62 protein-coding genes and 3 pseudogenes (1 of these 65 cut by a window edge) are annotated in these 56,680 nt (G+C 46.0%); 9 read left to right on the forward strand and 56 right to left on the reverse strand.

Annotated elements, in window-relative coordinates:
- Positions 1-238: IS3 family transposase (locus tag BR62_RS0108205; RefSeq protein ID WP_032870467.1), on the forward strand; the 238-nt coding region annotated here is incomplete at its 5' end.
- 58 nt (positions 239-296) lie between these two features.
- Here BR62_RS0108205 and BR62_RS0108210 read toward each other — a convergent pair.
- Together BR62_RS0108210 and BR62_RS0108215 are read right to left on the reverse strand one after the other, a co-directional pair.
- Complete coding sequence (locus tag BR62_RS0108210) at positions 297-707, reverse strand: zinc uptake transcriptional repressor Zur (RefSeq protein WP_003153018.1); 411 nt, start codon at positions 705-707, stop codon at positions 297-299.
- A gap of 123 nt (positions 708-830) precedes the next feature.
- Positions 831-1,712: a YitT family protein gene (locus BR62_RS0108215; protein ID WP_007408296.1), complete on the reverse strand. Its 882-nt coding sequence runs from the start codon at positions 1,710-1,712 to the stop codon at positions 831-833.
- Between the two features lie 118 nt (positions 1,713-1,830).
- On the opposite strand from BR62_RS0108215, the gene BR62_RS0108220 reads away from it, so the two are divergent.
- Complete coding sequence (locus tag BR62_RS0108220; protein ID WP_003153013.1) at positions 1,831-2,085, forward strand: DUF2624 domain-containing protein; 255 nt, start codon at positions 1,831-1,833, stop codon at positions 2,083-2,085.
- 32 nt (positions 2,086-2,117) lie between these two features.
- Here BR62_RS0108220 and BR62_RS0108225 read toward each other — a convergent pair whose 3' ends face one another.
- Complete coding sequence (locus BR62_RS0108225; protein ID WP_032870469.1) at positions 2,118-3,011, reverse strand: deoxyribonuclease IV; 894 nt, start codon at positions 3,009-3,011, stop codon at positions 2,118-2,120.
- Positions 3,012-3,022: 11 nt separating this feature from the next.
- Positions 3,023-4,339: a DEAD/DEAH box helicase gene (locus tag BR62_RS0108230; protein ID WP_012118005.1), complete on the reverse strand. Its 1,317-nt coding sequence runs from the start codon at positions 4,337-4,339 to the stop codon at positions 3,023-3,025.
- A 165-nt stretch (positions 4,340-4,504) separates the two neighbouring features.
- Between BR62_RS0108230 and vrrA the strand changes: the two genes are divergently transcribed.
- Together vrrA and BR62_RS0108240 are read left to right on the forward strand one after the other, a co-directional pair.
- Positions 4,505-5,200, forward strand: coding sequence for a VrrA/YqfQ family protein (vrrA, locus tag BR62_RS0108235; protein WP_032870471.1), 696 nt, complete (start codon positions 4,505-4,507; stop codon positions 5,198-5,200).
- A gap of 122 nt (positions 5,201-5,322) precedes the next feature.
- Positions 5,323-6,267 (forward strand): 4-hydroxy-3-methylbut-2-enyl diphosphate reductase, encoded by a 945-nt coding sequence (locus tag BR62_RS0108240; RefSeq protein WP_012118007.1) that lies wholly within the window; start codon positions 5,323-5,325, stop codon positions 6,265-6,267.
- Positions 6,268-6,287: 20 nt separating this feature from the next.
- Here the strand turns inward: BR62_RS0108240 and BR62_RS0108245 are convergent, their stop codons facing one another.
- From BR62_RS0108245 to rpsU, 25 genes and pseudogenes are all read right to left on the reverse strand, one after another.
- On the reverse strand, positions 6,288-7,409 hold the full coding sequence (locus BR62_RS0108245; protein WP_007408292.1) for a Nif3-like dinuclear metal center hexameric protein: 1,122 nt from the start codon (positions 7,407-7,409) through the stop codon (positions 6,288-6,290).
- Positions 7,402-8,106: a tRNA (adenine(22)-N(1))-methyltransferase gene (locus BR62_RS0108250; protein WP_012118009.1), complete on the reverse strand. Its 705-nt coding sequence runs from the start codon at positions 8,104-8,106 to the stop codon at positions 7,402-7,404. The genes BR62_RS0108245 and BR62_RS0108250 overlap by 8 nt, the downstream gene beginning before the upstream one ends.
- Positions 8,107-8,231: 125 nt before the next feature.
- Complete coding sequence (cccA, locus tag BR62_RS0108255; RefSeq protein WP_003152999.1) at positions 8,232-8,594, reverse strand: cytochrome c550; 363 nt, start codon at positions 8,592-8,594, stop codon at positions 8,232-8,234.
- A 349-nt stretch (positions 8,595-8,943) separates the two neighbouring features.
- The gene (gene rpoD, locus BR62_RS0108260; protein ID WP_003152998.1) at positions 8,944-10,065 is read right to left on the reverse strand and encodes an RNA polymerase sigma factor RpoD; all 1,122 of its coding nucleotides are present in this window, start codon (positions 10,063-10,065) and stop codon (positions 8,944-8,946) included.
- Positions 10,066-10,257: 192 nt separating this feature from the next.
- Positions 10,258-12,069, reverse strand: a complete 1,812-nt coding sequence (gene dnaG, locus BR62_RS0108265; protein WP_032870473.1) for a DNA primase — start codon at positions 12,067-12,069, stop codon at positions 10,258-10,260.
- A 21-nt stretch (positions 12,070-12,090) separates the two neighbouring features.
- Positions 12,091-12,597: a YaiI/YqxD family protein gene (locus tag BR62_RS0108270; protein ID WP_032870475.1), complete on the reverse strand. Its 507-nt coding sequence runs from the start codon at positions 12,595-12,597 to the stop codon at positions 12,091-12,093.
- Positions 12,598-12,852: 255 nt separating this feature from the next.
- On the reverse strand, positions 12,853-13,665 hold the full coding sequence (locus BR62_RS0108275; protein WP_003152991.1) for a pyruvate, water dikinase regulatory protein: 813 nt from the start codon (positions 13,663-13,665) through the stop codon (positions 12,853-12,855).
- 25 nt (positions 13,666-13,690) lie between these two features.
- Positions 13,691-14,329, reverse strand: coding sequence for a transcriptional regulator CcpN (gene ccpN, locus BR62_RS0108280; RefSeq protein WP_003152989.1), 639 nt, complete (start codon positions 14,327-14,329; stop codon positions 13,691-13,693).
- Between the two features lie 100 nt (positions 14,330-14,429).
- Positions 14,430-16,469, reverse strand: a complete 2,040-nt coding sequence (glyS, locus tag BR62_RS0108285) for a glycine--tRNA ligase subunit beta (protein WP_032870477.1) — start codon at positions 16,467-16,469, stop codon at positions 14,430-14,432.
- On the reverse strand, positions 16,462-17,349 hold the full coding sequence (gene glyQ / locus BR62_RS0108290) for a glycine--tRNA ligase subunit alpha (protein WP_003152984.1): 888 nt from the start codon (positions 17,347-17,349) through the stop codon (positions 16,462-16,464). Before glyQ ends, glyS begins: the two co-directional genes overlap by 8 nt.
- Positions 17,350-17,650: 301 nt before the next feature.
- A complete protein-coding gene (gene recO, locus BR62_RS0108295; protein WP_007408287.1) occupies positions 17,651-18,418 on the reverse strand; it encodes a DNA repair protein RecO in 768 nt (255 codons plus the stop codon).
- Positions 18,419-18,454: 36 nt separating this feature from the next.
- Positions 18,455-18,598: a YqzL family protein gene (locus BR62_RS19125; protein ID WP_007408286.1), complete on the reverse strand. Its 144-nt coding sequence runs from the start codon at positions 18,596-18,598 to the stop codon at positions 18,455-18,457.
- 155 nt (positions 18,599-18,753) lie between these two features.
- Entirely contained in the window at positions 18,754-19,659 is a 906-nt protein-coding gene (era, locus tag BR62_RS0108300; RefSeq protein ID WP_007408285.1) for a GTPase Era, read from the reverse strand.
- Positions 19,640-20,050: a cytidine deaminase gene (locus BR62_RS0108305; RefSeq protein WP_003152976.1), complete on the reverse strand. Its 411-nt coding sequence runs from the start codon at positions 20,048-20,050 to the stop codon at positions 19,640-19,642. The genes era and BR62_RS0108305 overlap by 20 nt, the downstream gene beginning before the upstream one ends.
- Before the next feature lie 123 nt (positions 20,051-20,173).
- Complete coding sequence (locus tag BR62_RS0108310) at positions 20,174-20,548, reverse strand: diacylglycerol kinase family protein (RefSeq protein ID WP_003152974.1); 375 nt, start codon at positions 20,546-20,548, stop codon at positions 20,174-20,176.
- Positions 20,529-21,002, reverse strand: coding sequence for an rRNA maturation RNase YbeY (ybeY, locus tag BR62_RS0108315; protein WP_003152973.1), 474 nt, complete (start codon positions 21,000-21,002; stop codon positions 20,529-20,531). Before ybeY ends, BR62_RS0108310 begins: the two co-directional genes overlap by 20 nt.
- Positions 21,003-23,135 carry an HD family phosphohydrolase gene (locus tag BR62_RS0108320; protein WP_007408284.1) on the reverse strand — a complete coding sequence of 711 codons (2,133 nt, stop codon included), beginning with the start codon at positions 23,133-23,135 and terminating at the stop codon, positions 21,003-21,005. It abuts the gene before it with no gap.
- Between the two features lie 80 nt (positions 23,136-23,215).
- The gene (locus BR62_RS0108325) at positions 23,216-24,175 is read right to left on the reverse strand and encodes a PhoH family protein (protein ID WP_007408283.1); all 960 of its coding nucleotides are present in this window, start codon (positions 24,173-24,175) and stop codon (positions 23,216-23,218) included.
- A pseudogene (gene yqfD, locus BR62_RS0108330) lies at positions 24,139-25,363 on the reverse strand (sporulation protein YqfD). The gene BR62_RS0108325 and the pseudogene yqfD overlap by 37 nt, the downstream one beginning before the upstream one ends.
- A gap of 17 nt (positions 25,364-25,380) precedes the next feature.
- The gene (gene yqfC, locus BR62_RS0108335; protein WP_003152966.1) at positions 25,381-25,662 is read right to left on the reverse strand and encodes a sporulation protein YqfC; all 282 of its coding nucleotides are present in this window, start codon (positions 25,660-25,662) and stop codon (positions 25,381-25,383) included.
- A gap of 56 nt (positions 25,663-25,718) precedes the next feature.
- Entirely contained in the window at positions 25,719-26,153 is a 435-nt protein-coding gene (locus BR62_RS0108340; RefSeq protein ID WP_007408281.1) for a hypothetical protein, read from the reverse strand.
- A 27-nt stretch (positions 26,154-26,180) separates the two neighbouring features.
- Positions 26,181-27,173 (reverse strand): flotillin-like protein FloA, encoded by a 993-nt coding sequence (gene floA / locus BR62_RS0108345; RefSeq protein ID WP_014418409.1) that lies wholly within the window; start codon positions 27,171-27,173, stop codon positions 26,181-26,183.
- Between the two features lie 24 nt (positions 27,174-27,197).
- Positions 27,198-28,514: an NfeD family protein gene (locus BR62_RS0108350; protein ID WP_032870481.1), complete on the reverse strand. Its 1,317-nt coding sequence runs from the start codon at positions 28,512-28,514 to the stop codon at positions 27,198-27,200.
- 122 nt (positions 28,515-28,636) lie between these two features.
- Entirely contained in the window at positions 28,637-29,083 is a 447-nt protein-coding gene (locus BR62_RS0108355) for a GatB/YqeY domain-containing protein (RefSeq protein ID WP_007408278.1), read from the reverse strand.
- A gap of 14 nt (positions 29,084-29,097) precedes the next feature.
- Positions 29,098-29,271, reverse strand: a complete 174-nt coding sequence (gene rpsU / locus BR62_RS0108360) for a 30S ribosomal protein S21 (RefSeq protein ID WP_003152957.1) — start codon at positions 29,269-29,271, stop codon at positions 29,098-29,100.
- Between the two features lie 171 nt (positions 29,272-29,442).
- Here rpsU and BR62_RS0108365 point away from each other — a divergent pair, with 171 nt between their 5' ends.
- Complete coding sequence (locus BR62_RS0108365) at positions 29,443-30,369, forward strand: Na/Pi symporter (protein ID WP_007408277.1); 927 nt, start codon at positions 29,443-29,445, stop codon at positions 30,367-30,369.
- A gap of 36 nt (positions 30,370-30,405) precedes the next feature.
- Here the strand turns inward: BR62_RS0108365 and mtaB are convergent, their stop codons facing one another.
- The 12 genes from mtaB to gpr form a co-directional block, all read right to left on the reverse strand.
- The gene (gene mtaB / locus BR62_RS0108370) at positions 30,406-31,761 is read right to left on the reverse strand and encodes a tRNA (N(6)-L-threonylcarbamoyladenosine(37)-C(2))-methylthiotransferase MtaB (protein WP_007408276.1); all 1,356 of its coding nucleotides are present in this window, start codon (positions 31,759-31,761) and stop codon (positions 30,406-30,408) included.
- Positions 31,761-32,531, reverse strand: coding sequence for a 16S rRNA (uracil(1498)-N(3))-methyltransferase (locus tag BR62_RS0108375; protein ID WP_007408275.1), 771 nt, complete (start codon positions 32,529-32,531; stop codon positions 31,761-31,763). The genes mtaB and BR62_RS0108375 overlap by 1 nt, the downstream gene beginning before the upstream one ends.
- A 22-nt stretch (positions 32,532-32,553) precedes the next feature.
- The gene (prmA, locus tag BR62_RS0108380) at positions 32,554-33,489 is read right to left on the reverse strand and encodes a 50S ribosomal protein L11 methyltransferase (protein WP_015240238.1); all 936 of its coding nucleotides are present in this window, start codon (positions 33,487-33,489) and stop codon (positions 32,554-32,556) included.
- Between the two features lie 23 nt (positions 33,490-33,512).
- Positions 33,513-34,640 carry a molecular chaperone DnaJ gene (dnaJ, locus tag BR62_RS0108385; RefSeq protein ID WP_003152895.1) on the reverse strand — a complete coding sequence of 376 codons (1,128 nt, stop codon included), beginning with the start codon at positions 34,638-34,640 and terminating at the stop codon, positions 33,513-33,515.
- Between the two features lie 186 nt (positions 34,641-34,826).
- Positions 34,827-36,665 carry a molecular chaperone DnaK gene (dnaK, locus tag BR62_RS0108390; RefSeq protein WP_007408273.1) on the reverse strand — a complete coding sequence of 613 codons (1,839 nt, stop codon included), beginning with the start codon at positions 36,663-36,665 and terminating at the stop codon, positions 34,827-34,829.
- Between the two features lie 24 nt (positions 36,666-36,689).
- The gene (gene grpE / locus BR62_RS0108395) at positions 36,690-37,265 is read right to left on the reverse strand and encodes a nucleotide exchange factor GrpE (RefSeq protein WP_020956094.1); all 576 of its coding nucleotides are present in this window, start codon (positions 37,263-37,265) and stop codon (positions 36,690-36,692) included.
- A gap of 59 nt (positions 37,266-37,324) precedes the next feature.
- Positions 37,325-38,356 (reverse strand): heat-inducible transcriptional repressor HrcA, encoded by a 1,032-nt coding sequence (gene hrcA, locus BR62_RS0108400; protein ID WP_003152889.1) that lies wholly within the window; start codon positions 38,354-38,356, stop codon positions 37,325-37,327.
- Between the two features lie 80 nt (positions 38,357-38,436).
- Positions 38,437-39,576, reverse strand: coding sequence for a radical SAM family heme chaperone HemW (gene hemW / locus BR62_RS0108405; RefSeq protein WP_032866705.1), 1,140 nt, complete (start codon positions 39,574-39,576; stop codon positions 38,437-38,439).
- Between the two features lie 59 nt (positions 39,577-39,635).
- Complete coding sequence (gene lepA, locus BR62_RS0108410; RefSeq protein ID WP_012118023.1) at positions 39,636-41,471, reverse strand: translation elongation factor 4; 1,836 nt, start codon at positions 41,469-41,471, stop codon at positions 39,636-39,638.
- 132 nt (positions 41,472-41,603) lie between these two features.
- Positions 41,604-41,939 (reverse strand): YqxA family protein, encoded by a 336-nt coding sequence (locus BR62_RS0108415; protein WP_015240242.1) that lies wholly within the window; start codon positions 41,937-41,939, stop codon positions 41,604-41,606.
- Between the two features lie 16 nt (positions 41,940-41,955).
- The gene (spoIIP, locus tag BR62_RS0108420; protein ID WP_007612673.1) at positions 41,956-43,149 is read right to left on the reverse strand and encodes a stage II sporulation protein P; all 1,194 of its coding nucleotides are present in this window, start codon (positions 43,147-43,149) and stop codon (positions 41,956-41,958) included.
- A gap of 67 nt (positions 43,150-43,216) precedes the next feature.
- The gene (gene gpr / locus BR62_RS0108425; protein ID WP_007408268.1) at positions 43,217-44,323 is read right to left on the reverse strand and encodes a GPR endopeptidase; all 1,107 of its coding nucleotides are present in this window, start codon (positions 44,321-44,323) and stop codon (positions 43,217-43,219) included.
- 202 nt (positions 44,324-44,525) lie between these two features.
- Between gpr and rpsT the strand changes: the two genes are divergently transcribed.
- The gene (gene rpsT / locus BR62_RS0108430) at positions 44,526-44,792 is read left to right on the forward strand and encodes a 30S ribosomal protein S20 (protein WP_003152876.1); all 267 of its coding nucleotides are present in this window, start codon (positions 44,526-44,528) and stop codon (positions 44,790-44,792) included.
- A gap of 16 nt (positions 44,793-44,808) precedes the next feature.
- Here rpsT and holA read toward each other — a convergent pair.
- A pseudogene (gene holA, locus BR62_RS0108435) lies at positions 44,809-45,850 on the reverse strand (DNA polymerase III subunit delta).
- A gap of 39 nt (positions 45,851-45,889) precedes the next feature.
- A pseudogene (locus tag BR62_RS19545) lies at positions 45,890-46,041 on the reverse strand (hypothetical protein).
- 40 nt (positions 46,042-46,081) lie between these two features.
- On the opposite strand from BR62_RS19545, the gene BR62_RS19130 reads away from it, so the two are divergent.
- Positions 46,082-46,216: a YqzM family protein gene (locus BR62_RS19130; RefSeq protein WP_003152870.1), complete on the forward strand. Its 135-nt coding sequence runs from the start codon at positions 46,082-46,084 to the stop codon at positions 46,214-46,216.
- 18 nt (positions 46,217-46,234) lie between these two features.
- On the opposite strand, the gene BR62_RS0108445 is transcribed toward BR62_RS19130, so the two are convergent.
- The 3 genes from BR62_RS0108445 to BR62_RS0108455 form a co-directional block, all read right to left on the reverse strand.
- Positions 46,235-48,586 (reverse strand): DNA internalization-related competence protein ComEC/Rec2, encoded by a 2,352-nt coding sequence (locus BR62_RS0108445; RefSeq protein WP_032870486.1) that lies wholly within the window; start codon positions 48,584-48,586, stop codon positions 46,235-46,237.
- Positions 48,587-49,156: a ComE operon protein 2 gene (locus BR62_RS0108450; RefSeq protein ID WP_003152868.1), complete on the reverse strand. Its 570-nt coding sequence runs from the start codon at positions 49,154-49,156 to the stop codon at positions 48,587-48,589. It abuts the gene before it with no gap.
- 66 nt (positions 49,157-49,222) lie between these two features.
- On the reverse strand, positions 49,223-49,837 hold the full coding sequence (locus BR62_RS0108455) for a helix-hairpin-helix domain-containing protein (RefSeq protein ID WP_015240245.1): 615 nt from the start codon (positions 49,835-49,837) through the stop codon (positions 49,223-49,225).
- A gap of 58 nt (positions 49,838-49,895) precedes the next feature.
- On the opposite strand from BR62_RS0108455, the gene comER reads away from it, so the two are divergent.
- Positions 49,896-50,717: a late competence protein ComER gene (gene comER / locus BR62_RS0108460; protein WP_014305449.1), complete on the forward strand. Its 822-nt coding sequence runs from the start codon at positions 49,896-49,898 to the stop codon at positions 50,715-50,717.
- 68 nt (positions 50,718-50,785) lie between these two features.
- Here the strand turns inward: comER and BR62_RS0108465 are convergent, their stop codons facing one another.
- Genes BR62_RS0108465 through BR62_RS0108500 form a run of 8 tightly spaced genes read right to left on the reverse strand, consistent with a single transcriptional unit; the run spans position 50,786 to position 55,791 of the window.
- Positions 50,786-51,523, reverse strand: a complete 738-nt coding sequence (locus BR62_RS0108465; protein ID WP_015240247.1) for a class I SAM-dependent DNA methyltransferase — start codon at positions 51,521-51,523, stop codon at positions 50,786-50,788.
- The gene (gene rsfS, locus BR62_RS0108470) at positions 51,520-51,876 is read right to left on the reverse strand and encodes a ribosome silencing factor (RefSeq protein ID WP_007408260.1); all 357 of its coding nucleotides are present in this window, start codon (positions 51,874-51,876) and stop codon (positions 51,520-51,522) included. Before rsfS ends, BR62_RS0108465 begins: the two co-directional genes overlap by 4 nt.
- Positions 51,877-51,893: 17 nt before the next feature.
- Positions 51,894-52,454 (reverse strand): bis(5'-nucleosyl)-tetraphosphatase (symmetrical) YqeK, encoded by a 561-nt coding sequence (yqeK, locus tag BR62_RS0108475; RefSeq protein WP_007408259.1) that lies wholly within the window; start codon positions 52,452-52,454, stop codon positions 51,894-51,896.
- On the reverse strand, positions 52,444-53,013 hold the full coding sequence (locus tag BR62_RS0108480; RefSeq protein WP_007408258.1) for a nicotinate-nucleotide adenylyltransferase: 570 nt from the start codon (positions 53,011-53,013) through the stop codon (positions 52,444-52,446). Before BR62_RS0108480 ends, yqeK begins: the two co-directional genes overlap by 11 nt.
- Positions 53,014-53,023: 10 nt before the next feature.
- On the reverse strand, positions 53,024-53,314 hold the full coding sequence (gene yhbY / locus BR62_RS0108485; RefSeq protein ID WP_003152858.1) for a ribosome assembly RNA-binding protein YhbY: 291 nt from the start codon (positions 53,312-53,314) through the stop codon (positions 53,024-53,026).
- A complete protein-coding gene (gene aroE, locus BR62_RS0108490) occupies positions 53,308-54,150 on the reverse strand; it encodes a shikimate dehydrogenase (protein ID WP_007408256.1) in 843 nt (280 codons plus the stop codon). The genes yhbY and aroE overlap by 7 nt, the downstream gene beginning before the upstream one ends.
- Positions 54,151-54,169: 19 nt before the next feature.
- Positions 54,170-55,270, reverse strand: coding sequence for a ribosome biogenesis GTPase YqeH (gene yqeH / locus BR62_RS0108495; RefSeq protein ID WP_032866684.1), 1,101 nt, complete (start codon positions 55,268-55,270; stop codon positions 54,170-54,172).
- Between the two features lie 2 nt (positions 55,271-55,272).
- Entirely contained in the window at positions 55,273-55,791 is a 519-nt protein-coding gene (locus tag BR62_RS0108500; RefSeq protein ID WP_007408254.1) for a YqeG family HAD IIIA-type phosphatase, read from the reverse strand.
- A gap of 357 nt (positions 55,792-56,148) precedes the next feature.
- On the opposite strand from BR62_RS0108500, the gene BR62_RS0108505 reads away from it, so the two are divergent.
- Positions 56,149-56,289, forward strand: a complete 141-nt coding sequence (locus BR62_RS0108505; RefSeq protein WP_003152850.1) for a sporulation histidine kinase inhibitor Sda — start codon at positions 56,149-56,151, stop codon at positions 56,287-56,289.
- A gap of 132 nt (positions 56,290-56,421) precedes the next feature.
- Here the strand turns inward: BR62_RS0108505 and BR62_RS19950 are convergent, their stop codons facing one another.
- A complete protein-coding gene (locus BR62_RS19950) occupies positions 56,422-56,556 on the reverse strand; it encodes a hypothetical protein (protein WP_003152848.1) in 135 nt (44 codons plus the stop codon).
- A gap of 75 nt (positions 56,557-56,631) precedes the next feature.
- Positions 56,632-56,680 carry the 3' end of an SGNH/GDSL hydrolase family protein gene (locus BR62_RS0108510; RefSeq protein ID WP_007408253.1) on the reverse strand. The gene runs 683 nt beyond the window's last position, so the window shows 49 of its 732 coding nt (coding positions 684-732); the start codon falls outside the window, past its right edge — the gene reads right to left on this strand; the stop codon is at positions 56,632-56,634.

Below are 56,680 nucleotides of genomic sequence, written 5' to 3' on the forward strand. Positions count from 1 at the left end.
AACAAAAGGCATTACCATGAGCATGTCCCGCAAAGGGACGCCCGCTGATAATGCCTCCATCGAATCGTTTCATTCCTCGCTAAAGTCTGAAACGTTCTATCTTAACAGCATTGATCGAACTACGACTGCCATCGTAGAACGCACTGTCATAGAATACATTCATTATTATAACAATATTCGTATTCAAACCAAACTAAACAACCAATCACCGATAAACTATCGGCAATTGGCTGTTTAAAAGGTGTTTTGACCCCTGTCTCAAAAACGGGGGGCAGTCCCTATAAGCAGGAGGTTTTTTATCGGCACGCCGGACAGGTGCCGTAAATTTCAAACTTATGGCCGCTGATTTCATACCCTTCCAAATCATCGTGCAGCTTATCCATCGGACAGGACTCAATTTCCTTCGTTTTCCCGCAGGTTAAACAGATAAAATGGTGATGATGATGGGTATAAGAGCATGTAAAACGGAACAGTTTTTCTCCGGAAAGCTCCGTCGTTTCCAAAATGCCGAGTTCTTCATATAACGAAAGATTTCTGTATATGGTATCAAAGCTCAGACCCGGATAGTCGTCATTTAATGCGGCAAGCACGTTTTTGGCGGTCAGATATTTATCAGAATCAGCAAAAAGCTGCAGCATGTCTTCTCGCTTACTCGTATATTTATACCCTTTTTCTTTCAGCAGGTTCAACGCTTCTTGTACGTTCATGAGGACCTCCCCTTTACAACACGGTATCGCTCCAAAAAGAAAATGGCAGCTGTCTGAACAGCAGGCCATTTTCTTATGATGTATCAAATTATACCTATAAAATGATGAAAAGTAAATGAAAGCCTAGTGAATCGCGGTTTTGAACTTACCGCCCCTCGTTTCATGGGTATTCATGATTGTAATAAAGGCGTTTTTATCAATTTCAAACACAATGGATTTCAATTTAGTCACTTCAAGCCTTGTCACGACCGCGTAAATGACTTCTTTGGTTTCATCCGTATATCCGCCTTTTCCCTGAAGCTTAGTGGTTCCCCGTCCAAGCCGGTGCAATATTGCATCTGAGATCTCAGCATATTGCTCTGCAACAATAATGACCGCTTTTGTTTCATCAAGCCCCTGGATGACGGCGTCAATCGTTTTCATGGCAATATAATAAGTCATGAAAGAATACATTGCCTGCTCCGGACCGAACACAAAACCGGCCCAAATGAAAATAAACACATTGATGAGCATAACGAATTCCCCGACTGAAAAGGGCAGCTTTTTCGTGAGAAGGATACCGAGGATTTCAGTACCGTCCATCGAGCCTCCGTTTCGGATGACAAGGCCTACCCCGAAACCGAGCAAAAGCCCCCCGAATACCGTCGCCAAAATAGGCTGGGTCGTAATGGCCTCCACATGGTGCAATGAGGATTCAATCAGCGCTAAACCGACGATTCCGATAACAGTAGAGATGAGAAATGTTTTTCCGATATATTTATATCCGAAAATCATAAATGGAATGTTGAGTAACACAACGAATAAGGCAAAATTGAGGAGGGGATTGGACATAAAGAGGTGGTCTAAAATTAATGAAACACCGATAATGCCTCCGTCGATAAAATTATTAGGGACCAGAAACAATTCAATACTTACGGCGGCTGAACCCGCCCCGATCAGAATCATAATGACCCTGAAGATAAAGTGTAAAAATGATTCTCTTTTATGCTGTTTATTTGGGGTCATAAAATCTCCTTTCCTATAATAACTATTTTAAACAGTAAGCAACTTTATTTTACCATTAAAAGCTGTAACATTTTAATGATCTGCTCAATACATTATGTCTAAAGAGGTGAAAGTATCGATGATTTTAATACAAAGAATTATTTTGCAGCGGCTCAATCAAGTCACTGCGGACGATCTGCTGAAATATTCCAAGCAATACGGGATCAGCATTACAAGAAGTCAAGCGGCTGAGGTAGCGGCTCTGATGCACGGAAAAAACATCAATATTTTTGATGAACAGGAGCGGCTGCGCCTGCTGAAAAAAGTGGAAACGATAACCTCAAAAGAAACGGCGCGGAAAGTTGACGAACTTTTCAATCAATTCTCAGGGTAAGAAAGGAGGGACACCCGCCCCTCCTTTCTTTCTTATTGAGCTGATATTTTTTCAAGAAGCTCCTTATCAAACTGTTTTTCTTTCAGCATTTCGATTTCAAAACGGTACGGCGGCTTCTTATTTTTCTTGTCTTCGCCTACATACGGTGTTTCGAGGATTTTCGGAATATCGGCAAGCTGCTCGTGATGAACGATGTACTGCAGAGCGTCAAAACCGATCTCTCCGAACCCGATATTTTCATGGCGGTCTTTCCGGGCGCCTTTAATATTTTTACTGTCGTTAACATGAAGGACTTTTATCCGATCGATGCCGACGATTTTATCAAACTCGTTAAGAACACCGTCAAAATCATTAGCGACATCATACCCGGCGTCATGGGTGTGGCAAGTGTCAAAGCAGACGGATAGATGTTCATTATGCGTGACTCCCGCAATGATCTCGGCCAGCTCTTCAAAGCTTCTCCCGCATTCTGATCCTTTGCCCGCCATTGTCTCCAGCGCAATCTGCACGTTTTGCCCGGGAACAATCACTTCGTTTAAACCTTCAATGATTTTTTTGATGCCCGTTTCAGCTCCGGCTCCGACATGCGCTCCTGGATGAAGCACGATCTGTCTCGCGCCGATCGCTGTCGTTCTTTCAATTTCAGAACGCAGAAAATCAACGCCCAGCTCAAATGTTGCCGGATTTGTCGTATTTCCGATGTTAATGATGTACGGCGCATGCACGACAATCTCGTCGATACCGTTTTCCTTCATATGGGCGCGGCCCGCTTCAATATTCAAGTCTTCAATTTTTTTGCGGCGCGTGTTTTGGGGAGCGCCCGTATAGATCATAAATGTATTCGCCCCGTACGAAACAGCTTCCTTGCTTGCGGCAAGGAGCATATGTTTTCCGCTCATTGAGACGTGTGAACCTATTTTCAGCAACCCGATTCCCCCTACTTTCCTCTGTTAGATTGGTTTCTTCTCTGCTTCTTTTTAATTTTTTCCATTTCGTAGCTCATTTTCTTTTTATAGCCCGGCTTTACTTTTTTCGGCTTTTTTACGAGGCGTTTCGCAATTTGGTCAGCCTCATTTGCCGTCTTTTTGCGATTTTTACGGCGGTGGCGGTCATCGCCTTTCTTCCATTCCCCGTTTACAAGCTCCGCATAGTCAAACACAATGCCCATCTTTTCAAGTCTTGCGAGCGCATCTTCGTCAGAAAGCTCATAAATGGTCAGTGCTTGGCCTGATGAACCGGCGCGTGCAGTTCTTCCGACACGGTGAACATAAAAATCCAAATCGTCCGGAAGCTCGTAGTTGATGACGTGGCTTACGCCTTTAATGTCAATTCCTCTAGCCGCAAGGTCTGTCGCAATGACATAAGTGAATTCCAGATCATTAATCTGCTTCATTACCTTCTTACGCTCACGCGGCGTTAATCCCCCGTGCAGAAGACCGACTCTCATTCCTTTTTCAGTCAGGTATTTCGCAATATGGTCAGCCGTGTTTTTCGTATTTGCAAACACAATGCCCAGATAAGGGTTCAGATGAGACATCATTTCAAAAAGCAGTTTGTCTTTATCACGCTGTTTAGAAGGAACCAACACATGTTCAATCTTTTCGGCTGTGATTCTTTTCGGCTCAACATGCGCGTACTTCGGATTTTCCATATACTTTTTCAAAAACGGCTTCAGCTTTTCCGGAATCGTAGCTGAGAACACAAGCATCTGCAGTTCTTCCGGCATACGCGATCCGATGTAATCAACGTCTTCTAAAAAGCCCATATCAAGCATCAGATCAGCTTCGTCAATGACGAGAGACTGCGCTTTATAGACGTTCAATGCCTGCGCCTTAATCAGATCCGCGATCCGGCCCGGCGTTCCGACGACGAGATGAGGCTGTGTTTTCAGCTTATCAATTGATTTTTGCTTGTCCGTCCCGCCGATGAAGCATTTTGTCCGGATCGGCTCATCTTCCGCACCCTGTGTAATTTTGAGCGCTTCCTGATGAATCTGATTGGCAAGCTCTCTCGTCGGCGCCGTGATAACGGCCTGTACCGTATCAGAACCCGGATCAATCCGATTCAAAATTGGCAATAAATAGGCGTGGGTTTTCCCCGTCCCCGTCTGGGACTGCCCGATCACGCTTTCGTTTTTCAGTACGGCAGGTATCAGACGCTTTTGAATATCTGTCGGTTCATAAAAACCAAGGCGGTGAACTGCATCTATAATAAACGGTTTTAAATTGTATCCATCAAATTTAGTTTCTTTCATTTTTCCCAGCTCCTTAAAGCGGCACATTCTGTGTCCATCATCACATTATAACCGATTTTACTTAAAAACACCATGTCTTGGGGGAATCCTGTTTTCGAGACAGAAAAGCAAATGCCCCCCCCGATGCATATTGTAATAGCAGAGAGACAGAAAGGAGGTACAAGTATGTTTCCACAGCAGCCGATGAGAAATATGGCGCAGCAGGGACGGCCGTTTATGAATCCGCGTATGATGATGGGAGGAAGACCGTCATTGCCGGGCCGGCAGCTGATGCAGCAGGGACGGCAGCTTTTCCCTCAGCAGCAGATGGCCGGAGCGGGCCTGAGAAACGCAGGCACGGGCGGCGGAGGGGGCTTAAAAGGGATGCTTTCCCGTTTTTTACCCGGTTCAGGAGGAGGAAGCGCTGCCGCGTCGGCACCGGCGGCGGCCAGCGGAGGAGCAGGTGCAGGACTGCAGGGAATACAGAACCTGGCAAGTCCGGCATCCCTGTCGAGCATGCTCAGCAACGTTCAGAAGGTGCTCGGCGTGGCGCAGCAGGTTACGCCGATGATCCAGCAGTACGGTCCTTTAGTACGGAGTCTGCCCGCCATGATGAAGCTTTACAGCCAATTAAGCAGCAGTGATGACGAGAATGAATCTGACGAGACGAAAGAAACAGACGAACAGGACAAAAAGGATGAAGCTGAAAAAACAGATGAAACAGAAGATGAAAACAAATCAGACGCCTCATCCAAAACATCAAAGAAGACGTCTGAAAAAGCATCCGCTTCAAAAGAAAAAGACGCCGCACAGGCAGACTCAGCGGAACAGCCGCGTCCAAAAAGAACATCGGGCAGATCAAAGCCGAAATTATATATTTAACATTCTTTGATATCTCACGAAAGATTAGCTATAATGAGATCAGAAGAATGCAAGATTTGAGCCGTTTAACTACGGCTTTTTATATTGCCTCTACACTCACTTTTGATAGGAGGACATCTACATTGGACGTTATCAAAATATCGCCGCGCGGCTACTGTTACGGCGTTGTTGATGCCATGGTCATAGCCAAAAACGCGTCACTCGATAAAACACTGCCAAGACCTATATATATACTGGGAATGATTGTTCATAATAAGCATGTCACAGATGCGTTTGAGGAAGACGGCATTTACACGCTTGACGGCACAAACCGTCTGGAGATTTTAAAGCAGGTGGAAAAAGGAACCGTTATTTTCACAGCTCACGGGGTATCTCCGGAAGTAAGAAAAGCCGCTGAGGAAAAAGGGCTTGTTACGATTGACGCCACATGCCCGGACGTCACGAAAACACATGACTTAATCCGAAAAGTAAAAGCTGAAGGTTATCACGTCATATACATCGGTAAAAAAGGCCACCCCGAGCCTGAAGGAGCTGTCGGCGTCGCTCCTGAAATCGTTCATCTCGTTGAAACAGAGGAAGACGTGAGAAATCTCGATATTCAGGCTGAGAAATTAATCGTTACAAACCAAACGACAATGTCCCAGTGGGACGTCCACGATATTATGGAATCAGTCAAAGAAAAGTACCCGTACGTGGAATACCATCAGGAAATCTGCCTGGCCACACAGGTTCGTCAAGAAGCTGTATCAGAGCAGGCAAAAAAAGCGGACTTAACCATTGTTGTCGGTGATCCGAAAAGCAATAACTCCAACAGACTGGCGCAAGTGTCAGAAGAAATCGCCGGAACAAAAGCCTACCGAATCGGAGACATCAGTGAACTGAAGCTCGAATGGCTGAAAGACGTCAATACCGTCGCCGTTACCGCAGGCGCATCAACACCGACACCGATTACAAAGGAAGTCATCCGCTTTTTAGAGCAGTTTGACCACAACGATGAATCGACATGGCAGCTTGAACACAGTGTGCCGCTTAAAAAAATCCTTCCGAAAGTAAAAATAAAAAACTGAGGCCCGGGGCCTCAGTTTTTTTATAAGAAAGTAAATGGGTTTGTATCTGTTTCGGAAGCGAAAATGCGCACATCATAGTTTTTCTCCCCGGCCATTGCCGTAAGCTTCTCAGCCGTGCCTTTTCTCATGATCTTTTCAGCATAATGCCCCGGGTCCACGACGTTTAACCCCATCATCATCGCATCATGCGCTACATGGAAATAAAGATCGCCCGTCACGTAAACATCTGCACCCTTCCGCTTTGCCTGATAAATATATTTATTTCCGTCACCGCCAAGAACCGCGACTTTTTTCACCTTGCTGTTTCGCTCTCCGACCATCCGGACTCCGTTAACGTCAAACTTTTCTTTCACAAACAGAGCAAACTCTTCAAGCGTCATGTCTTGCTGAAGTTTTCCGATGCGGCCGAGCCCTTTTTCAAGCGGAGACTGCTCCACTGGATAAATATCATATGCCACCTCTTCATACGGATGGCTTTTTTTCAGCGCTTTTACGACGGTTTTCTCCATACTTGCCGGAAAAACGGTCTCAAGTCTCACTTCATGGACGAGCTCCAGTTCTCCCGTCTGTCCGATAAACGGTTCTGCCCCGTCCAGCGGCTTAAAGCTGCCGATTCCCTCTGAGGAGAACGCGCAATGGCTGTAATTGCCGATATGTCCCGCTCCGGCGTTGCCAAGTGCGGTTCTTACAGCTTCTTCATAGTCTTTCGGAACATAGACGGCAAGCTTTTTCATCGGGTCCGAATATGTCGGGACGAGCACTTCTGTGTCTGTCAGGCCGAGAGCTTCGGCAAGCAGATCATTCACACCGCCGTCCGCCACATCAAGATTCGTATGAGCCGCATATACGGCAATATCATGCTTTATACATTTCTCAATCAGTCTTCCGCCAGGCTGATCAGTGGTGATCTGTTTAAGCGGCCGAAAGATCGGCGGATGGTGGGCGATAATTAAGTCAACTTTTTTCTCAATGGCTTCATCTACCGTTTGTTCCAGAACATCCAGTGTCACCATGACATTTTTCACCGGCTTATTCAATGTACCGATCTGCAGACCGATTTTATCTCCTTCCACCGCAAAAGCCTTCGGTGAAAATTGTTCAAACAGCTGGATGATTTCCTGTCCGTTCACATGTTTAGGCATGTCCGATTACCTCCTTCAGCAGAGAAATCCGCTCTTTCAATTCAGCTAATTTTTCATGATTTTCATGCTTTGCGCTGCGGCTGATCTGTTCATAAATTTGTTCAGTATGCTTAAGTTCCTGGCTCCATTTCCGAAGAAACACTTCATTCCTCTCTTTTAATAAAAACGGACCCGCAAGCATTCCGGCAGCCATCGGCACGTCCCGATACGGCGCATCACGGTCGCCAGTTTCCGCAACGAGGATTTCATAACACTTTCCGTCTTCTTCGAGAATCACTTCATCAATCAGTTCATAGCCTTCCTGATACAGCCACTCTCTTATATGAACGGCATGAATATTCGGCTGCAGAATCAGCCGTTCACGCCCCGTCAATTTCGTTTTTCCGGACTCCAAAATATGAGCGATCAGCGCTCCGCCCATGCCAGCGATTGTAATGGCGCCGGCTTCTCCTTTTTCAAGGACGCTCAGCCCGTCACCTTTCCTTACGGAGATAAGAGTGCTTAAGTCCAGTTTTTCCACCTGCTGTTTGGCGGATAGAAACGGTCCGTCTGTAATTTCACCGGCGATTGCCCGGCTTGCCAAATGATTCAAAACGGCATAGCAAGGAAGATACGCGTGGTCCGACCCGATATCAGCAACCAGGGCACCCGGAGGGATATATTCCGCCACAGACTGCAATCTTTTAGATAACTTCATTTCATTCACAATATCACAACTTTTCTCAGGTTCTTTTTCCTTTACTATCATATAAAAAAACCGCCCGGAATCCAAGCGGCGGATAGAGTTTTTCATATGTCTTTTATATAGGGACCGGTAAAGCTTTATTTAATGTCAGAAACCCATTTTGCCATGTCATCCAGCTTTTCGGCCGGCACAAGGCCCGCGGGCATCCCGTTGCCGCCTTTTTCAATTTTTGTTTTAATCTCAGCGACATCTTTTCTTTTGCCGACGCCTTTTAAGTTCGGCCCTGACACACCTTCATAGTTTTCCCCGTGACAGGTGATGCAGTTCGCTTTATAAATCTCTTCAGGTGAAGCGTTTGCAGTTTCCTTCTCGGCATTTTTGCTTTCACCGCCGCTTGCGATCTGATGCGCATCTCCATTGCCTTTTACAGCTAAAAAGAAAGTCAGCCCTATTCCCAGCACTGCAATGAGCAAAAAAGGAATCAGCGGATTCCACTTCATATCTCCATCCCCCTTTTTCATTCTCCCCCTATGTAAACACTTCTAATTCTAACTTATTTTTACAAAAAGTAAATGGTCTTACTCAGCAATTTCATTGATTTCACAATTTATACAAAAAGCAAAAATAACTGTTTTGTTTATCACAAAATTATCTTTATTCTATTGTATAATGAATTGTATACGCTTACAATAAAGAATATAAATAAACTTATCTCATTTTCCCCCTTTCAGACATGCCGCATTTTTTCCAAACTCATTTGCAAAACATATGCTTATCCAGTAAAATAAAGGTATATTATCCATATATCTTATACATAAAAAAGAACGGATCAAAAAGACCCGTTCCATTCTATTCGAGAAAATCCTTCAGACGTTTGCTTCTGCTCGGATGTCTCAATTTGCGAAGCGCTTTTGCTTCAATTTGGCGAATACGCTCTCTCGTTACTCCAAACACTTTGCCTACTTCTTCCAAAGTTCTTGTGCGTCCGTCATCCAGACCGAAACGGAGACGCAGCACGTTTTCTTCACGATCTGTCAACGTATCCAGCACATCTTCCAGCTGTTCTTTTAAAAGCTCATATGCCGCATGATCCGACGGAGAAGTCGCTTCCTGGTCTTCGATGAAGTCACCGAGATGTGAGTCGTCTTCTTCACCGATCGGCGTTTCTAAAGAAACAGGCTCTTGAGCGATTTTTAATATTTCACGGACTTTTTCAGGCGTAAGATCCATGTCTTCAGCAATTTCTTCCGGTGTCGGCTCTCTGCCAAGATCCTGAAGAAGCTGACGCTGCACACGGATTAATTTGTTGATGGTTTCCACCATGTGAACCGGGATACGGATTGTTCTCGCCTGGTCAGCGATGGCGCGTGTAATCGCCTGTCTGATCCACCAAGTCGCATACGTACTGAATTTATATCCTTTACGGTAGTCAAACTTCTCGACGGCTTTCATGAGACCCATGTTTCCTTCTTGGATCAAGTCTAAGAAAAGCATGCCGCGGCCGACATACCGTTTAGCAATGCTGACAACTAAACGAAGGTTTGCTTCAGCCAGTCTGCGTTTAGATTCCTCGTCACCCTCTTCAATTTTTTGAGCGTAGGTGATTTCTTCTTTAGCAGAAAGAAGATTTACCCGTCCGATTTCCTTAAGGTACATGCGGACTGGATCATTGATCTTTACGCCAGGCGGTACGCTGAGGTCATTAAGGTCAAATTCTTCTTCGGCTTTGGCAAGCTGTTGAATATTAGGATCTTCCGTTTCTTCATTTTCACTAATTAATTCAACACCTTGTTCTCCTAAAAATTCATAATACTCATCCATTTGGTCTGATTCAATTTCAAAGCTGGACATGCGTTCAGCAATTTCTTCATATGTTAAAACGCCACGTTTTTTTCCAGTTTCAGTAAGTTGCTCTTTTACCTGGTCTAATGTAAGTTCTGTTTCTGTTTCGTGGGTTTGTTTATCAGCCATTATGGATCCCTCCTTCCAAAGCTTGCAACGAATTCTAAAAGCGGTATGTTTCTTATCCGACCCGGAAGCCTTCTCTCTTTTTCAGCATGCAGGGCTGCGGATAATAAATGACAATTCATGATGAGGTTAAGCGATCTATTTGCTCCTCCGCAAGGAATCATTGCCAATCAGAACGCAAGCCTCTTTTTGGTGTTACTTTAATGATCGGTTCAATGCAACAATTTCTTGAGCCAGAGACGCAGCTTTCACGAAGTCTTTCTGCCTCTCCGCATCCGCTCTTTCTGCTTCTTTTTCCTTTATCATTGACCATTTTCGGTGATCCAACACTTTTTTTACGTAATCGGATAACTCGGCCTCTGAGAGCTCCTCGTTTACTTGGAGCATCCCTATATCTGAAAGCAGCTGGCTGATTTCCTCATCCTGCATTCTCGCCATAAGATGCTGCGGCGTCATGTCAGCGCCCTCTTCATAAACAGCGTACAGGTATGCTGCCAGCGCACGATGTCCGTCAATGTTAAATTCAAAGCCGACACGCTCAATCACTTTCTTTATGACGTTTCGGTCTCTCAGCATATGAGCGAGCAGAAGTCTTTCCGCGTTCTCATAGGCGGGACGGAGACGGCGCCGTTTCGCTTTTGTCGTCACCCGGGCCCGTCTTGTCTGCGGTTCGGCGTTTTTGTCGCCGGGGGCGTTTTGTCTGGCGTAGATGGAAAGCTGTTCAGTCAAAGATTCTACCGAAAGAGAAAATTCTGAGGCGAGCTGCTTCACATACATTTCCTGCTCAAGCGACCCGGAAAGAGCGCTGATTTCTTTCAGCACTTCTTTCATGTAAGCGAGCCGGTCTCCTTCGTCAGATAAGTTTTTCCCTTTGCGGAAATACTGCATTTTAAAAGCCATGACCGTAACGCTTGCATCAATGATATCGGTCCGGAATTTTTCTCCGCCCCGGGTTCTGATATAATCATCAGGATCAAGTCCGTCAGGCAGCATGCTTACTCTTACCTTACAATCGGCTTTCTGGAGCAGGCCGGCCGCTTTCAGCGTAGCTTCGTACCCGGCTTTATCCGAATCGTAGCAGAGAATGACCTCCTGAACATTTCTCCTGAGGATTTTCACATGTTCTTCGGTGAGCGACGTCCCCATTGTGGCGATACTTTCTTTTACGCCTGAGCTGACGGCGGATATGACGTCAGCGAAGCCTTCAAACAGAACGGCTCTCTCCTCTTTCCTGATCGGCAGGCGCGCCTTATGAAAGTTATACAGCAGCTTAGATTTATGAAACAGCGGCGTTTCCGGGCTGTTCATATATTTCGGCTGCTGGCTTCCGAGCGCCCTTCCTGAAAAAGCCGCCACGGCTCCGTGGTGATCATGAATGGGAAACATAATTCTGTTTCTGAAACGGTCAAAATACCCGCTGCCGTCTTCCCTTCTGATCAGCAGACCCGCTTTTTCCATCAGTTCTTCCTCAAAACCGCGCTTTTTCAAGAATTTCGTCATGAAATCCCAGGAATCCAGCGCGTAGCCGATTTCAAACTCATCTATGAGCTCTTTCGTAAAACCCCTTGATAAAAGGTAATCTAACGCTTCCTGGCCTTCCTTTGTATTTATTAGCAAATGATGGTAAAATTTCTTCAGAAGCTCGTGAGCTTCCCCCATCTTCTGCTCTCCGGAAGATTCCGGCCTGGATGCAGAGTGAATCGTTATATCATCAGGGAAATCAATCTGATATTTATCCGCAAGGTGAGAAACAGCTTCCGTAAATGAATAGCCTTCCATCTGCCGTAAGAAAGAGAAAACGTTCCCGCCCGCACCGCATCCGAAGCAATGAAAGATCTGCTTATCGCTGGAGACGGAAAACGAGGGCGTGTTTTCCCCGTGAAACGGACAGAGCCCAAAGTAGTTGCGGCCTTGCTTTTTCAATTGGACATAATCACCTATGACTTCAACAATGTCTGCTGACTGCTGCACCTGATTAACTACTTCATCTGGTATGCGGTTTCCCATCTTATAACACTCCGTCGTACATTATTCGATGTTTTGATTTGAAATCCCTTCATCATTCGACAGGATTTTTTTAAGCAGGGTAACAAATCGATTCCGATCTTCTTTATTTAATTTTTTAGGTCCTTTGGAATGAATGCCGATTCTTCTCATTTTGCCTGACATATGACGGCTCATCAGAGCGAAGTCAATCGTGTCTTCAGTATAAGAACGGCCCCTTTCCGATAAGACGGCAATATTTCTGTTCAGCAAAAGAGAGGCTAAACCGATATCCTGCGTGACTACGACGTCTCCCGATCTCACATGGTTTGCGATATATAAGTCTGCCGCTTCTTTATGAGGATCAACGTATACCCAGTTCTCGTCTTTGCTTCTGGAAAGCTGGTAGTGTTCAAATGATGCGACGAAAATAACCCGAACGCTGACTTGCGATGCAATGAGCATTATTTCCTCTTTTACGGGGCATGCGTCTGCATCGACAAAAATCGTCTTTTCTTTTTCATTTAGAAGACTAATTCTCCATCCCTCCATCAATCTCCTGCATAAAAACAAGCGAAATCGCATATGCTCCATGACTGCGGATCTATTTTGAGCTTTGTCGAAAAATTTCCGGGAGTTATTCTTGACATCTTACCCATAATAGTTTATTCGTATCACACGAAGCTTAAACCTAAAAATAAACATTTTATCACAATTTTTTATTATAATACAAACTTCGCGAAGATGCCATCCTTTTTGTTTATTCCCTATTTGCATACCCAAAAACCCAGGATAAAGCGTCCTGAGTTATCGGCCCTTTGTTTTGAGGTGATGAATGATGTTCGCTGTTTCCTCGACCGCTTTATTCGAAACGTCAACGACTTGGCAGCCGATCCGGTCCACGATTTTCTCAAAATACTCCAGCTCTTCTTTAATTCTGTTGATATTGGCGTAAATGGCTTTGTCATTTAAGCCGAGAGATTTTAACCGTTCTTTTCGTATATGGTTCAGTTTATCAGGGCTGATTTTTAAGCCGATGCATTTTTTCGGATCAACGCTGAACAGTTCTTCCGGCGGATCGACCTCAGGAACGATCGGCACATTGGCCACTTTCAGACGCTTATGGGCAAGATATTGTGATAATGGGGTTTTAGACGTTCTGGATACTCCGAGCAGGATGATATCGGCTTTTAAAATGCCTCTTGGATCTCTGCCATCGTCATATTTGACGGCAAACTCGATCGCCTCGACCTTTTTGAAATAATCTTCATCAAGCTGGCGGACGCGGCCCGGTTCATATTTGGCGGTCAGACCGTAAGCCGATTCCATTTTATCGATGAGCGGACCGATAATATCGTAATACAGCACATTCGCTTTTTCCGCTTGTTCAACCAGGTATTTGCGCATTTCAGGAACAACGAGTGTAAAACAAATAATGCCGCCGTCCGCTTTGGCGAGAGACACGACTTCATTAATGGTGCCGATATCTTCCACATAAGGTATTCTTCTGATATGCGTATCATCGGCTGAGCCGTTAAACTGGCTGAGCGAGGCTTTTACAACGAGTTCGGCGGTTTCTCCGACTGAGTCTGATACTACATAAATGATGCGATTGTCCATGTTATCCCCCCGTTAGTTTTCAAGCTTATATGATTTCATTTTCTGATAAACTGACAAGTATCTTAGTCATATTCGTTTTGGTAAACCGGCCGATGACCTCAAAGCCTTTATCCGTATCTTTAATAACGGGCAGGGCATCGATCTGTTTTTCAATTAAATACTTGGCGATGTCCATCACATAATCGTCACGCCGGCAGACGGCGATATTCGGCATTCTTGTCATGATAATATGAACCGGTATTGAGGCAAGTTCCTGCTGGCCGATGCTCGCCCGCAGCAAATCTTTGCGTGACAGCACACCGACTAAGACAGCATCACGATCTACGACAAATAACGTGCCGACATCTTCTAAAAACATGGTGCAGATGGCATCGTATACCGAGACATTCTCATTGATGACAACAGGGATCGATTGAAAATCTTTCACTTGCAGCTTTTTCAGTTTATCCGCAAGCAGCTGATTTCCCGTTTTCCCCGTATAAAAATAACCGACCCGCGGACGGGCCTCTAAGAAGCCTGACATGGTGAGTATGGCCAAGTCCGGCCGCAGCGTGGCCCTCGTTAAATTGAGCTGTTCTGCGATATGCTCTCCGGTAATCGGGCCGTTTTCCTTTACAATCTGTAAAATTTGTTCTTGCCGTTTATTTAATTCGATCGTACTCACCACCTTTATGGAAGGGTTTCTTTATCTATGTTTTCATTCTGTGATGTTTATGTAAAAGGGGAAAAGACGATTGCCGATCACACAGCAACCGTCTTTTTCTTTATTTTACAATAAGATGATTCATATTAGCAAAAGACTTGATCACATCTGCAAGAGCGGTCATTTGCGCTAAACGGTTGGTTTTTAATGCTTCATCGTCCGCATTTACCATCGTGTGATTAAAGTAGTCTTCTATCGGCTCCTTTAATCCGCTGAGCACGGCAAGCGCCTGTTCATAGTTTTTGGAGGCAAAGCTTTCCGCGACACTGTCTTTTGTTTTTTGATAAGCGTCAAACAGCTTTTTCTCCTGTTCATTTTCAAACAGATCCGGATTGATATCGCGGCTCTCGCCTTTTTTGCTGATGGAGATGACCCGGCCGAGTGATTCAGCCGTTTCTTTAAAGCCGGGTGTGCCGAGGTGCTTCTCAAGCACTCTTGCCTTATGAACGGCTGCATACGGCTCAAGCTCTGTGCTGTCCAGAACGGCTTCGATAACGTCATGACGGATGTCTTCAGCGTTTAAGACGTATTTCAGACGCTGTGTAAAGAAATCGAGGAGCTCATTTTCTTTTTCCGTTTCTGTCAATGACAGCAGCTCTTTAAAAGAAATGCCCCAATTGCGGTCGATCAGAATGGAAACGATGCCGCTTGCCTGACGGCGCAATCCGTACGGATCTTGAGAACCTGTCGGAATCACGTCAATGCTGAAGAAGGAAGCAATCGTGTCCAGTTTATCAGCTAACGCCACAACCGCGCCGGTAAAGGTTGAAGGCACTTCTCCCCCGGCCGCTCTCGGCATATAGTGCTCATTGACAGCGGCAGCGACGGCTTCATCTTCACCGAGCATGCGCGCATATTTTTCTCCCATCACGCCCTGAAGCTCAGGGAACTCATAGATCATATGTGTAACCAGGTCAAATTTAGAAATCTCTGCGGCGCGCTTCACAAGTTTTTGCGTCTGTTCATCCGCTTTCAGGCGGACGGCAAGTTTGCCCGCAATGGCGGTCACTCTTCTTACTTTATCTCCAAGGGAGCCGAGCTCTTCATGGAAAACGATATTTTCCAGTTTCTTCACATTTTCATCAATGTTCAGCTTTTGGTCTTCTTTGTAGAAGAACGCAGCATCTGAAAGCCTTGCTCTCAGCACTTTCTCGTTTCCGCGGGCAACATTTTCAATTGCATGGCTGTTCCCGTTTCTTACCGTAATAAAATGAGGAAGCAGATTCCCGTTTTCATCTTTTACCGGGAAGTAGCGCTGATGCTCTTTCATTGTTGTTACAAGCACTTCTTCAGGGATAGAAAGAAACTCGGATTCAAAAGATCCGTAAAGCGCCGTCGGGTATTCCACCAGATGGTTGACTTCGTTCAGCAGATCCTCATCGATCGGAATGTTCCATTTCTTCTCGGCTGCAAGCGCGTCAAGCTGGCTTTGGATCATTTGTTTGCGTTCTTTCGGGTCAGCAATGACGCTTTGTTCTTTCAGCAGCTTTTCGTATGATGACGGCGCATCAACAGTTACTTCTTGGCCGAGAAAGCGGTGTCCCTGTGTGTTCCGGCCCGTCTCGACATTTGTGATTTTAAACGGAATGACGTCTTTTCCAAAGAGAGCGATAATCCATTTGATCGGACGGATATAGCGCAGATCCTGCGTGCCCCAGCGCATGTTTTTCGGAAAATGCATTCCGGCAATCAAATTTTCCAGCTGCGGTAAAAGTGTCTTCGTCTCTTGTCCCGCCTGGAATTTTTGAACGAAGACATATTCCGTGCCGTTTACATCTTTTATATACAGGTCATCCACTCCGGCGCCTTGGCCTTTTGAAAATCCGATAGCGGATTTTGTCCAGTTTCCGTCAGCATCCAGAGCGATTTTTTTCGCAGGGCCTTTTGCTTCTTCCTGAATATCAGCCTGTTTTTCTGCTACGTCTTTTATATATACTGCCAGACGTCTCGGCGTATTAAAAAGTTTCACTTCGCCATGGGCGATATTTTTTTCAGCCAGCCAGCCGGTCAGCTTTTCACCGAGCTGCACCATGCTGTCATGTAAAAACCGCGCCGGCATTTCCTCGAGTCCGATCTCTAAAAGCAAGTCTTGTTTACTCATGGGAAGAGCCCTCCTCTTTAAGCATTGGGAACCCTAATTTTTCCCGTTCTTCATAATACGTTTTTGCCACTTTTCTCGCTAAGTTGCGGACACGGCCGATATAACCCGTCCGCTCCGTCACCGAGATCGCGCCTTTTGCATCGAGCAGATTAAATGTGTGAGAGCATTTCAGCACATAATCATAGGCCGGATGCACGAGCCCGTTATCCATTTGTCTGATCGCTTCTTTTTCATAGGTGCTGAACAAATGGAAAAGCATATCCACGTCAGATGTTTCAAAAGTATAAACGGAATGCTCATATTCAGCCATCATAAATAAATCTTTCACAGTAAATCCTGACGTCCATTCAAGATCAAAGACGTTTTCTTTATCCTGAATATATGACGCGAGACGTTCAATACCATATGTGATCTCAACGGATACCGGTTTACATTCAATTCCGCCCACCTGCTGGAAGTATGTAAACTGAGTAATTTCCATCCCGTCAAGCCATACTTCCCAGCCGAGACCTGCACAGCCTAAAGACGGGTTTTCCCAGTTGTCTTCTACGAAACGGATATCATGTTCAAGCGGGTCAATGCCGAGCGCACGCAATGAATCAAGATAAAGCTCTTGAATGTTATCAGGCGACGGCTTGATAATGACTTGGAATTGATGATGCTGATAGAGCCTGTTCGGGTTTTCACCGTACCGTCCGTCCGCAGGCCGTCTGGACGGCTCAACGTAAGCCACTCTCCACGGTTCCGGCCCGATGCTTCGTAAAAATGTATACGGGCTCATTGTGCCTGCGCCTTTCTCCACATCATACGACTGCATGAGCACACAGCCTTCATTCGACCAGTGCTTCTGCAAGGTTAAAATCATATCTTGAATGTTCATTTCAAGCACCTCCACTTTCTCCATTCTTTTACAAGTGCGGCGGCAACCAAAAAACTCCCGTCTCTATGCTTGCCGGCCGCAAACATAGGGACGAGAGTTCTCCCGCGGTTCCACCCTAGTTGCTGAGGATGTGAATCACTCAGCCTCTTTTTAAAGGGTTGCTCGAGAATGCCTTTCGTTGCGCGCTCATCCTTAGCTTACACTGCCCTAAGGTCGCTTGTATGAGTTGGACGCAAGTACTTCTTTCTGTCACTGCAACATATTTTATAATAAATGATCATATAAAAAGATGGGCAGAATGTCAACTTTTGTTTTCATCCAAAAGGTTCTTCATGCTTTCCATCTGATCTAAAAACCGTTTTGACTTTAAATAAAGTCCTGAATATTCCTCGTAATACAGATCTATGACCCGTTTAATTTCGTTTTTGGTTTCCTGTTTTAACGAGACGCTGCCGAGCCTTCCGATATCAAAGTAATAAAAAAGCCTTAGCAGCCTTGCCGTTTGCGGCGAAATCGGAACTCTGTACGGATCCTTTTCAAAGCAGCGGTGGCAGATAAACCCGTTATCTCTTATCGAAAAATGAAACGTCCCTTCCCCGCTTTTGCAGTGGACACAATGATTCAGCTCCGGATACAGCCCCATGACGCCGAGCATTTTCATCTGCACGATGAAGGTGATCACGTCCGGGTCAGTCCCGTCATTCAGCCTCTTAAAGGATTCGAGAATCAATTCGAATAAATAGGGGTTCGGTTTCTTCTCTTCCGTTCCTTTGTCAGTGAGTTCAGCGATAAAAGCGGCATACGCCGTCAAAAATAAATCTTCTCTGATCGTTCTCATGCTGAGAATCATTTCACCCTGCTGGAGCGTGCCGAGTCCGGATGTTCTTTGCATTAAAAATGACCCGTACAAAAACGGCTGGCTGACTGCTGACAGCCGGCTGGCTGACTTCCTGGCGCCCCTTGCCATGACGCCGATTTTGCCGTGTTCCCTCGTCAGCAATGTCACGATTTTATTCGTCTCCCCGTAGTCATTCGTACGGAGCACGATTCCTTCACATTTAGTCAGCATTTCCGCACCTTCCAACAATGGGAGGGGCCAAGAGGTTTACAAAATTGGAAAATCAATTCGGGCTAGCTCATCTTCCGGTTCTTCGGGTCTTTCCAGGTTCTCTTTTTCCAGTTCTTTAAAAAGAAGGTACGTATCAACACTTCCTGTTTGAGAAAATACGTTCCAGGTAAAATTCAACACAAAAAACCCACCTTTCATCATTAAACTAGCTTGCAAATCCAAATTCTTACCCTTATCTTGACCTGATGTCCTCCTTTTCATGTTAAACAAATTTTGCTAACGAATCCCTGCTTCTGTGAGGTAATCTCACACCTCAGGCATGCGCCTTAGATGATTTAATATTCATCCTCTTTGAAGCCGAAATCACGCAGCTGAGACATTTTATTCCGCCAGTCCTTCTGCACCTTCACCCATAATTCCAGGTAAACGCGTGAGCCCAAAAGAGCTTCAATATCAGCCCGCGCTCTTTTGCCGACTTCTTTCAGAAGCGCTCCTTTTTTACCGATGACGATGCCTTTTTGAGAATCCCGCTCGACCACAATGGTGGCGGCGACATGGACGGAGCCGTTTTCCTGCCCTTTAATGGACTCGATGGCGACAGCGATGCTGTGCGGCACTTCTTCCCTTGTCAGATGGAGCACTTTTTCTCTGATCAGTTCAGAAATAATGAACCGCTCGGGGTGGTCAGTCACCTGATCGCTCGGATAGAACTGAGGCCCTTCCGGTAAATACGCTTCAATCTGCGCGAGAAGGGTTTCGACGTTGTTCCCTTCCAAAGCTGAGATCGGCACGATTTCTTTAAACGGATAGCGCGTACGGTACTCATCAATTAAAAGAAGCAGCTGGTCAGGGTGGATCTTATCAATTTTGTTAACGATCAGAAAGACCGGTGTAGACGTCTGTCCGAGCTTTTCAATGATAAACTCGTCGCCTTTTCCGTACCCTTCTTCGGCGTTAATCATAAATAACACCAAGTCAACTTCTTTCAGCGTATTCTGCGCCACTTTCATCATAAAGTCGCCAAGCTTGTGCTTTGGTTTGTGAATGCCCGGTGTATCAATAAAAATGGTCTGCGACGTGCCGGTTGTCAGCACCCCTTGGACTTTATTTCTTGTCGTCTGGGGTTTGTCGCTCATGATGGCGATCTTTTGACCGATGACCCTGTTTAAAAAGGTAGACTTTCCTACATTCGGCCTTCCGATGATAGATACAAATCCTGATTTAAAGCTTTCGTTCGTCATGTAAATCCTCCGATGAAAATGCGCCCGGCAATAATTCTTCCGCAGTCATTTCTTTTATTTGTCCTTGTAAGTTGGTCAGAATAACAAGCATATCCTTTGAGCACAGCTCGGAAATTACTTGTCTGCAGGCTCCGCACGGCGAAACCGGTCCCGGAGTATCCGCAGCCACGGCGAGCATCGCAAATTCCGTATCCCCCTCGGAAACAGCTTTGAATATCGCCGTGCGTTCAGCACAGTTGCACATGCTGTATGCCGCATTTTCAATGTTGCAGCCTCTGTACACTTTTCCGTCTTTGGTAAGAAGAGCGGCTCCCACTCTGAAATTTGAATACGGCACATACGCTGTGTCCCGCGCTTTTAATGCTTCTGCAATCAATTCTTGTCTGTTCATGTGTACTTAATTCCTCTCTTACCTTTATCCTGTATGATACCGCTGTCACTTTTATTTTACATAATTATGATTGGTTTTTCACGCCCATTTTTGGCAATGTAAAATAATTGTAAGAATCTTCTGCTAACATATCTTCGGCAAGAAGATGAGTAAACCAATGATACACGATATCACGGCAAAGACGCAAACGGCTCCGGCGGCCGCGTCCTTTGCCGCTTTTGCGAGCGGGTGATACTGATCGGTAACTAAATCCACAACATGCTCTATCGCCGTATTTAAAAGCTCCAAAGCAAGCATTCCTCCGATCAGCACCAAAACAACGGCCCATTCGGCTGTGCTCAGCCCGGTGAGAAAACCGCAAACGATAACGGCGCAGGCCGCGGTAATATGAAATTGAAAATTCCGCTCTGACCGCGCCGTTTTCCAGATTCCCCTCCATGCATGGACAAAGCTCTTCAGGAACCTGCTCCACTCGTTTTTATGATCTCGTGAGTCCATACTCATCCAGCAAATCCTTTTGCTTTGAAAACATTTCTTCCTCTTCTTCTTTTGTCATGTGATCATAGCCAAGCAAATGCAAAAAGCCGTGCACGGCCAGAAAACCGAGCTCTCTCATAAACGAATGGCCGTACTCTTCCGCCTGCTCTTTCGTTCTGTCTGCGCTGATGATAATATCTCCTAAAACAGGCGGCATGTCGGCGCCTACGATTTCAACCTCGTCTTCGCCTTCTTCTTCAAGCGCAAACGAAATGACGTCAGTCGGAGTGTCTTTTCCCCGGTAGTCTCTGTTGATTTCTCTGATTTCCTCATTTGTCACAATCGTGACCGATACTTCAGCCTGGTCCTGAACGCCTTCTTTTTCCGCCGCGAATTGGAGCAGCTTCTCCACTTCTTGGAGCGCATCAGCTGAGACGCTGTTCGTTTCATCAACAATATCTATGAGTAAACCCATTTATTTCACCTTCTTCGTAGCCTCCGGATATTCAATCCGGGAGTGGAAAATTCCTTTTAAAGTCGCACATAGTGTTTTTGCGATCGTATCCAGTTCTCGGAACGTGAGATCACATTCTGAGAATTGTCCGTCCTGAAGCTTATCGGATATAATTCCCCGCACCAGTTTTTCGATCCGCTCGGGATTCGGATTATGCATGGAACGGACGGCGGCTTCAACGCTGTCGGCCACTGAGATAATAGCCGCTTCTTTCGATTGCGGCTTCGGCCCCGGGTAGCGGAACTCTTTCTCTGTAATCTGGTCGCCCTTTTCTTTCGCTTTATAATAAAAGAATTTTAAAAGGGACGTTCCGTGATGCTGCTCCGCGATATCCACAAGCTCTTTCGGAAACTTATAGCTTCTGAGCATATTCGCACCGTCTGTCGTATGTGCGATAATGATATTTTTGCTGAGCTGCGGAGACAGCTTGTCATGCGGATTATCCATATTCATCTGATTTTCAATAAAATATTGCGGTCGTTTCGTTTTGCCGAGATCGTGATAATACGCTCCGACCCGTGCTAAAAGACCGTTTGCCCCTACGGCTTCACAAGCCGCTTCCGACAGATTTGCCACCATGACGCTGTGATGATATGTACCGGGTGTTTCCGTTAAAATCTTACGAAGCAGGGGATGATTCGGATTAGACAGTTCAATCAGCCTCATTGTTGAAAGAATGCCGAATCCCGTCTCAAAAAACGGCATCAGACCGATAATCAAAACGGATGAAGCAAGTCCCGAGACGACCCCCATCAGCATCAGCGTTCCGATTTCAACCGGTGACAGCGCCGTATTTTGTATTAATAAAAGCGACAGCACGATAATCATATTAATAAATGAGACGAACAGTCCCGTCTGCAATATTTTTGACCTCGCATTATGTTTTCCCAAAAACAGAATGCCTGAAATGCTGCTGATTAAATAGTAAATGCCGATGACGTAATTAAATGTTCCCGTCACACCCTGATTAAACATCATACTGCCGCAGATCGCCAGAATGATGCTTCCTAAAATGGCGAGCCTTTCATTGAGCAGCAGCCTGATTAAAATCGCGCCGGCGGCGATCGGCACAAGATAGCCGATATTGGTGTATTCAATCTTCTGAAAGAGACTGACGACTTCCATAATGACGAGAATAAGCGTTGTAATGATAGAAAACAGCAAAAGAGATTTATTTTTCAGCTTAAGCTCCTGCTGCTGTTTCTCAAAATAGTAGACAAGCGTGGCAATAAACAGGCCGATCATCAGAAGGAGACCGCTGATCGGTTTTAACAGGTTGGAATTATTCAAAAGACCCGTCAGTTCAAGCTTCCTGTATACTTCCCGGTCAATCAGGTCATTCTCTTCCACGAGAACCTGTCCCTGTTTGATCTGTACCGGCTGGACGCTGTCTGACGCTTCCTGGCGTTTTTCATCGGTCGCTTTCGGATCAAAAACGTAATTCGGGATGACCGCGTATTTTCCGATTTCAGTCGCAGCCGCTAAATATTTTGACGGCACAGAAGCGCTTTTCAGCTCTTTTGCGACCTTATCCTTCGCTTCAGCAAGCTTTTCAGAAGGAATTTCACTGCTCATCACCGTATTCACCGCGGTAATGACGGAATCCCTCACAAATGAGAAATCTTCATTGTTTGCATGGAGAAGCGATTTAATGGCATCTTCCGAGACAGATTCATTGACATCCTGTGTCAGCTTGTTTTTCACCGATTTTACCAGTGATTTTTCCGAAGGTGACTTTTTGTCTTTTTCCGCATCTTTTTTCACTTCGCCGATGCTGTCAAAAATGGAAGTGATCAGGTCAAGCCGATTGTCGGTATAGCCTTTTTTCAGAGTGTATTGATCTTCCACCGCATCTTCGGCCGCCTGTTTTTTCGATTCCGTCGCCTGCTGATCTTCCACTGTGGCGGGCGCGTAAATCGTTTTATCACTGACTGCAAACAAATCCAAATTAAGTGATTCAGGTTTTACATGAATAAAGAGCAAACCAAACATGATCGCTGAAAGCAGCAGGTACAGCAGCACATGGGCTGAGCGGGCATGTCTGAAACTGCGGAACCGTTCCCGGGCGCTTTTGCCCTTTCCCTTCTTTTTCAAAACAAGAACCTCCTCCCTGAAACATCAGGAACACATCATATAAAAATGACCCGATAACGGGAGATCGGGTCATTTTTGCATTACTTTTGCTTATCATAAGCTTCAATAATTTTTGCAACAAGCGGATGCCTGACCACATCTGTCTGGTCAAGTTCAATCACGGAGATGCCGTTTACGTCCTTCAGCATGTCCTTCGCTACTGCAAGTCCCGATGTGACGCCTTTCGGCAGGTCAATTTGGCTTACGTCGCCCGTAATGATCATTTTAGAGCCAAAACCCAATCTCGTCAAAAACATTTTCATTTGAGCGGGAGTGGTATTCTGGGCTTCATCAAGAATCACATACGCGTCGTCAAGCGTCCGCCCTCTCATATAGGCAAGCGGGGCGATTTCGATAACCCCTCTCTCCATAAGACGCTCCGTATGGTCGCTTCCGAGCACATCATGGAGCGCGTCATACAGCGGGCGCAGATAAGGATCTACTTTTTCCTTTAAATCTCCGGGCAGAAAACCGAGGCTCTCGCCGGCTTCCACAGCGGGTCTTGTTAAAATGATTTTTTTAATGTGGCCGTTTTTTAAAGCGTGCACCGCTTTTACGACCGCCAAATAAGTTTTGCCGGTTCCCGCCGGCCCGATGCCGAACACCATGTCGTTTTTCTTCATCGCCGCCACATATTCTCTTTGGCCGATGGTTTTGACACGGATCGGTTTGCCTTTTGCCGTTTTCGTTATTTCCTCTTCATACATGCTTTCAAAATAGTCCAGTTCATCTTTTTTTGCCATTTTCACGGCATACAGCACATCACGTTCCGAAATCTCGATCCCCTTGCGAATTAAAGTAAGGAGCGAGCCCAATAATCTGTCAGCGATCTCAAATGTTTCATCATTCCCGGAAACGTAAATGGTTTCACCGCGTGTGATGAGGCTAATGCCCAGATCCTTCTCCATTAAATGTAAAAAAGCATCTTGGCTGCCGAACAAAGAAAGTGCTTCGTCCGGGCTTTTCAGTTTGTGATTAATCGCAAGTAAATGTTCTGCCATTCTTTAGTCTCCCTGAACAATAGGTGTGGTTTGAACGATATCTTCTATAACTTGGTAGAGAATAATCAACTTTACTTTACCATTCTCAACGGATTGGTGCAAAACTTTTTCACTTTCCACCTCTCCGCTGCCGTTTAATCGCTTTTCTACATCTTGTCTTCCCATTTTGATACCGGCCTGAACCGCTTCGCCTTTCGTATAAGTCCGCACGGATGTTTCACTTTCTCTTGTCTGTTCTGAAACGTAAGAAACCGGAAGCTTCATCCCCAGAAATTGAAACGGATGCTTTTCTTCCTCTGTTTTCGGATGTTTCAGCGGCTCCTCATTAAACCCGAAGCCCCAAAAAGGCACGCCCCATGATCCGAAAGACAGCTTGTGCTTCGTCCTTACTTTACCCGTATATAGCGTAAATGATGTTTCAAGAGGCACGGTTACTTCTGACTTGTACCATGTTTCTCCGTAAATTTCCGCTTTTGAGGCGACTTTCCGGTCTTCATTTCCGATCAGTCCTGAGACGAGGAGCTGTCCTTTGTCAACATGATCGTTCACAAAAGCCATCGGCTGCCCCTTTTGCACGAACATCCTTTTGATGACCGCCTTCTTTTTGGCAACGATATGGCGGGGGCTTACGTACTTTTCTTTTGTCGGTTCGTTCTTTTCGACCACTTTCATATGAAGGGCTGTCCCGTTCAATTCCACACCGACCCACGTAATATTATCGATGCCGTTTGTTAATGATTTTTGAATTTTTTCCGGCGTCATCATTAAAAATTGCAAACGGCCTTTTTTCACACCGATTTCTTCAAGGTGCTTTACCATCTGATGCTCGGTTTCTGGCTTGGCCCCTTTAATATCAATTTCCCAAATCATGTTGGACAAAAGAAACAATATAACAAAAAATATCACAAATCCCGCAGTGAAGCCCAGATTTAATCTTGATTTGAGAAGCAGAAAGGGAAGACCCTTTCTTTTTGTAAAGCTTGCTTTGCATTCATGTTTTCTGATGACTCTTCTGAAAGCATGTACATCTTGAAGCTGAATCATCAGCAGAACACAGTCTTGCTTTTTTTTCACCGCAAAGATGGCGATTCCGTTTCTCGTGCATTCATTCAGCAGCCGTTCAATCCCTTTTCCTTTGACTTCCATTTGGACTTTACCCGAAAAAAATGACAGCCATTTGTTTTTCACATTATTTCCCCCCGGCTTTATGAATCGACATATCGTACGTGATCTATCGTGCCTTCCAAAAGGATTTCCTCAGGAAGGATTGCCTTAATGACCAAGTTTTTTCCTGATATGATACACTGCCCCTGCTTGAGCATCAGCCTGACTTCTTCTTCACTGAACAGCAGGAGGCCTCTGTGATTCTCTATGTAGATATGAAGTCTGCCGACCATCGTAATACGAGGCAGATCCATCATAACGTCCGGGGGAATTTCCAATGCTCTTGTCAGCCATGCCTTTACACGATTCTTTCTTTGCCCCATAAAAAAAGAACCCCCTTTCATCTCATATGTATGATTTGAAAAGGGGTTCTAACACTTTATTTTTTACCGATGTTCCGCATGGTCCGGTGCGGTTTTTTTGCACGGGGCGGACCCAAAACCTCACTGAATATAATGCCTTGGACCGCAGTTTCTTTATTTATTTTGAGGGCTGATTTCTTCAGAGACGCGTTTCGTGCGCGTGCGGATGTCAGCTTATGTTCGAGCCCGTTAAACATCTGCTCCGTCTCCGCTAGGCGCTTTTCAGCTTCCCTTCTTTTTTGCTCAAAAGGGTTCTCTTCTGAAACGGCAGGCAATTCTTCCGCTTCCGGCTTATGCTCTTTCTGCGGCTGTTTTTGATCCTGCTTTTTTGCCTGATTTCCGGGACGTGTACCCGGCGGACGTTTTTCATCTTTGTTTTTCTTGCCGAATATTGCCGATATAATGCCGATGACGGCGGCAATGACGAGCGGATTTGTCAGAATCTCGTGCATATAGCGGCTCCCTCCTTAATAGAGAGGTTATTGTTGGTCTTCATCTTGCTGGTCATTCGTCAGCTTGCCGATAGAATCCCTCATGTCCGTATCCGCGTCGATATTTTTTATGTTCATATAGTCCATGACGCCGATGTTTCCTTCACGCAACGCTTCTGCCATCGCAAGCGGCACTTCGGCTTCTGCTTCCACGACTTTTGCACGCATTTCTTCTACGCGAGCGCGCATTTCCTGCTCTTGGGCGACCGCCATGGCGCGGCGCTCTTCGGCTTTGGCCTGCGCAATGTTTTTGTCTGCTTCTGCCTGATCCGTCTGAAGAATCGCTCCGATGTTTTTGCCGATATCAACGTCGGCGATGTCAATCGAAAGAATTTCAAATGCAGTGCCTGAATCCAGCCCTTTGCCAAGTACGGTCTGCGAAATCATATCAGGGTTTTCAAGTACTTTTTTATGATTGTGTGAAGAACCGATTGTCGAGACAATCCCTTCTCCGACACGGGCGACAACCGTCTCTTCTCCCGCTCCTCCGACAAGGCGCTCAATATTGGCTCTTACCGTGATTCTGGCTTTTGCTTTTACTTCAATTCCGTCCATGGCGACACCCGCGATAAACGGTGTTTCAATGACCTTCGGATTGACGCTCATCTGTACGGCTTCCAATACATCACGCCCGGCCAGGTCAATGGCTGCGCAGCGTTCAAATGTCAGCTCAATATTGGCGCGCTGTGCCGCAATCAGGGCATTGACCACCCTGTCGACATTACCTCCGGCCAGATAATGGCTTTCGAGCTGATTTGTTGTTGCGGACAGGCCGGCTTTGTGCGCTTTAATTAACGGATTGACAACGCGGCTTGGTATGACGCGCCGCAGCCTCATCCCGACCAAAGTGAAAATGCTGATTCTGACTCCTGCCGCAAGCGCCGAAATCCATAGCATCACCGGTACAAAGGTGAAGAATATGGCTAACACAATAATGGCAGCAGCAACTAATGCTAAAATCGCCAAACTTGACAGTTCCATCTAATTCCTCCTCAAGGTTATCATCTATATTTCTCTCACGACAATGCGTGAGCCTTCCGCTTTCACTACTTTCACCTGTCTGTCTTTTTCAGTGAATGATCCTTCCGAGACGACATCCAGACGTTCATCATCAATAATGACGGTGCCTGACGGTCTGAGGGCTGTAGCGGTAACGCCGACTTTTCCCAATAGCTCCGTCCGGTTCTGATTTGAAACATAACCGCTCTCCGTGCTTGTTGAATCAGTTAATATTAATTTTTTAAAGAATTTCATTCGTTTCCCCAACACCCTTGTTAATATGATAAAGGCTGTAATAGACACAGCAATGGCGATCAAGAGAGAAACCGCCATGACGGTAAAGCTGCCCGCAGCGAGAAAGAGGCTCGCGATGACGCCTGCAATACCGATAAGACCGATTATGCCTCCGGGCAGGAATATCTCTAAAAGGATAAAAACGAAGCCCGCGCAAAATAAGAATACGCTGTCATAGCCGGCGAATCCGGCAGCGATATGCCCGGTGAAAAACAGCAGCATGGCCGTCAGTCCGACGGCACCCGGTATCCCGAGGCCCGGCGAGAACAATTCAATGGTCAAACCAAGCAAAGCAAGCGTTAATAAGACGGGGACAACAAACGGATTTGTCAGCCATCTGCCCAGTTTGCCGACGAAACCTTCTTCTGCATGGTGAACATCCGCTTTGTCAAAACCGAGCTTTGTATATAGAGCATCAAGGTTTGAAACCGTGCCCTCCGAATATCCGACTTCCTTGGCTTTTTCAGCTGTCAGTGTCAGCAGTTTTCCCTTTGGGGCGCCCGCTTCCTTTGCATTGATGGCGGGATCTGCCATGGCCAGGGCGTATTTCGGATTTCGGTTGTTTTTAACCGCTGCGTCCTCCATTTCTGCATGCCACAGTGATTGGGCCTTTTTGTCTGCCGCGTTTCCTTTTCCGTCGATGATGGCTGCGGCACCCATTTTTCCGCCCGGCGCCATGTAGATTTCATCTGCCTGAAGCGCTATATACGCTCCGGCAGAAAGCGCCCGTTTATTAACGTAAGCGGTAACAGGCATATCCGCGCGGCCGATGATATCCGCAATATCCAAGGCTGATTGAACGGCGCCTCCCGGTGTATTGATGTCAAGAATAATGTGTGACGCGCCGGACTCCTTCGCTTCTTTGAAAGAACGCGATAAAAACGAGGCGAGCCCCTGTTCGACATTTTTCTCAACCGGGATGACATAAACCGATGGATGATCAGCTTTCGCGTTCAATTGAACCCCTAATAAAGATAATACAAATAAGCCCAATAGAGCAACAGCAATTCCGGTTTTTTTTCGGAACAAGGCAAATATACCCTCCTTCCCGTTTCGTTCTTCTTTATATACGTAACAAATGTACTTTAGTTTCATTTTTTTATGTATAAAAAAAGACATCTCTCAAGGAAAGATGTCTTTTTTCTTGTCAATTAAGATAATTGACTGCTGACAAGTCTGTTAATTACGCTGCCGTCAGCTTTACCTTTTACTTTAGGCATAATAGCACTCATCACTTTGCCCATGTCCGCTTTGGAGCTCGCACCGACTTCAGCGATGGTTTCATTTACGATTGTCTGCAGCTCTTCTTCAGAAAGCTGCTTCGGTAAATAAACTTCTAAAATGTCCAGCTCTTTTTGAACTTTATCTACTAAATCTAAACGATTAGCGTTTGAAAATTCATGGAGGGAGTCTTTACGTTGCTTAAGTTCACGAGATAGGACAGTAAGTTCCTCATCCTCGGTCAAACTGTCTTTCTTAAGCTTAATTGCTTCGTTTTGAAGTGAAGCTTTCACCATTCGAACGACAGTCAGTTTGTCTTTCTCACGGCTTTTCATATACAGCTTCATATCTTGGTTAAGTCGCTCAAGAAGACTCATAAATCCACCCTCTTTTAGAATTTGCGTTTTCTAGCAGCTTCTGACTTTTTCTTGCGCTTTACGCTAGGTTTTTCATAAAATTCGCGCTTTCTTGCTTCTTGCAAAGTACCTGTCTTTGATACACTGCGTTTGAAGCGACGAAGAGCATCTTCAAGCGATTCGTTTTTTCTAACGACCGTTTTTGACATTCTCTTTCCCTCCCTCCGAATACACCAATCGACTACCTTTAAAAAGATACATATATAAACATGTACTTTGACATTATAATATAAGCCATCAGTCAGGTCAACTAAGCGAGCTCACTTTTCCGTCATGAATAAAGCTGCTTGTCTATATAATGATGGAAAGGGGTGTTTCATTTGATGATACTGATTCTCTTTACCGCACTTATCCTGGTTTTTTTACTCGGAATGAGCCTGCTCAGGCAGGGCCTGATCGCCTTAACGTATTCAAAAATTGAGAAGAGCCTGCTCTTATTTACCGACCACCCTTTGAAAGCTTTTCTCATAAGCATCGTATTCACTGGTTTTCTTCAGAGCAGCTCAGCCTTCATGGTCATTGTCATCGGCTTTGTCAGCGCAGGCGCTTTATCTTTTAAACGGACCATTCCGATGATTCTCGGCACGAATGTCGGCTCCACGTTTACGACGGAGTTTTTAGCCATAAAGATGGATGTGCTCATTTGGGTGCTTTTTATCGGAGGCCTTGTGTTTATCCTCCTCCGTAAATATCCGTTCAGGCAGATCGGTATAAGCTTCCTCGGTCTCGGCATCATCTTTTTTTGCATTACATGCTTCAGCCGGCTCGCCGTTCCGCTGACAGAAATGAAGGCGGGGGCGGAGGTTTTGCGACATGTGAATGATTCGAGCTGGTCCGCTCTTTTTATCGGCATGATATTGACGGCAATCATTCATTCAAGCTCGGTCTGCATCGGCATTTTGATGAGTTTTATGAACGAAGGGGTGATCGGCATTGAACAAGCAGTCAGCGTCGTTCTGGGATCTAATATCGGGACATGCGTCACGGCCGTCATGGCTGCTGTTTCAGGCGGTTATGCCGCCAGACAGACCGCCGGTGCTCACGTTGTGTTTAATATTCTCGGCGTGCTGCTCGTATTTCCCTTCCTGTCCGCATCAGCAGGTTTTACGGAGCGCCTGTCTGATGATCCCGCGCAGATGATTGCGCATTTCAGCCTGTTATTTAACGTAGTCACCGCCTTATTGTTTCTGCCGTTCACACATTTGTTTTACCGGCTGATTGACAGGCTGATTCCTCCGAAACCGTAAAAAACCGATGCGGGAAGGCACCGGTTTTTTTATCTGTTATGAAGACATGCGCATGTTCCGGGTCATTTCATCCTCAACGACGCGGACGAATTGTCCTTCGTTATACGGATAGCCCGCTTTTTGAATTTTGACTTTGACAAGTTTGCCGATTACATCTTCCGTGCCTTTGAAGACGACTTTCATGTAATTGTCCGTATAGCCGACGAACATGCCCTCCTCATCAGACTCTTTAAACGCCTCTTCCGGAATGATTTCCAGAACCTCTCCTTCATAATCGGAGGCGTATTCTTTTGCAAGCTGGTCAGACAGCGCGATCAGCTTATGCACCCGTTCGTTTTTCACGTTCTCGTCAACCTGGTCTTCCATTCTGGCCGCAGGTGTTCCGGTGCGTTTGCTGTAAGGGAATACGTGAAGCTCTGAAAACTTATGTTCTTTAATGAACCGGTATGTTTCCATAAATTCTTCTTCCGTTTCTCCCGGGAAACCGACGATGACATCAGATGTGACGGCAAGACCCGGCAGCGCTTCTTTAAGCTTATTTAAACGGTCCGCGAAAAATTCCATCGTATATTTGCGTCTCATCCGTTTCAGAACGGTGTTTGATCCTGACTGAATCGGGATATGAAGGTGACGGACGATTTTATCAGACGCATCCAGCACTTCAATCACTTCATCAGTGATTTGGCTTGCTTCAATAGATGAAATTCTGATCCGCTTCAATCCTTCTACACGTGTATCAAGCTCGCGGAGAAGCTTGGCGAAATTATAATCTTTCATATCTTCGCCGTAGCCGCCCGTATGAATCCCCGTCAGGACGATTTCTTTATAGCCGGCATCCACAAGCTGCTGCGCCTGTTTAATGACTTCTTCCGGATCGCGGGAACGAAGCAGGCCGCGCGCCCAAGGGATAATGCAGAACGTACAGAAGTTGTTGCAGCCCTCTTGGATTTTTAACGACGCTCTTGTGCGGTCAGTAAAAGCGGGAACATCCAGCTCTTCAAACACGCGTGCTTTCATAATATTGCCGACGCCGTTGATCGGCTGGCGCTCTTCCCTGTACTGCTCAATGTAACCGAGCATTTTTTCACGATCCTGCGTGCCGACGACGATGTCAACACCCGGGATGGCCATAATTTCCGCCGGAGAGGTTTGCGCATAGCACCCTGTTACGCAGATGACGCCGTCAGGATTTTGGCGGATCGCCCGTCTGATGACTTGACGGCTTTTTTTATCTCCCGTGTTTGTTACCGTACATGTATTAATGACATATACATCTGCTGTCTGTTCGAATTCTTTTCGTTCATAACCCGCATCTTTAAACAGCTGCCAGATTGCTTCTGTTTCATAATGGTTGACCTTGCAGCCAAGGGTATGAAAAGCAACAGTTGCCATTACTGATCACCTCTTAATAACTCTGTATGATAGGAAACTGCGCTTAACGCGTAAAGAGGCGCAGTTTCAGTCCGTAAAATTCTCGGTCCGAGGCCGCATAAGACGGCGCCTTTTTCTGAAAGCTGATGAACTTCAGACTCAGTTAGACCGCCTTCAGGGCCGAATACGATTAAAAGAGACGAACCTTGCGGAAGGCTTTTGAGCTCCGCAGCGAAAGCGCCCGTTTCTCCCTGCTTTGATGACTCCTCGTATGCAACGACACATTTATCGACATTCTCCGCCATTTCAAGCAGCTGCCGGAACGTATGAACGGTTTTCACTTCGGGAATTTCATTGCGGTACGATTGCTCCGCCGCTTCCTTCGCGATTTTCGCCCATCTCTCCCGCTTTTTCTTTGCCTTTTTGTCGTCTAGCTTAACGACGGATCTGGCGCCTTGAAAAGGGATGAACATACTTGCCCCCAGCTCGGTCCCTTTTTGGATAATCCATTCAAGCTTATCGCCTTTCGGGAGGCCGCTGGCGATCCTGATCTTCAAAGGCAGTTCACGGTTTTCACCCGTCCACTCAGCAATGCTGCATGATATATGATCTTTAGAAACCTCTTTAAGCAGGCATAACGCTTCATGGCCGTCTTTCGAACAGCAGATAATCCGGTCTCCCGCACTCATTCTCATGACGTTCGCTATATGGTGGACGTCTTCCCCCGTGATTTGAAAATCAGGAGTTTCGTCCATCTCCTGCTTCGTGAGCTCGATAAAATATCGTTGCATACGCTGTGACACCTACTAACTGTTATTTTTTCGCGATGATGCTGACCCAATCTTCCATAGACAGAATTTCTATGATGGTAAAGCCGGCTTTTTCCAACGCTTCTTTTACTTCCTGTTTTTTCTGGCCGATAATGCCTGAAGTAATAAAATGGCCTCCGTCTTTGAGCAGGTCGTACGCCTGTGATGTAAAGCGGAGAATCACTTCCGCCAAAATATTTGCGACAATGACATCATGTTCGCCCGTGATGCCGTCTAACAAATTGTTCTGCTTCACTTCGGCCGTATCACTCACTTTGTTCAATTTCACATTCAGACGCGCGCTTTCAACAGCGACCGGATCAAGGTCATACGCATGAACCGATTCGGCCTCAAGCATGGCGGCCGCGATGCTTAAAATTCCTGAACCGGTGCCGACATCAATTATACGGTCGCCTTTTTGAACGATACGCTCAAGCGCCTGAATGCACAGAACCGTTGTCGGATGCGTTCCCGTACCGAATGCCATACCCGGATCCATTTCGATAATCAGTTCATCTGTATGAACAGGTGTGTACGTTTCCCAAGTGGGAACAATCGTGAACTTTTCAGAAATTTTCACAGGATGATAATACTTTTTCCAAGCTGTCGCCCATTCTTCTTCATTAACTTCAGAAATGGTGATTGTGTTTCTGCCCAAATCAATGTCGTACAAAAGCAGATTATTAATCGTCTCTTTTATGCCGTCCACCGTTTCGCCGAGGAAACTGTTGATCGGCAGATACGCTTTGACAATGACACCCTCATCGGGGTAATCATTGGGGTCGAGCTGGTAGATTTCCCCGTAAACATTCTCACGCTCTTTCATTAAATCAAGCGGATCTTCGATGACAACCCCGCTCGCACCAGCTTCATGCAAAATATTTGAGATGGGTTCGACCGCTTCATGTGTTGTGTGAATGCTGATTTCGGACCATTTCAAAACTACCAACTCCTATCCAATCATTACTCGCCTTTAAATGCGCGTTTTACTTTGTCAAAGAAACTCATTTCTTGTTCATCCGGCAGGTTTCCGCTGACTTCAGCGAACTCGCGGATGATGTCTTTTTGTTTGTCTGTCAGATTCGTCGGTGTAACGACGCGGACGACAATGTGCTGGTCGCCTTGTCCGTAGCCCCGGACGTTCTGAACGCCTTTGCCTCTTAATCTGAATTTCGTGCCTGTTTGTGTGCCGGCAGGTATTTTCAATTTCACTTTTCCGTGAAGCGTCGGCACTTCCACTTCGTCTCCGAGTGCCGCTTGGGCAAACGTTAACGGCATTTCGCAATAAATATCGTCTCCGTCGCGCTCAAAGAACTCGTGGGCGCGCACATGGAATACGACAAACAGATCTCCCGCAGGCCCTCCGTTTACGCCCGGTTCACCTTGGCCCGGAACGCGCAGCTGCTGTCCGTCATCCACACCGGCAGGAATCGTGACATTGATTTTTTTCCGTTTTTTCACTTTGCCCGTGCCGCCGCAGTCAGAACACTTGTTTTTGATGATTTTTCCTGTTCCTTCACAGTGGTGGCAGACTCTGCGGTTAACCACTTTGCCAAACGGCGTGTTCTGTTCGACGTTCAGCTGGCCTGAACCTCCGCAGTGCGAGCACGTATCCGGCTTTGTTCCCGGCTTCGCGCCAGACCCTTTACATGTTTCGCAATTCTCTTCGCGCGGAATTTCAATGATCGTTTCTTTCCCGAAAGCCGCATCTTCAAATGACAGGGTCATTGTATACTGCAGATCCGCGCCTTGCCGCGGCGCATTCGGGTCACGGCGTCTCGTGCCGCCTCCGAAGATGCTTGAGAAGATGTCATCGAAACCGAAGCCGCCGAAGTCTCCGCCGCCTCCGAAACCGCCGCCGAATCCCTGGTTAGGGTCTGTATGGCCGAATTGGTCATATTGAGCGCGTTTTTGGTCGTCTGAGAGCGCTTCGTACGCTTCTTTTACCTCTTTGAATTTTTCATCTGCTCCGGATTCTTTATTGATATCAGGATGATATTTTTTTGAAAGCTTCCGATAGGCTTTTTTGATTTCATCCTTTGAAGCGCTCTTACTTACCCCAAGCACTTCATAGTAATCACGCTTACTCATCTCGCTTCACTCTCCCGAATTTCTCACATAAATTAGATTGTATCATTTTGAATTATGTTTTTTCAATTCCTTTTATCCCGGGCAAGAAAAAAAGTCAAAGCCAAGAGATGCCTGACTTTGACTTTCTGTCTGTTGAATCAGAATATGCTGTGTGTTCTTCCGCCTATAGTCTGTGCGGGAAAGAACTTATTTTTTCGTTTCGTCGTCTTTTACTTCTTCGTATTCCGCATCGACAACGTTGTCGTCCGCTTTTTTGCCTTCAGCGTTTGCCCCGCCTTCAGCCTGCTGCGCTTTCGCCGCTTCTTCGTAAAGCTTCATAGAAAGCTCTTGAACGATTGTTTGAAGCTCATCTTTTTTCGCTTTGATGTCTTCAATTTCGTTTTTCTCGATAGCGGCTTTCAGCGCGTCTTTCGCGTCGTTTGCTTTTTTCACTTGCTCTTCGTCCACTTTGCCTTCCAGATCTTTTAATGTTTTTTCCGTTTGGAACACAAGCTGGTCAGCTTCGTTGCGGACTTCGATTTCTTCTTTTCTCTTCGCATCAGCGTCAGCGTTTTCTTCCGCTTCTTTTACCATGCGTTCGATCTCATCATCAGAAAGACCTGAAGAAGATTTGATTGTAATGTTTTGTTCTTTTCCTGTGCCTAAGTCTTTCGCTCTTACGTTTACGATACCGTTTTTGTCAATATCGAAAGAAACTTCGATTTGCGGTACGCCGCGCGGTGCAGGCGGGATATCAGTAAGCTGGAAGCGGCCGAGCGTTTTGTTGTCGGCAGACATCGGGCGCTCACCTTGAAGCACGTGAATGTCAACAGCCGTTTGGTTGTCAGCTGCAGTTGAGAATACTTGAGACTTGCTCGTCGGAATTGTCGTGTTGCGATCGATCAGTTTCGTGAACACGCCGCCCATTGTTTCAATACCGAGAGAAAGCGGTGTAACGTCAAGAAGAACAACGTCTTTTACGTCTCCCGTGATGACGCCGCCTTGAATCGCTGCACCCAGCGCTACAACTTCATCAGGGTTTACGCCTTTATGCGCTTCTTTACCCGTTTCTTTTTTGATTGCTTCCTGTACGGCTGGAATACGTGTTGATCCGCCGACAAGGATAACTTTGTCGATTTCGCTCGCAGAAAGATCCGCATCTTGAAGAGCCTGACGGACAGGAGCCATTGTGCGCTCAACAAGGTGAGCGGAAAGCTCTTCGAATTTAGCGCGGGTCAGTGTCAGCTCAAGGTGAAGAGGACCTGCTTCTCCCGCTGTGATAAATGGTAAAGAAATTTGTGTGGATGAAACGCCGGAAAGATCTTTTTTCGCTTTCTCAGCCGCATCTTTCAAACGCTGAAGCGCCATTTTGTCTTTTGAAAGATCAATGCCGTTTTCTTTTTTGAATTCTGCTACGAGATGATCGATGATGACTTGGTCAAAGTCGTCTCCGCCAAGACGGTTGTCACCGGCAGTTGAACGGACTTCAAACACGCCGTCGCCAAGTTCAAGAACAGATACGTCAAACGTACCGCCGCCAAGGTCGTAAACAAGAATTGTTTGGTCTTCGTCCGTTTTATCAAGTCCGTATGCAAGCGCTGCTGCAGTCGGCTCGTTGATAATACGCTCTACTTCAAGACCGGCGATTTTACCAGCATCTTTTGTCGCTTGGCGCTCTGCATCGTTGAAGTATGCAGGAACCGTGATAACGGCTTTTGAAACTGTTTCGCCGAGGTAGCTTTCAGCATATGCTTTCAGATGCTGAAGGATAATAGCTGACACTTCTTGAGGCGTGTAGTCTTTTCCTTCGATTTCCACTTTATAGTCAGTACCCATATGGCGTTTAACAGACATGATTGTGTTAGGATTTGTGATGGATTGGCGTTTCGCCACTTCCCCTACTTGGCGCTCGCCGTTTTTAAATGCAACGACTGACGGAGTCGTACGGTTTCCTTCAGCGTTGGCGATGACTGTAGGCTCTCCGCCTTCAAGCACTGCCACACATGAGTTTGTCGTACCCAAGTCAATTCCGATTACTTTACTCACTTTGAATTACCTCCTGCTATGTAGTTATTGATTCACTTTTACCATTGAAGGACGAATGACGCGATCCTTCAGTTTGTAGCCTTTTTGCAGTTCTTCGATAACAATATTGCTGCCGAAGTTTTCATCTTCCACCTGCATGACGGCTTGGTGAAGGTTCGGATCAAATTCCTGGCCGACAGCTTCGATGGCTTGAACGCCTTCTTTTTCAAGTGCGTCCATCAGCTGGCGGCGGACCATTTCCATACCTTGCAGCAAGCTTTTTGTCTGCTCGCTTTCAGCTTCTACCTGTAACGCCCGTTCAAAGTTGTCGAGCGCCGGAAGGATTTCCGTTACGACGTTTTGAGAACGGTATTTCTGAGCAGCTTCCATTTCAAGGCGGCTGCGTCGTTTATAGTTTTCAAAGTCTGCTTGAACACGCAAAAGCTTGTTTTCTTTTTCATCAAGCAAACCCTGCAATTCATCAATTTGGTGCTGAAGGGCTTCTTCCTGACCTGCCGTTTCTTCATGCTGCTCTTGTGAAGCGGCTTGTTCTGCCTGTTCTGTCACTTCTTCTTGTTCTGCTGCTTCAACCTGTTCTGCGGTTTGTTTTTCTTCTGACATTGTGTTCACCTCCCTCAAATGCTGTAAAAAGATGACTGAAAATGATTGCCAAAATTCCCTTATTCATCATACAAACTTGTGAATGCTTTTGACAAGTCCGAAGTCACGTGCTGCAGCAGGCTGACGACTCTTGAATAATTCATGCGCGTCGGCCCGATAATGGCGATTGATCCGATCTGTTTCGTATCAACTGTATAGGTGGCCGTGATTAAGCTGCAGTTTTCCATTTCTTCGTAGTCGTTTTCTTTCCCGATTTTGATTGAAATCCCGGCTTTTGATGACTGAAACAGCTTCAGAACATCCTGCTCTTTTTCAATTAAAGATAAGAGCGAGCGGACCCTTTCAATATCATGGAACTCCGGCTGATTCAGCATGTTGATCTTTCCGCCGAAAAACAATTTCTCAACGTGGGCCGCCGGATGGAATGTGGAGCGGAGCGATTCAAGTATGCTGTCATAGTTGGCGATATGCTGCCTTAAATATGTGACAACCTCTTTGAAAATGCGCTCATTCAGTTCGTCCATCGGCACGCCCGCTAATCGATCGTTTAGTATATTGACCAGTTTTTCAATATCGGCCAAATCCACTTTAGCCGGGAAATTGATGGTGCGGTTTTCGACATGCCCCGTGTTCGTGACGAGAATGGCGACCGCCTTATCCGGCTGGATCGGTACGATTTGAATCTGTTTAAGATAGTTCTCGCTCAGCGTCGGCCCGAGGACAATCGATGTGTAGTTTGTCAGGTCGGACAGGATTTGCGCTGATTTTTGGACTGTTTTTTCCAGCTCGAAGATTTTTTCTTTAAATATCGAGTGAATTAAATCCAGATCGGTTTTTGTCAGCTTGACGGGTGACAGCAAATGATCGACATAATACCTGTACCCTTTTTCCGACGGAATCCGTCCTGAGGATGAATGGGTTTTTTCAATAAAGCCCAATTCCTCCAAGTCAGCCATCTCGTTTCTGATCGTTGCAGAGCTGAATGTAATCTCGTCTTTTTTTGAAAGAGTTCTTGATCCTACAGGCTGCGCTGATTGTATAAAATCATTAATAATCACTTGCAGGATCAACAGCTGACGATTTGTTAACATCATCATCACCCCTGTTAGCACTCAAGGTCAGCGAGTGCTAATTCTATATCAAAAGTAACAAACCAAAAGAAAAATGTCAATTATAACTCACCCAAAAAAGCGCCAAAAACCTCATTTCCTAATAATTTGCCCTCATGCGTTAATGCAACCGATTCTTTCGTGTCACAAATCAGGCCTTTTTCGGTTAAATCTTTGAGAACATCGGGAAACAGTTCGTCGACCGAGCGTCCGAATTTATCGAGAAAAGCTTGCTTTTGTACGCCGGACATTTTTCTGAGACCGAGGAACATTTCTTCTTCAATCTGCTCCTCACGTGTCACCTTGTGCGTGTCACGGTAAGGCAGCCCCTTTTCTTCGATGAGCTGCATGTAATGTTTCACAGGCCCGGCGTTGACGGTGCGCGTGCCGCTGATATATCCGTGAGCGCCTGCGCCAAAACCGAAATACTCTTCATTGCTCCAATACGTCAGATTATGCTGCGACTCGTATCCGGGCTTTGCAAAGTTACTGATCTCGTATTGACGGATGCCCGCTTCACTCATCTGCCTCATGACCGTTTCATACATCTCGGCCTCTTGTTCTTGCGCGGGGAGATGCAGGCGGCCTTTTTGCATTAAATTATAAAACACCGTTTTCGGCTCTACGATCAGCGAGTAAACGGAATAGTGCTCCGCATCAAGAGACAAAGCCGTTTTGACGGAATTGTCAAGATCGGCCAGCGTCTGACCCGGCAGGCCGAACATCAAATCGAGACTGATGTTGTCGAAGCCGAGAGCCCTCGCACGTTCAAAGGAAGTGAATACGTCCTTTTGTTTATGCACTCTGCCGATTTTTTGTAAAAGCTCATCTTCAAAGGTTTGAACACCGAAGCTCAGCCGATTGACACCGGCATTTTTCAGGATTTTTAATTTTTCCGGGGACAAATCATCCGGATTCGCTTCCGCGGCAAATTCTATGAGTCCGTCAGAAGGCTTCAGCACGCGGTGAATGGAATCCATCAATTTTTCCAGCTGGACGGGTGAGAGCGATGTCGGCGTGCCTCCCCCGATAAAAATCGTGCGGAGATCAGGGCGTCCCGTCCGTTCTATTGTATTTATCATTTCCTTTTCGAGTGAGTTTAAGTACTCATCGACAGGCTGGCTCTGAATAAAATATTTATTGAAATCGCAATAGTGGCAGATATGCTCACAAAACGGAATATGAATATAAGCTGATTTCATTTTGAAACACCTTCTTCTTTACAGAAAGAAGCCGCAGCGCGGGACTGCGGCGGCTTCCGTTATTTTTTCGGGCTGTCATCCATTTTAAGAACGGCCATAAACGCTTCCTGCGGCACTTCTACTGAGCCGACCTGCTTCATCCGGCGTTTTCCTTCTTTTTGTTTTTCAAGAAGCTTCCGTTTCCGCGAGATGTCTCCTCCGTAACATTTTGCAAGGACGTTTTTCCGCATGGCCTTAATGGTTGAGCGGGCCACGATTTTCTGTCCGATCGCCGCTTGAATCGGTACTTCAAAGTGCTGACGCGGAATAAGCTCTTTCAGTTTTTCCACAATTACTTTTCCGCGTTCGTACGCGTAATCGCGATGCACAATAAATGAAAGGGCGTCGATTTTTTCTCCGTTCAGCATAATGTCCATCTTGACAAGTTTAGACGGTTTGTAGCCGATCAGCTCGTAATCGAAAGAGGCGTACCCTTTCGTGCTGGATTTCAGCTGATCAAAAAATTCATATACGATTTCCGCAAGAGGCATCTCATATACAATGCTGACCCGGTTGGCGTCTAAGTACTGCATATCGATAAAGTTGCCCCGTTTCCCCTGACAAAGCTCCATAACCGCTCCGACGTAATCGTTCGGAACCATCATCGTCGCTTTGACATAAGGTTCTTCCACCCGCTCTATTTTTTGCGGGTCAGGCATGTTTGACGGGTTATCCACGATGATCTTTTCGCCGTCCGTCATATAAACGTCATAAATAACGCTCGGCGCGGTCGTGATAAGGTCAATTTTAAATTCCCGTTCAATCCGCTCCTGAATGATTTCCATGTGAAGCATTCCTAAAAAGCCGCAGCGGAAGCCGAAACCGAGGGCTTGTGACGTCTCCGCCTCGTATTGAAGAGATGAATCGTTCAATTCAAGTTTTTCCAGAGCCTCGCGCAAATCATTATATTTGGCTGTGTCAATCGGATAAAGTCCGCAGTATACCATCGGATTGAGTTTGCGGTAGCCCGGAAGCGCTTCTGCCGCAGGCTTAACCGCGCTCGTGATCGTATCACCGACACGGGTGTCGCCGACGTTTTTGATTGCGGCTGTCAAATAGCCTACGTCACCGACTGTCAATTCGTCAGCCGGCTGCGCTTTCGGCGTGAAGACGCCGACTTCGATGACTTCAAACTCTTTTCCGGTTGCCATCATTTTAATTTTCTGGCCCGGTTTGACCGTTCCTTCTACGACTCTGATATACGCGACGACTCCGCGGTACGCGTCATAAAGCGAGTCAAAGATGAGCGCTTTCAGCGGAGCTTCCGGATCTCCCGCGGGAGCCGGCACTTTTTCTACGATCTGTTCTAAAATGTCTTCGATGCCGATGCCCGCTTTCGCTGAAGCGAGGACGGCGTCTGAAGCGTCAAGGCCGATAACGTCCTCAACCTCTTGGCGCACACGTTCTGGCTCTGCGCTCGGGAGATCGATTTTATTAATGACAGGAAGAATCTCAAGATCATTATCAAGCGCCAGATAGACGTTCGCCAATGTCTGCGCTTCTATTCCCTGAGCCGCATCAACAACGAGAATCGCGCCTTCACAGGCAGCCAGGCTTCGCGAAACTTCATATGTAAAGTCGACGTGTCCGGGCGTGTCGATGAGATGAAATATATATTCTTCTCCGTCTTTAGCTTTGTATTTCAGCTGAACGGAATTTAATTTGATGGTAATTCCCCGTTCGCGTTCAAGGTCCATTGAATCAAGCAATTGTTCTTTCATTTCCCGCTGGGTGATCGCCGATGTTTTTTCTAAAATCCGATCCGCCAAGGTCGATTTGCCGTGGTCTATGTGGGCGATGATGGAGAAATTCCGGATTCTTGACTGCCTCTCTAAACGCTTTTCTTTATCTGTCACAATCTATCACTCCTACTATTAAACGCAAAATACACTAGCTTAGATTATATCAATAGGATTGTAAACATTCAATTAAAACAAGAAAGAGAAAAGCTTCCTTTAAGGAATCATCCGCTTTTCTCTTCATCAATGCTAACGGTTCAGTTTCGAAACCCACTCATACATCGCTTGCGCCGAGTCCGTCACGGTATTTGAAAGGGTTTCTCCGGCTTTTGAAAACAGGTTGAAGGTTTCCGCCTGTTCCAGCTGTTTTTGTTTTTCTTCCAGATCTTTCGCCGTAACGGTTTGCCCCAAAATGGAAGCTTCTTTTTCCTGTCCTTCTCCGCCGAGCGTGAATGCTCCTTTTAAGGAGGGATCTTTGTATCCTTTCATATCAAGCATTCCGCTGTTTGCCTGCTGCATGCCGAACAAAACGCCGAAAAACATGACAATGGCGATCAGCAGGCATTTGCCGGTAAAACGGATCATTCGAATCACCTGATTTCTATTGTTTTTTCTTCTCTCCTGATTGCGAGCTGACCTTTTCTGCATCCCAGTACAGTTCGCTGAACACATCGGCCACGGCATCTGATGCGCGCCTCAGTTCTTCAAGATTGTTATCCACGCCCCCGAATTCCAGCAGAAGCGACCGGTCGTTTAAATCTTGGTTGTATACTCCATTATCTCCCGGAGAGCCTTTTGATAAAACACCGACGCTTAAGCCGGGGTATTTTTTCTCCATGAGCTTATGAAGTTCACTTGCGAGTTTATAGTTTTCTTCAAAATTAGCGCTTTTTTTGCCGACGACGATGGCGACTCTGGCATAGCTTTTTCCTTTGATGTCGGCTGTCGTATTTTTCTTGCGGCGGGAATCCCGGTGAATGTCTATGGTATATTGCAGGTTTTTATTTTTGGCGAGCGCGCTTTTTACGACCGGCCTTGATTCGTCGTAGCTTCGCGCATAATTTAAGCCGTCTTTGTTCAGGCGGGCCTGAATGTCGGTTTTATCTACGGTCGCTCCTACACCTTGCGCTTCAAGCGCTTTTCCGAACATATCTCCGACAAGCGTGACATTGGCCTTCGAATGGCGGGCGTTATCCGGATTTGTTTCCCCCTTTAACAGAGGAAGATAGGATTCGGTATTATGAGTGTGGTAAATAAAAACGACTTTTTTGCTGCCTGTTGAATGTTTCGGCGGCGCCGTTTCTTCTTTTTTCGTTTTGTTTTCGATTTCTGCCAGGTTCACTTCTTTTTCTTTTTCCATCACCTTTGACGGCGGCGGAGATTCAGCCGGCATATTCGTATAATCCGTCCCCTGCCCCGCCAGAAGGATCTCCGTATCGTATTGGGCAAATCCCGGCAGCTCACGTCCCAAGAAACTCCGCGGGTCTTCCATATTAATGCTTGTCGCCAGTTTTAAGGAAAGCCGGGACAGCTGAAAAGAGTCTTTTTCAGGAAGCTCTGAGGCGAAATAATGATTTTCCATGCCGAGGAGGTGTGCAAACGCGTCACCCGGAAGTTCTCCGGCAATTCCGTGAAGAGAATCCGAAGAAAGCCTCAGTTCAGGGCGAAGCGATGTGAGCACACCCGATAATACGAAAATAACGATAAGGCTTGTCATAAACAAAAACATGCCCTTGAGCGCATTTCCACCGTTTACTGCAACGACAATTTGACGGTTTCTGCGTTTTTTTCTCATGATTTGAATCCCTCCAGCGCTTGTCTAGTAATTACTCTATGAACAAGCTAGAGGAGGTAGAACCATTTTAATGATTATAAGAACCTTTGTTATCTTGTGACACTTTTTCATGAAGGGCGGTGTTTAACCCGTTTGCAAGCACGTTCGCCATATCATCAATAAAGGTGTCAATCTCCTTCGGCGTGACCATCAGATTATGGCCGAGCGGAGAAAGCACTTCGTGAATCAGCTGGCGTTTTTCGTTTTCGTCCAGCGTGCCGACAATACCGAGAAAGGATTGGCGTTCTTTTTCTCCGGGAAGGTCTTCGTCTGTCAGCACCTTCTTTTTGCCGAAGTTCATTCCGGCGGGCACCAGAGATCTTGACGGGCTGTCATCTTTCATCTCTCTTCCGAAATGTTTTAATATATAATCCACCGTATCGCTTGCGATCGTAACCGCATCAACGACAGTCGGTACCCCGATTGCGATGACGGGAATGCCGAGCGTTTCCTTGCTTAATTCTTTTCTCTTATTGCCGACGCCTGATCCCGGGTGAATGCCCGTATCAGAAAATTGGATGGTCGTGTTCACCCTTTCAACGGCTCTGGCCGCAAGAGCGTCTACCGCGATCACAAAATCCGGCTTTGATTCTTTGATCACACCTTGAATAATATCGCTCGTTTCAATTCCCGTTAATCCCATCACACCGGGAGCAAGCGCGCTGACCGGCCTGTACCCTTCCTGCACGTTTTCCGGCTGAAGCCTGAACAGATGCCTTGTCACAAGAAGGTTTTCGGTCACGAGAGGGCCGAGCGCATCCGGCGTCACATTCCAGTTGCCGAGACCCACGATCAAACAGCTTGCATCCTTTGGAATCTTTAATGCCGACAGATAGGCGGAAAATTCCTCGGCAAACACTTCCGTTACTTTTTCCTGCATGTCAGAGTCGTGTTCCCGAACCCCTTGAGCCTCGATCGTGACATAGCGTCCCTGCTTTTTCCCCGATAGCTCGGCGCCTTCTTTGGTAATATCGACGGTTCTGACTTTAATGCCGCCCTTGTCGCGTTCTTTTTCAATAAACCCGTTTATTTCTTTTTTCTGACCGGCTTGTCCGTCTTTTACCGCCTGTTTCGTTTCTACCGCTAAATCCGTCCGTATCAGAAATTGATTGACATCCAGTTCGTTGTTTTTCACAGGGAAGACCTCCTTCAATCATCGTGGTACATAGTGTGGCCATTTACAAAACGAATCATGCGAATTTACCCATCAACGAAAAATACTTTACATTTATATTGCAATCTAAAGTTCTGTTTGATAGAATACAATTTGTTCTATTGTGAAGAAGATTTAACCTTAAGACACTGTGCTACAGGTTGTATCTTAGGAGGTGAAACACATGCCAAACATTAAATCAGCGATTAAACGTACAAAAACAAACAACGAACGCCGCGCTCATAACGCGACAATCAAATCTGCTATGCGTACTGCAATCAAACAAGTTGAAGCTTCTGTTGCTAACAACGAAGCGGATAAAGCGAAAACTGCTCTTTCTGAAGCAGCGAAACGCATTGATAAAGCAGTGAAAACAGGTCTTGTACACAAAAATGCCGCAGCTCGATACAAATCTAGACTTGCGAAACAAGTGAACGGACTTTCTGCATAATACAAAAACGATCCCTTTAACGGGGATCGTTTTTTTCATTCAGTCCGGAGAAGCTCTAGGAGAAAGAGTTCCAGCAAGAGCTGCTTGTCCTTTTTCCCCGTTTTCATTTCATAATCCATCACTGCGAGTCTTTCTATAATACGCCGCAGCTCTTCTTCAGAAAAAAGCCTCGCCTGATCCATCGCCAGCTTTACCCGGAAGGGGTGCACCTTTAAGTTGGAAGCGATTTGCTTTTGGCCGTATCCTTGTCCCGCAAAATACTTCGTCTGCATAATCAGACGGAATTGGTTGGCGATCAGCGCCATAATTTTGATCGGTTCTTCGTTTTGTTTTAAAAGATCATAAAATATTTGAAGACTTTCCGTCCGTTTTCGGTTCACGATTTTGTTGATCAGCTCAAAAATATTCTGCTCCAAACTTCTTGCGACGAGCTCACGGACATCTTCAAGTGTGATCTCATGTCTGTCACCGGTGTAGGCGGAGAGTTTTTGTATTTCCTGATATATGGAAGACAGATGGCCGTTTGCAAGCAGAACCAAATGCTCGGCAGCTTCTGTATCGATCATTTTATTTTCGGATTTCGCCAGATTAATCGTAAAATCCGTCGTCTCCTTTGCATTCAGCTCCTTAGCTTCAATCATAAGGGCTTTTTGCTTCAGCGCTTTCGTCAGCTTTTTCCGTTCGTCCAGTTTCTCATACGGAGCCACAATCACAAAGACCGTATAAGGCGCAGGGTCCTTCAGATAAGTCTCCAGAGCGGCTGTATTATGCTCTATTTTTTCTTTCTTTTTTTCCCCTGTTAAAAAAGACGGATTTTTTACGATGACCAGCCGCTTCTCTCCCATAAACGGAAACGTTTCCGCATCGGTTACGGCCTGGTCAAGCGGATCTTCTTCAAGATCAAAAACAGACAGGTTAAAATCCTTTGTCTCCTCATCAACGACAGCTTGTCTGATCCGGCTGACAGTCTCTTGGAGCAGATACGTTTCTTTTCCGTATAAGCAATAAACGGAGCGGACATCCCCTTTTTTCAGGGCTTTCCAAACATCAAATACCATGATCGTATGACTTCCTCTCTTTCTTGATCCCCTTCTATCCTAAAATGAGTTTGGCAAATAGTAAAGAGGAAGCTTTAAGGACAGCTTCCTCATTTATAATAAACGCCTGATTCACAAGCTCCCGGGTCTGCTTGTAAAAAGGCGATAATCACAAGAACAGAAAACGTTACCATCACTTCTAGATTTTTCAAAACAATTCCAGTATACTTAGGGAAGTCAGGAGGGATGAAATTGAATGATTTTGAAAAAAACGTTCAAAGCAAACGAAATGATGCTGTTGACTCAGCTGTCGGTTTTGTCGTGTCCTTCGGATTTTTCGCCTTTTTGTTCGTGATGGCAACAGCCATCCATCTTATCGGCTCTTAGCCGCATTCCGGGCTGCTGTCAATCGGCAGTCTTTTTTACTTCTTGCGCCCTGGTTTCTTCTATATCATATGGAGGGAAGACGGAAAACGTTCCGGCGCCTTTTTTAAATCTGTATTGAATCGTTCCGCTGATATCGGTGCGAAGCACATTTACAGAGTACGCCTTCAAACGATCCAGCACTTCTTCATGCGGATGATGGTATCGATTCTCTTTTCCTGCTGAAATCAGCGCTGCTTCCGGCTGAAGCTGCTTCAAAAAGGCTTCACTCGTTGAGCTTTTGCTGCCGTGATGACCCGCCTTCAATATATCAGCCTTCAGATTCGGATACGTTTTCAGCACTTCTGTTTCGCCGTCCGATTCTAAATCTCCCGTCAAAAGCCAGCTCACTCCGCCAAAAACCGTCCAAAGCACCAGTGACGAATCATTTTTACTCCTTCCGTCAGACGACTCCGGAGACAGCACCTGAAACTGAAGATCCCCGGCTGTAATGGTGTCGCCCCGCTTTGCTTCGGCAACGGGAATGTTGTTTTCTTTCGCCATATTTAATATGTTCTGATCTTTCGGTTCTTTTACGAATCCTACGGGGACAATTAACCGTTTGACTCTATGATTTTTGATTAACACTCCGGCTTCCCCGATGTGATCTTGATCCGCATGGGTTAAAATCAGTGCATCCAGCTTTTTCACCCCTTTTCCGTTTAAAAATGGAATCAAAACCTTCTCGCCGATAGAATACGGGTGACGTTTTTCTTTCCATGATTCTCCGGGATAAGCAATCACTCCCCCTGTATCAACCATTACGGTCCCTTTGCGGTGCGGCGCGCTTATAAACAGTGAGTCTCCCTGCCCGATATCAAGCATATCCGCTTCTCCCCATGGACTGAAATACGGACGGCATATTAAATAAGCCAAAACCGCGCAGAAAAAAAGAGCCGATTTCCTGAGTTTTAAAAAACCTCCCTTTTCCAAAGCCGCAAAAAGCGTAAAAACGGAAACCGCAAGCAGAAGAAGGGAAAGAAAGTCAGGCTTTGACACAATCATAGTAAATAAATCAACGGATGCCGCATATGTAATGAAATCATGCACAGGCTTCATCACAAGGTCAAACATACCAAACAAACATTCTCCCATCTGCCTTGAGAGTAAAAGAAGAAGGAAACCGATGACAGAAACCGGAATGACAAATAACGTATAAAAAGGCACCATCACCATATTCATCGGAAAACTGACAAGTGAAATCTGCTGAAAATGATAGAGAAGAAACGGAAGTGAGCTGAGCTCTGCAATCAATGAAGCCATCGCAAGCCCGGCAAGTCTGCTTTCCCCTGCTTTCTTTAAAATGGAGGATGACAGAATTAAAGAGGCGCTTACCGCAAAGGAAAGCTGGAAGCCCGCCTGCCAAAGGAAGTAAGGATTAAACAGCAGGAGCAGCAGATAAGACAGGGACAATGCAGCAGAGGAATGAATGCCGCGTTTAACAAGAGTTCCGGCGATATAAAATCCCAGCATGAGGGATGCGCGCAATACGGATGGGGCGGCACCGCTCAGCAGTGTATACACCGGCAAAAACAGCAGCAGCAAAATTCCTGCTTTTTCTCTTGTCAGCCCGATTCTGATCAGAGCATAAAATAATCCCGCCGTAATAAGACCGACATGCATTCCGGAAATCGCCATTAAATGAACGACTCCCAAATTTTGATATGCACTCAGTATATCGTCCTCTATAGAAAATCTTTCACCTAAGGTCAGCGCTTCAACAATTCCGGCGGAAGATTCAGGCACGTGATTCCGAATGATCGAAATCAAATTTTTTCTGATGTTCAGCAGTTTAAACAGCGGCTGTTTGGATTTTTCACACTGCTGAATGGAAGTCACGGAAAATAACCAGTGAATCTGCTGAGAGTAAAGATATTCCTTATAATCAAAACCTCCGGGAACCGTCGCATGTGCAGGCTGTTCCAGAGAGCCTGTAAACGTGCAGCGCGTCCCCGGTTCAAGCTGTTCAATGAGTCTCTTTTCCTCAAGAGACCGGATTTTGTACGAAGCCGCCCATTTTTCCTTGTCATGTGTACGGATAACGGCTGACATTTTCGCTCCGTCAACCTTCGGAATATTAGTGATGACGGCCTGTTCAGTATAACTGCCGGCCTGATACCGCGTTACATTCGCAGCGTCACAAACCGTATAAAGAAAGAAATAAAGACAAAAAGAAACGAGGCAGACGATAACCGGAGCATGCTGCTTTGTTTTTACAATGATAAAGAGAAGATACAGAAGAAAAAGGAGCAGAACCCAGAAGACATGAGCGGCGGCAATTCCCGCAGTTGCAGAAACCGCCGCCAGAGGCAGAAGAAGGTATTTATATTTCATTTATACGTAACTGGTAAACAGCTCATTGGCCTGTTCATGAATTTTTTTCAGTTCATCTGCCTTAACCCCCGCATCAGATAATTGCTGAATCAGACCTGCTACAAAAGACAATTTTTCGCGGTTTTTCAGATCGATGATCATTTCATCAAGTTCGACCTGCTCCACCTTGACTCCGGCTTGGCTGAACAGCTCTTTTGCATAAGGCTGTGTTTTGTAATCTTCGGCATAATAAACCGTTTTGATGCCTGCCTGGATAATTGATTTGCAGCATTGAATACAAGGATAATGCGTCACATAAATTTCGGCGCCCTCCGTCGGAACACCGAACTTAGAACATTGCAGAATCGCATTCATCTCTGCATGTATGGTCCGCTGGCAATGATTATCTATTAAAAGGCATCCTTCATCAGCGCAATGGACCCCGCCGGCGATTGAGCCGTTGTATCCGCCGGCAATCATCCGCTTATCTCTGACTACGGTTGCCCCGACTGACAGTCTCGGACATGTGCTTCTCAGCGCCAGCAAATGGCTTTGCGCCATAAAATATTGATTCCATGAGATTCGTTCCACAAGTTTTCCCTCCAAAAAGTCTTGTTGCTTTTCTAAGTTTACATAGATTTAAGCAAAACCGTCAATTCACTTTACCGTAATGGAAGTTTTTATCCGCTCAAATGACTTCTCTCCAAAGCCTGATACATTCATCAAATCTTCAGCAGTCTGAAACCGTCCGTTTTCTTCTCGGTAGGCGATAATCGCTTCCGCTTTTTTCTGCCCCACCCCGGAAATTGCCTGAAGTTCGTCCAGAGATGCCGTATTGATATTGACAGCTGCATTCTCCTTTTCACCCGCCGCTGTTTTCGGGCGATTCTCCTCTTCGCCTTCACTCGGAATATAAACAATCGTGCCGTCCTGCAGCTGCTCTGCTAAATTAACATTCAATTCATCCGCCTTTTTCTTCAGGCCGCCGGCTTTTTCAATGGCTTGCGTCACTCTGTCTCCCGCTTTCATTTCATACACGCCGGGATTCCGGACCGCACCTTTCACATCAATCATAATCTTATCGTCTGCTGTGTCTTTTTTGTCCGCGACGGATGCTGAGGCTGTTTGGCCGAGCACAGACTGCTGTTTGACCGGCTCTTCCTTTTCAGAACGAAACAGCCAAATACAGATAAAAACCGCCCCTGCCGCAAGACAAGCGCCCAGAATTTTCAGGTTCCGCCGCAGCCGCTCCGTCATCATCGCTTTCGTCATATTGCATTGCCTCCCCGCATAAGGTTTAGAGGATTAAGGGAAAAAGGAGGGGAATTCATTGAAAATAGGCTTTATCGGCACCGGAAACATGGGAACGATCCTGATTGAATCGTTTATCGAATCAAACGCTGCCGATCCCTCACATATCACCATCACAAACAGAACAATCGAAAAAGCATTAAAACTAAAAGAACGTTTCAGCGGCATCCATGTCACCGAGGATCAGGAAAAGCTCGTACAGGATAATGAAATAATATTCATTTGTGTAAAACCGCTGGATATATATCCTTTGCTGAAAAAACTCACACCGCATTTACGGAAAGATCACATTTTAATCTCCATTACCAGCCCCGTTCAGACGGATCAGATTGAACATACGGTTCCGTGTCAGACGGCCCGCGTCATTCCGAGCATTACGAACCGCGCCTTGGCCGGCGTCTCGCTTGTTACGTTCGGCAAAAGCTGCAGCGAGTCTGCAAAAGCGGATATTCAAACGCTGTTCACTCATATTTCAAAACCTGTGGAAATCAGCAGCGGCATTACAAGAGCGGCGTCAGACATTGTCAGCTGCGGGCCCGCTTTTATGAGTTATCTCGTTCAGCGCTTTATTGACGCGGCAGTGGAAGAAACGGACATCACCAAAGAAGAAGCCGTGATTATGTCGACGGAGATGCTTGTCGGTCTCGGAAAGCTTCTGGAAACAGGGCATTACACGCTTCCCGCCTTGCAGGAAAAAGTATGCGTAAAAGGCGGCGTCACCGGGGAAGGACTGAAGGCTCTCGAAAGCGGTGTTCAGGATATGTTCAACCGTGTCTTTCAGCGTACACATGACAAATACGATGAAGATATATCGTTAGTGAAGAAGCAATTTCACGTGTAACTGAGTATGCCATAAAGTGCTTTATCGCGCCAATCGCAAAAAATGCATTTTAAAAACCATCGTTCCGTTTAAACGATGGTTTTTGGTTTGCCTGCCGTAAAGAAAAGACGTTCAGACTCTGTTGAAGGAGGCCGGTCTGTAAAATCAGCCGTCACCTTCTTCAGTTCAAATCCGGTCTCTGCAAGCATTTGTTCATATTCTTCAATGTAAAATGTTTTTTGCTCATGCGTCTCGTCATAACGGTCATAAGATTGTCCGTTCCATACGAAAAAGGACATATCATGGATGACAGAAAGCTCTTCATCGCCGGCAAAGCTTTGCCAGATATAGCTGATCTGCTCATCCTGATCCGCATGGGTGCTGTCCGGAAAAAGCTCCGTCATTTTAAATGGGGAATGGACGTCAAACAGAAGCAGGCCGCCCTCCTTCAAAACTTGAAAAACACTTTTGAAGGTGCTTAAGACATCACTTTTCGTTTTTAAGTAATTTAGGGAATCACAGCAGATGACAACGGCATCAAACTGTTCTTCAAAACCGGAAAGCTCTCTCATATCCTGCTGGAGAAAAAGGATCGGCTTTCCCGTTTTTTTCTGCTGGGCACAGCTCAGCATATCTTCACTCAAATCAATCCCCGTGACTTCGCAGCCTTTTTCAGCAAGCCTGATGGATATTTCTCCGGTTCCGCAGGCAAGATCAAGCACCCTTCCCTTTTCCGGAAGAGACGCTTCGATCCAGCCCGCCCATTCATCATACGGCGCATGTGACATTAACTCGTCATATACGCCGGCGAAGCCTTGGTAAATCATGAGTTCAAGCCGAGTTCAAGCTCTGCGAGCGGCGCGTCGCCCCATAGCTTTTCAAGATTGTAGTAGCTTCTTTCATCTTTATGGAAAACGTGGACAATGACGTCGCCGAGATCAACTAAAATCCAGCGGGCCTCATCAAACCCTTCCATCTTTTTGACATCAATGCCGTTTTCTTCTGCCTGATCTTTAATTTCACGCGCAATTGCCTGAACCTGCTTATCAGAATTCCCGTGGCAGATTAAAAAGTAATCCGCTATAAGTGAGATTCCTTCCATGTCCAGCGCTAAAATATCTTCTGCACGTTTATCGTCGCATGCTTTTGCCGCGATTTTTAATACGGAAGCTTGATTCATTCTTCAAATTCCTCCTGTCAATTTTGAGACACCAGCCAGTTATAGGTTGCAAACGTCTCCGGAAAGACCGGCTGGTTTTTTTTCATCAGAAATATCATTGTATTTTTCATTGCTTGTATGAGCGCATCGTTCAGATCTGTTTCCGCCAGACGGCGCACCTCTTCCACTCCGGGAAAATGGCGGCCGGGTTCAATGTAATCCGCAACGTAAATGACTTTGTCTAAAAGGGTCATTCCGGGACGCCCTGACGTGTGATAGCGGATTGCATCCAAGATCTCAGGATCAGTGATCCCCGCTTCTTTCTCAGCCAGATACGCTCCCACAGGGGCATGCCACAGCTCGGCATTGTAATCCAAGAGCTCAGCCGGCATTTTTTCCCGCACGATGATCTGCTTCATTTCTTCTTTCGGCCGGAATTTCGCATAATCATGAAAAATAGCCGCCATTTCCGCTTTTTTCGGGTCTGCTCCGAACCGGCCTGCGAGAATAACCGCCGTATCTGTCACGCCGATTGTGTGGATGTAGCGATGCTCGGTCAGCTGCTCTTTGACGCAGGCAAGTGCTTCCTCACGATTCATATAAATCATTCTCCTCTATATACTGCCTCACTTTATCCGGCATTAAGTATTGCGTCGGCTTTTTTGCTTTGAGACGTTCTCTCAGCATCGTTGACGAAACGTCAAATTCCGGAACGTCGGCAAAAAGCAGCGGGTACGGTGTCTCAATATGATACCCCGGGCGCCGCACTCCGATAAATTGAATGAGCGTGAGCAGTTCGTCCAGTTTGTACCATTTCGGCAGATATTCAATCATATCCGCTCCGATAATAAAGAAAAGCTTGTCGTTCGGGTGCCGCTCCTTCAGTAAACGGACGGTATCATAGGTATAAGAAGGGCCTTTCCGGTCCATTTCCGCAAGCTCAAGCTTAAAGCCGGAATTAGAGCTGATGGCAAGCTTCAGCATCTCCACCCGGTGCCGGCTGTCTGTAAAGTCTTCATTCTGCTTATGCGGAGGGATTTTATTGGGCATAAACCAAATCTCATCGAGCTCCGCCTGATGAAGGACTTCATTAGCCATCAGAAGATGTCCGTTGTGCGGAGGGTCAAATGTGCCCCCGAATATTCCGATTTTCTTCATGTCAACCACCTTACGGAAGCTCGATTTGTTTATTTTCCTTTGATTCCTTATACAGCACGATCGTATTTCCGATCGTCTGCACCAATTGTGAGCGGCTGCCTTTCACAAGGGCTTCTGCGACATCATTTTTATCGTCTTCGCAGTTTTGAAGCACGCTGACTTTAATCAGCTCTCTTGCTTCTAAAGCCTCGGCAATCTGTTTCACCATGTTTTCGTTGACTCCGCCTTTTCCCACTTGAAAAATAGGCGTTAAGTGATGCGCTTTTGAACGCAAAAACCGTTTTTGTTTTCCTGTTAACATTGTGTTCCTCCTAGTTTTCCTTCAACAATTGCTCTCATTAAGCCGCTGTCAGGCTCTTGTCCCGTCCACAGCTTGAAAGACAGTGCAGCCTGTTCCACAAACATGCCGACACCGTCAAGGGTTGTTAAACCTCTTTTTTCAGCTTCTTTTAAGAACGCCGTTTGAATCGGGTTGTATACGATATCACAAACGATGGCGCCCGTTTTGGCCCGTTCCAATGAGAGCGGCACGGCATCCGTTTTCGGATACATGCCGACAGATGTTGTATGAATAATGACGTCATATTGTTCAAGCTGATTTTCAGCTTCTTTTAAAGTAAGGGCGCGTTTCTGCTGAAAAGAGGGAGCAGCCGCAATCAGACTTTCTGCTTTTTCCGGCGTGCGGTTGCAAACGTCAAATTGTTTCGGCTCTCTGCGGACGATCGTCGTAAAAATCGCTCTTGCCGCTCCTCCCGCCCCAATCATGAGGATGGAGAGCTCTGATATCGGTTTGTCCAATACTTTGACTAAGGATTTATAAAACCCATCTCCGTCAGTATTATACCCGATGAGCCTGTCTCCCTCTCTTTTGACGGTATTTACGGCCCCGAGTACTTTCGCGCTTTCATGTATTTCATCCAGATGCTCCATGATCGCGACTTTATGCGGGACTGTGACGTTCACTCCGCAGATGCCAAGCGCCTTGATTCCGTTAACGGCGTCCTTGAGATGATGAGGTTCCACCTGAAACGCAAAATACTGCCCGTTGATGTTCTTATCTTGCAAAGCCGCGTTATGAATATCGGGTGACATTGAATGCCCGATCGGATTTCCGATTACTCCGTACAATTGTTTCATGCTCCCTCTCCCCTTCTCTCTATATTAATGAACGGCGGACAAATACGTGTACGCCTTTCGGAGCGTATGCCGTTATTTTTTTATCTTCTTGCTGCACCGTGACCCAGCCGAGACCGGAAAAAACGATATCCGTCTTTCCTTCTTTAATCGTAAACGTGTGGGGCGTAAGCTCCGGAAATTCATCCAAATGATCTTTTCCGGGCGGGGTAAGCAGTTCTCCCGCATGCTTTTCGTATAAGGCATCAGCATTTTCAAGCTTTGTTCTGTGAATCATCAATTCATTCGGCATATAGCAGACAAACGCCGTTTTATCGCCTGATACATAGTCAAACCGGGCAAGCCCGCCGAAATAAAGCGTTTGTTTTTCATTCAGCTGAAAAGTGCGCGGCTTCAGTTCTTTTTTCGGTGTCAGCACCTTTAAGTCACGCTTGTCCACGTAATGCGCCATCTGGTGATGGTTAATGATTCCCGGCGTATCATAAAGCGCAGATCCGTCATCGAGCGGGATTTCAATCGCGTCAAGCGTCGTGCCCGGAAATTGAGAGGTGGTAATAATATTCTCTTCCCCTGAGACCTCTTTAATAATCCGGTTGATAAATGTGGATTTGCCGACATTGGTACAGCCCACCACATACACATCGCGCCCTTCGCGGTAATGTTCAATGGCGTCAATGACTTCCTTCATCCCTTGTCCGCGGGAAGCGCTGATTAAAAAGACATCAAGGGGTTTTAAGCCGTATTCTTTCGCTTCGCGTTTCATCCATTGAACGAGCCGTTCCCGTTTTACGGATTTCGGCAGGATATCGGCCTTATTACCGACAAGAATGATCGGATTACCGCCGACAAAGCGGTTCAGCCCGTTTATCCAGCTTCCGTTAAAATCAAAAATATCAACGACTTTGACAATAAGAGAGTCAGTATCGCCGATTGTGTGCAAGATATTTAAAAAGTCATCATCCGTTAATGAAACATCTTGAATTTCATTGTAATTTTTCAGTCTGAAGCAGCGCTGGCAGATGACATTCTCTTTCGTGAGCGATGCCTTTGGCGCGTATCCGAGACCTTGTTTATCCTCGGTCTGGATCGTTACTCCGCAGCCGATGCAAACAACCTTTTCCATTTCTAATCCTCCCACTGAATATGGCCTTTACGTTTCAAAGAACTCAATATTCTCCGTTCAATCCGGCGGTTAAAGCGCGTCATGACTCCGTCAGAGGAAGCGACAGGCACGACGAGGATCGTATGATACCCGTTTCTGTTTCCGCCGAGAACATCAGTAAGCAGCTGATCGCCGATGACCACACAGTCTTCTTTTTTCAGATCCATGCTGCTGACGGCTCTTTTAAAGGCGCGTCCCATCGGTTTTCTTGCCTTATAAATAAACGGTATGCCAAGCGGCTCCGAGAATAATTTCACTCTTCGTTCATTATTATTGGAGACGATCGTGACTTTAATGCCGTGCTCCTTCATTTCTTCAAACCACTCGATTAATCGAGGTGTCGCACTCGGTCTGTCCCACTCCACAAGCGTGTTGTCAAGGTCTGTAATAATCCCTTTCACATTGCGTTCTTTGAGCTTTTCCGGTGTGATATGAAATATATTTTTCACAAATTCGTCAGGTAAAAAAAACTTTTTTAACAAAACCCGCACCCTTCCTTTTCTTTCTACCATCTATATGTCGAAACCTGTCAGATTTAAAAACAAAGTCGGACTCAGTAAAAAAATTTCGACAAAAATTGGGTTTCTTCACCAGTTGTGGATAAAATTACACACATTATCCACTCTTATTACATCCGGATTTATCCAGATTATAAACAAGATACTAACAGGTTATCCACTTACGAGTGTGGATAACAGAACGATTGTTCTTATTTGTATTTCATGGTAGATTAAAGATAACCTCACCATGATTGAAACGCAACCTTCCATCATATGCTTGCGTCTGATGATTGATTACAATTGTAAGGAGGTGCCACTCCCATTAATTGGGTCCCCGGCATGAGAAAGCTTTCTGATGAATTACTAATAGAATCTTATTTCAAAGCCAATGAAATGAATTTGAGCCGTGAATTTATCGAGTTAATTGAAAACGAAATTAAAAGAAGATCGCTCGGACACATTATTTCCGTTTCTTCTTAAACAGAAAAAAGTTCCCGGGCGAATTTCCTTTTTTTACTCAGATGACTGATATTATATCACTTCGGTTATGCGCATTACTACCACTTTCAACAAAAAACACCCCTAAAATAGAGGTGTTTAAGAGGACAGCTGCTATATATTGAACCAATACAGACCGCCCAGGACGAGAATGACGACGAGCAGCACAACAAAAAATGCGTACCAGTACCCCGCATTCACCCGAGGAGGCGGGCATACAGGATATTGCGGAGGGAAACCGCGGTTCATAGCAATCGCCTCCAAAAAGATGTTTTTTCTACAGCCTATGAAGCAGAAGCAAAACGGTTTAGGCAGCTGACGGCGTCAGCGTTCCAAAACCCGCCCATTTTTTATGCCTTCAATTAAGATTCTG

It is taken from the genome of Bacillus sp. UNC69MF, from assembly GCF_000746035.1.
GTDB lineage: Bacteria > Bacillota > Bacilli > Bacillales > Bacillaceae > Bacillus > Bacillus velezensis.

Bases quoted from the DNA above. Each gene is read 5' to 3' on its own strand.
- yqfC (WP_003152966.1), bottom strand. From the start codon at position 25,662: ATGGGGCAAAGAAAGAATCGTGTAAAGGCATGGCTGACAAGAGCATTG.
- yqeK (WP_007408259.1), bottom strand. From the start codon at position 52,454: ATGAATCGTGAGGAAGCACTTGCCTGCGTCAAAGAGCAGCTGACCGAG.
- dnaG (WP_032870473.1), bottom strand. From the start codon at position 12,069: ATGGGAAACCGCATACCAGATGAAGTAGTTAATCAGGTGCAGCAGTCA.
- grpE (WP_020956094.1), bottom strand. From the start codon at position 37,265: ATGTCAGAAGAAAAACAAACCGCAGAACAGGTTGAAGCAGCAGAACAA.
- BR62_RS0108230 (WP_012118005.1), bottom strand. From the start codon at position 4,339: ATGAAAGAAACTAAATTTGATGGATACAATTTAAAACCGTTTATTATA.
- BR62_RS0108445 (WP_032870486.1), bottom strand. From the start codon at position 48,586: ATGAAATATAAATACCTTCTTCTGCCTCTGGCGGCGGTTTCTGCAACT.
- yqeH (WP_032866684.1), bottom strand. From the start codon at position 55,270: ATGGAAAAGGTTGTTTGCATCGGCTGCGGAGTAACGATCCAGACCGAG.
- BR62_RS0108325 (WP_007408283.1), bottom strand. From the start codon at position 24,175: ATGGCAGAACATTTACTTGCGATTAATCACAAACTGAAAAGCCCGGAC.
- BR62_RS0108305 (WP_003152976.1), bottom strand. From the start codon at position 20,050: ATGAACAGACAAGAATTGATTGCAGAAGCATTAAAAGCGCGGGACACA.
- rsfS (WP_007408260.1), bottom strand. From the start codon at position 51,876: ATGAATCAAGCTTCCGTATTAAAAATCGCGGCAAAAGCATGCGACGAT.
- BR62_RS0108355 (WP_007408278.1), bottom strand. From the start codon at position 29,083: ATGAGTCTTCTTGAGCGACTTAACCAAGATATGAAGCTGTATATGAAA.
- BR62_RS0108215 (WP_007408296.1), bottom strand. From the start codon at position 1,712: ATGACCCCAAATAAACAGCATAAAAGAGAATCATTTTTACACTTTATC.
- BR62_RS19950 (WP_003152848.1), bottom strand. From the start codon at position 56,556: ATGAACCGCGGTTTCCCTCCGCAATATCCTGTATGCCCGCCTCCTCGG.
- BR62_RS0108480 (WP_007408258.1), bottom strand. From the start codon at position 53,013: ATGAAGAAAATCGGAATATTCGGGGGCACATTTGACCCTCCGCACAAC.
- rpoD (WP_003152998.1), bottom strand. From the start codon at position 10,065: ATGGCTGATAAACAAACCCACGAAACAGAAACAGAACTTACATTAGAC.
- BR62_RS0108210 (WP_003153018.1), bottom strand. From the start codon at position 707: ATGAACGTACAAGAAGCGTTGAACCTGCTGAAAGAAAAAGGGTATAAA.
- BR62_RS0108415 (WP_015240242.1), bottom strand. From the start codon at position 41,939: ATGATCCGTTTTACCGGCAAATGCCTGCTGATCGCCATTGTCATGTTT.
- cccA (WP_003152999.1), bottom strand. From the start codon at position 8,594: ATGAAGTGGAATCCGCTGATTCCTTTTTTGCTCATTGCAGTGCTGGGA.
- BR62_RS0108310 (WP_003152974.1), bottom strand. From the start codon at position 20,548: ATGGACTCACGAGATCATAAAAACGAGTGGAGCAGGTTCCTGAAGAGC.
- BR62_RS0108375 (WP_007408275.1), bottom strand. From the start codon at position 32,531: ATGCAACGATATTTTATCGAGCTCACGAAGCAGGAGATGGACGAAACT.
- BR62_RS0108275 (WP_003152991.1), bottom strand. From the start codon at position 13,665: ATGGACAATCGCATCATTTATGTAGTATCAGACTCAGTCGGAGAAACC.
- vrrA (WP_032870471.1), top strand. From the start codon at position 4,505: ATGTTTCCACAGCAGCCGATGAGAAATATGGCGCAGCAGGGACGGCCG.
- ybeY (WP_003152973.1), bottom strand. From the start codon at position 21,002: ATGGGTTTACTCATAGATATTGTTGATGAAACGAACAGCGTCTCAGCT.
- BR62_RS0108340 (WP_007408281.1), bottom strand. From the start codon at position 26,153: ATGCACGAGATTCTGACAAATCCGCTCGTCATTGCCGCCGTCATCGGC.
- BR62_RS0108220 (WP_003153013.1), top strand. From the start codon at position 1,831: ATGATTTTAATACAAAGAATTATTTTGCAGCGGCTCAATCAAGTCACT.
- BR62_RS0108455 (WP_015240245.1), bottom strand. From the start codon at position 49,837: ATGACGAAAGCGATGATGACGGAGCGGCTGCGGCGGAACCTGAAAATT.
- mtaB (WP_007408276.1), bottom strand. From the start codon at position 31,761: ATGGCAACTGTTGCTTTTCATACCCTTGGCTGCAAGGTCAACCATTAT.
- glyS (WP_032870477.1), bottom strand. From the start codon at position 16,469: ATGAGTAAACAAGACTTGCTTTTAGAGATCGGACTCGAGGAAATGCCG.
- BR62_RS0108270 (WP_032870475.1), bottom strand. From the start codon at position 12,597: ATGGAGGGATGGAGAATTAGTCTTCTAAATGAAAAAGAAAAGACGATT.
- hemW (WP_032866705.1), bottom strand. From the start codon at position 39,576: ATGAAATCAGCTTATATTCATATTCCGTTTTGTGAGCATATCTGCCAC.
- yhbY (WP_003152858.1), bottom strand. From the start codon at position 53,314: ATGTTAACAGGAAAACAAAAACGGTTTTTGCGTTCAAAAGCGCATCAC.
- dnaJ (WP_003152895.1), bottom strand. From the start codon at position 34,640: ATGAGTAAGCGTGATTACTATGAAGTGCTTGGGGTAAGTAAGAGCGCT.
- BR62_RS0108505 (WP_003152850.1), top strand. From the start codon at position 56,149: ATGAGAAAGCTTTCTGATGAATTACTAATAGAATCTTATTTCAAAGCC.
- hrcA (WP_003152889.1), bottom strand. From the start codon at position 38,356: ATGTTAACAAATCGTCAGCTGTTGATCCTGCAAGTGATTATTAATGAT.
- era (WP_007408285.1), bottom strand. From the start codon at position 19,659: ATGACGAACGAAAGCTTTAAATCAGGATTTGTATCTATCATCGGAAGG.
- rpsT (WP_003152876.1), top strand. From the start codon at position 44,526: ATGCCAAACATTAAATCAGCGATTAAACGTACAAAAACAAACAACGAA.
- recO (WP_007408287.1), bottom strand. From the start codon at position 18,418: ATGCTGACTAAATGTGAAGGAATCGTGCTCCGTACGAATGACTACGGG.
- floA (WP_014418409.1), bottom strand. From the start codon at position 27,173: ATGGAACTGTCAAGTTTGGCGATTTTAGCATTAGTTGCTGCTGCCATT.
- BR62_RS0108250 (WP_012118009.1), bottom strand. From the start codon at position 8,106: ATGAAGTTATCTAAAAGATTGCAGTCTGTGGCGGAATATATCCCTCCG.
- BR62_RS0108245 (WP_007408292.1), bottom strand. From the start codon at position 7,409: ATGCCTAAACATGTGAACGGACAGGAAATCATCCAGCTGTTTGAACAA.
- aroE (WP_007408256.1), bottom strand. From the start codon at position 54,150: ATGAAACAATTGTACGGAGTAATCGGAAATCCGATCGGGCATTCAATG.
- glyQ (WP_003152984.1), bottom strand. From the start codon at position 17,349: ATGAACATTCAAGATATGATTTTAACCTTGCAGAAGCACTGGTCGAAT.
- spoIIP (WP_007612673.1), bottom strand. From the start codon at position 43,149: ATGAGAAAAAAACGCAGAAACCGTCAAATTGTCGTTGCAGTAAACGGT.
- rpsU (WP_003152957.1), bottom strand. From the start codon at position 29,271: ATGTCAAAAACGGTCGTTAGAAAAAACGAATCGCTTGAAGATGCTCTT.
- BR62_RS0108465 (WP_015240247.1), bottom strand. From the start codon at position 51,523: ATGATTTACCAAGGCTTCGCCGGCGTATATGACGAGTTAATGTCACAT.